Origin of the sequence: Acinetobacter sp. CIP 102637, from assembly GCF_000368425.1 — a bacterium.
Classification (GTDB): Bacteria; Pseudomonadota; Gammaproteobacteria; order Pseudomonadales; family Moraxellaceae; genus Acinetobacter; species Acinetobacter parvus.
Genome location: NZ_KB849434.1, coordinates 229567 through 270247, shown reverse-complemented (window position 1 = coordinate 270247; position 40681 = coordinate 229567). Strand labels below are relative to the sequence as shown.

General features: G+C 44.1%; 37 protein-coding genes, 2 pseudogenes and 1 riboswitch. Of the genes and pseudogenes, 28 read left to right on the top strand and 11 right to left on the bottom strand.

Features of this window, described 5'->3' with window-relative positions; genetic code table 11:
* Together F967_RS14265 and F967_RS01665 are read left to right on the top strand one after the other, a co-directional pair.
* Positions 1–780: Slam-dependent surface lipoprotein (locus tag F967_RS14265; RefSeq protein WP_004797781.1), on the top strand; the 780-nt coding region annotated here is incomplete at its 5' end.
* 89 nt (positions 781–869) lie between these two features.
* Positions 870–2270 (top strand): surface lipoprotein assembly modifier, encoded by a 1401-nt coding sequence (locus tag F967_RS01665; RefSeq protein WP_004797780.1) that lies wholly within the window; start codon positions 870–872, stop codon positions 2268–2270.
* A gap of 82 nt (positions 2271–2352) precedes the next feature.
* Here F967_RS01665 and F967_RS13450 read toward each other — a convergent pair.
* From F967_RS13450 to F967_RS01650, 5 genes and pseudogenes are all read right to left on the bottom strand, one after another.
* A pseudogene (locus tag F967_RS13450) lies at positions 2353–2439 on the bottom strand (DUF3565 domain-containing protein); the annotation flags it as partial.
* Positions 2440–2441: 2 nt separating this feature from the next.
* Positions 2442–2936: an IS630 family transposase gene (locus F967_RS01660; protein WP_004797778.1), complete on the bottom strand. Its 495-nt coding sequence runs from the start codon at positions 2934–2936 to the stop codon at positions 2442–2444.
* A 47-nt stretch (positions 2937–2983) separates the two neighbouring features.
* A complete protein-coding gene (locus F967_RS01655) occupies positions 2984–3289 on the bottom strand; it encodes an IS630 transposase-related protein (RefSeq protein WP_000122230.1) in 306 nt (101 codons plus the stop codon).
* 35 nt (positions 3290–3324) lie between these two features.
* Positions 3325–3408 (bottom strand): annotated as a pseudogene (locus F967_RS14025) (DUF3565 domain-containing protein); the annotation flags it as partial.
* Between the two features lie 4 nt (positions 3409–3412).
* On the bottom strand, positions 3413–3865 hold the full coding sequence (locus F967_RS01650) for a MarR family winged helix-turn-helix transcriptional regulator (protein WP_004683555.1): 453 nt from the start codon (positions 3863–3865) through the stop codon (positions 3413–3415).
* A 183-nt stretch (positions 3866–4048) separates the two neighbouring features.
* Here F967_RS01650 and F967_RS01645 point away from each other — a divergent pair, with 183 nt between their 5' ends.
* From F967_RS01645 to lpxC, 9 genes are all read left to right on the top strand, one after another.
* Complete coding sequence (locus F967_RS01645) at positions 4049–4528, top strand: glutathione peroxidase (RefSeq protein WP_004760419.1); 480 nt, start codon at positions 4049–4051, stop codon at positions 4526–4528.
* Positions 4529–4743: 215 nt separating this feature from the next.
* Positions 4744–5688 (top strand): glutathione synthase, encoded by a 945-nt coding sequence (gshB, locus tag F967_RS01640; RefSeq protein WP_004756907.1) that lies wholly within the window; start codon positions 4744–4746, stop codon positions 5686–5688.
* A gap of 225 nt (positions 5689–5913) precedes the next feature.
* Positions 5914–7011: an undecaprenyldiphospho-muramoylpentapeptide beta-N-acetylglucosaminyltransferase gene (gene murG, locus F967_RS01635; protein WP_081399063.1), complete on the top strand. Its 1098-nt coding sequence runs from the start codon at positions 5914–5916 to the stop codon at positions 7009–7011.
* Between the two features lie 13 nt (positions 7012–7024).
* Positions 7025–8470, top strand: coding sequence for a UDP-N-acetylmuramate--L-alanine ligase (murC, locus tag F967_RS01630; RefSeq protein WP_004683550.1), 1446 nt, complete (start codon positions 7025–7027; stop codon positions 8468–8470).
* A 46-nt stretch (positions 8471–8516) separates the two neighbouring features.
* The gene (locus F967_RS01625; RefSeq protein WP_004760422.1) at positions 8517–9443 is read left to right on the top strand and encodes a D-alanine--D-alanine ligase; all 927 of its coding nucleotides are present in this window, start codon (positions 8517–8519) and stop codon (positions 9441–9443) included.
* 3 nt (positions 9444–9446) lie between these two features.
* Entirely contained in the window at positions 9447–10304 is an 858-nt protein-coding gene (locus tag F967_RS01620) for a cell division protein FtsQ/DivIB (RefSeq protein ID WP_034430936.1), read from the top strand.
* Between the two features lie 67 nt (positions 10305–10371).
* On the top strand, positions 10372–11634 hold the full coding sequence (gene ftsA / locus F967_RS01615) for a cell division protein FtsA (protein WP_004769958.1): 1263 nt from the start codon (positions 10372–10374) through the stop codon (positions 11632–11634).
* 165 nt (positions 11635–11799) lie between these two features.
* Complete coding sequence (ftsZ, locus tag F967_RS01610) at positions 11800–12981, top strand: cell division protein FtsZ (protein ID WP_004760428.1); 1182 nt, start codon at positions 11800–11802, stop codon at positions 12979–12981.
* 111 nt (positions 12982–13092) lie between these two features.
* Complete coding sequence (gene lpxC / locus F967_RS01605) at positions 13093–13995, top strand: UDP-3-O-acyl-N-acetylglucosamine deacetylase (RefSeq protein ID WP_004760429.1); 903 nt, start codon at positions 13093–13095, stop codon at positions 13993–13995.
* A gap of 97 nt (positions 13996–14092) precedes the next feature.
* On the opposite strand, the gene F967_RS01600 is transcribed toward lpxC, so the two are convergent.
* Entirely contained in the window at positions 14093–14533 is a 441-nt protein-coding gene (locus F967_RS01600; protein WP_004760430.1) for a hypothetical protein, read from the bottom strand.
* Positions 14534–14639: 106 nt separating this feature from the next.
* Here F967_RS01600 and F967_RS01595 point away from each other — a divergent pair, with 106 nt between their 5' ends.
* The 10 genes from F967_RS01595 to recJ all read left to right on the top strand — a co-directional run bounded on the left by F967_RS01595 (position 14640) and on the right by recJ (position 27839).
* The gene (locus F967_RS01595; protein ID WP_004760432.1) at positions 14640–15341 is read left to right on the top strand and encodes a M23 family metallopeptidase; all 702 of its coding nucleotides are present in this window, start codon (positions 14640–14642) and stop codon (positions 15339–15341) included.
* A gap of 203 nt (positions 15342–15544) precedes the next feature.
* Positions 15545–18262: a pyruvate dehydrogenase (acetyl-transferring), homodimeric type gene (gene aceE, locus F967_RS01590; RefSeq protein ID WP_004760433.1), complete on the top strand. Its 2718-nt coding sequence runs from the start codon at positions 15545–15547 to the stop codon at positions 18260–18262.
* Between the two features lie 2 nt (positions 18263–18264).
* A complete protein-coding gene (locus F967_RS01585; RefSeq protein WP_004760435.1) occupies positions 18265–20208 on the top strand; it encodes a 2-oxo acid dehydrogenase subunit E2 in 1944 nt (647 codons plus the stop codon).
* Positions 20209–20352: 144 nt separating this feature from the next.
* Complete coding sequence (locus tag F967_RS01580) at positions 20353–20619, top strand: hypothetical protein (RefSeq protein ID WP_004760437.1); 267 nt, start codon at positions 20353–20355, stop codon at positions 20617–20619.
* Positions 20620–20653: 34 nt separating this feature from the next.
* Positions 20654–20794: riboswitch (yybP-ykoY riboswitch) on the top strand.
* 85 nt (positions 20795–20879) lie between these two features.
* The gene (locus F967_RS01575; RefSeq protein ID WP_004760439.1) at positions 20880–21455 is read left to right on the top strand and encodes a TMEM165/GDT1 family protein; all 576 of its coding nucleotides are present in this window, start codon (positions 20880–20882) and stop codon (positions 21453–21455) included.
* A 161-nt stretch (positions 21456–21616) separates the two neighbouring features.
* Entirely contained in the window at positions 21617–22423 is an 807-nt protein-coding gene (locus F967_RS01570) for an oxygen-binding di-iron domain-containing protein (protein WP_004760441.1), read from the top strand.
* Positions 22424–22540: 117 nt separating this feature from the next.
* A complete protein-coding gene (gene guaB, locus F967_RS01565) occupies positions 22541–24007 on the top strand; it encodes an IMP dehydrogenase (RefSeq protein WP_004756912.1) in 1467 nt (488 codons plus the stop codon).
* A gap of 127 nt (positions 24008–24134) precedes the next feature.
* Positions 24135–25472: a phosphoglucosamine mutase gene (gene glmM, locus F967_RS01560; protein WP_004760443.1), complete on the top strand. Its 1338-nt coding sequence runs from the start codon at positions 24135–24137 to the stop codon at positions 25470–25472.
* A gap of 12 nt (positions 25473–25484) precedes the next feature.
* Entirely contained in the window at positions 25485–26138 is a 654-nt protein-coding gene (pdxH, locus tag F967_RS01555; protein WP_004760445.1) for a pyridoxamine 5'-phosphate oxidase, read from the top strand.
* Entirely contained in the window at positions 26139–27839 is a 1701-nt protein-coding gene (gene recJ / locus F967_RS01550; protein ID WP_004760446.1) for a single-stranded-DNA-specific exonuclease RecJ, read from the top strand.
* Positions 27840–27914: 75 nt separating this feature from the next.
* On the opposite strand, the gene F967_RS01545 is transcribed toward recJ, so the two are convergent.
* Positions 27915–28682 (bottom strand): putative porin, encoded by a 768-nt coding sequence (locus F967_RS01545; protein ID WP_004683526.1) that lies wholly within the window; start codon positions 28680–28682, stop codon positions 27915–27917.
* 409 nt (positions 28683–29091) lie between these two features.
* Between F967_RS01545 and prfB the strand changes: the two genes are divergently transcribed.
* The 5 genes from prfB (at position 29092) to F967_RS01520 (ending at position 33853) form a co-directional block, all read left to right on the top strand.
* Positions 29092–30187, top strand: a protein-coding gene (gene prfB, locus F967_RS01540; RefSeq protein WP_141629338.1) for a peptide chain release factor 2 whose coding sequence is annotated in 2 segments (ribosomal slippage) — positions 29092–29163 and positions 29165–30187 — 1095 coding nt in all. Because the reading frame shifts where the segments join, the coding sequence is not laid out codon by codon here.
* 151 nt (positions 30188–30338) lie between these two features.
* Entirely contained in the window at positions 30339–30641 is a 303-nt protein-coding gene (locus F967_RS01535) for an ArsR/SmtB family transcription factor (RefSeq protein ID WP_004683525.1), read from the top strand.
* A gap of 26 nt (positions 30642–30667) precedes the next feature.
* Positions 30668–31732, top strand: coding sequence for an alkene reductase (locus F967_RS01530; RefSeq protein ID WP_004683524.1), 1065 nt, complete (start codon positions 30668–30670; stop codon positions 31730–31732).
* 100 nt (positions 31733–31832) lie between these two features.
* Positions 31833–33149 (top strand): 3-deoxy-D-manno-octulosonic acid transferase, encoded by a 1317-nt coding sequence (locus tag F967_RS01525; RefSeq protein ID WP_004797759.1) that lies wholly within the window; start codon positions 31833–31835, stop codon positions 33147–33149.
* Entirely contained in the window at positions 33146–33853 is a 708-nt protein-coding gene (locus tag F967_RS01520) for a 16S rRNA (uracil(1498)-N(3))-methyltransferase (protein WP_004678984.1), read from the top strand. Before F967_RS01525 ends, F967_RS01520 begins: the two co-directional genes overlap by 4 nt.
* Here the strand turns inward: F967_RS01520 and F967_RS01515 are convergent.
* On the bottom strand, positions 33850–34821 hold the full coding sequence (locus F967_RS01515) for a mechanosensitive ion channel family protein (protein ID WP_034430988.1): 972 nt from the start codon (positions 34819–34821) through the stop codon (positions 33850–33852). The genes F967_RS01520 and F967_RS01515 overlap by 4 nt on opposite strands.
* Before the next feature lie 115 nt (positions 34822–34936).
* Positions 34937–35512: a DUF805 domain-containing protein gene (locus F967_RS01510; protein ID WP_004797755.1), complete on the bottom strand. Its 576-nt coding sequence runs from the start codon at positions 35510–35512 to the stop codon at positions 34937–34939.
* Between the two features lie 274 nt (positions 35513–35786).
* Between F967_RS01510 and acs the strand changes: the two genes are divergently transcribed.
* Complete coding sequence (gene acs / locus F967_RS01505; protein ID WP_004760460.1) at positions 35787–37730, top strand: acetate--CoA ligase; 1944 nt, start codon at positions 35787–35789, stop codon at positions 37728–37730.
* Between the two features lie 189 nt (positions 37731–37919).
* Here the strand turns inward: acs and msuE are convergent, their stop codons facing one another.
* A complete protein-coding gene (msuE, locus tag F967_RS01500; protein ID WP_004683512.1) occupies positions 37920–38660 on the bottom strand; it encodes an FMN reductase in 741 nt (246 codons plus the stop codon).
* Between the two features lie 349 nt (positions 38661–39009).
* Here msuE and F967_RS01495 point away from each other — a divergent pair, with 349 nt between their 5' ends.
* Positions 39010–39660 carry a response regulator gene (locus F967_RS01495; RefSeq protein ID WP_004678977.1) on the top strand — a complete coding sequence of 217 codons (651 nt, stop codon included), beginning with the start codon at positions 39010–39012 and terminating at the stop codon, positions 39658–39660.
* Between the two features lie 115 nt (positions 39661–39775).
* On the opposite strand, the gene omp33-36 is transcribed toward F967_RS01495, so the two are convergent.
* Positions 39776–40645: a porin Omp33-36 gene (omp33-36, locus tag F967_RS01490; RefSeq protein WP_004760462.1), complete on the bottom strand. Its 870-nt coding sequence runs from the start codon at positions 40643–40645 to the stop codon at positions 39776–39778.
* Positions 40646–40681 lie beyond the last annotated feature (36 nt).

Below are 40681 nucleotides of genomic sequence, written 5' to 3'. Positions count from 1 at the left end.
GCTGCTGCTGAGAAGGCTGCTGCTGAAAAGGCTGCTGCTGAGAAGGCTGCTGCTGAAAAGGCTGCTGCTGAGAAAGCTGCTGCTGAGAAGGCTGCTGCTGAAAAGGCTGCTGCTGAGAAGGCTGCTGCTGAAAAGCAAAAAGAAATTGATGACGCAAAAGGTCTTACTAGTTACTACCCAATTAACACGATTACAGCTAATTTTAATGGTGGGAAAGCTAAATCTAATAATATAACTACAGCATCGGGTACACAGTCTGTTGTTTATAATCAGCCCTATTCTGTTGTTTTAGGTAATTATTCTGGCGATCTTTCTTATAACAATAAGACTGGCGCATTAATAAGCGATGATCGTACATCTAATATTAAAATCCAAGGTTTGAAAACAACTGTTGATGCAATACCAACTTTAGGTACTGCTACTTATACAGGTAAAGCATTTAATGGTGCTTATATTGATACGACAACTATTGATTACAGCGGAATGATCCCATCTATTTCGACAACATCGAAATTGGCTGAAGGTACTTTAGATTATAATATTAACTTTACTGATCGCTTAGGTTCAGGATCAATCACTGGCTTAGGTAATACTATTAGCCTAGAACAAGGTTCTATTTCTGGAACTGGAATCACTTCAACAGCTAAACAATTAACTAATACTGGTACATATTCATTAGACTTTTATGGCAAAAAAGCTGAAGAAATTGCTGGTAAAGTTATCTTTAATGGTAAAGATACCGTTGGTTTTGGCGGTACCCGTGGTGAAATTACTAAATAAAATCTTATTTTAGTCCCCACTTATCTATAGACCGTCTGAAATTAACTATATTTTCAGACGGTTTTTGTCATTCTATTGGTAGCCATTTGATGAATATCAAATATTTAGTCATTCTTTCAGTAACATTTTCTAGCACTGCATTTTCTCAAGAATTACTACCAGCTCAAACGGTATTTTTTGAGCAAGATTCATTTATTCAACCTGAATTATTACTTAAAAAAACAGTAGATAAAGATTTAAATCTTTCTACACTACCTCCAAACTCAAGTTTAGAAGATTATATTAATCAAGCAATTATTCATAAAGACTGGAAAGAACTTGAGAAACTACTAGATAAATACAGAAAAACTGATAATTACGATCACATTTTATACGAATATGGCTTAGGTGCTTTATATCGTTTTCAAGGAAAGCAAAAGAAAGCCATAGAAATGTACCAAGAGATTATTACAAAGAATCCAAATTTATATTATCCCCGTTTTGATCTAGCCATGATGTTATTTGAAAATAAACAATATACTGAAGCTAAAAATGAATTTAGAGCAGTAAGACCTTTTCTTCCTACTCAGATCCAAGCATTAATAGATCAGCTATTGAGTACTATGGAAGAGTCTCAAGGATGGCAACCAAACGTAAATTTTAATTTTGAAAAAACAGATAATGTTAATCAAACATCGAGTATAAAAGAGATTTCTATTGGAGAAGCAACTTTCATACGTGATCAGGAATCACTACCACAAAAGGCAGAAGGTATCGGTTATACGCTGAATGCATCACGTGAACAAAATATGATGAGCAATCATTATGTATATTTTAATGCAACATTAAACGGTATTTATTATTGGGATAATACAGAATTTAGTGAGCAAACCTTACGTATCGATACTGGTTACAAGTATAAAGATCTTAAGCAATCCTTAGGCATAATTCCATTTATTGGGCAAAATATACTAGGTGATAGTCGTTACAGTCATAACTATGGTGCAGGATTAGAATATAACCGATTATTATCAGATCGTTGGCAAGTCTCTGCTAATACATCTCATATCCAAAAACGATATCAGGATTCAGATCTTGCACAATATTATAATGGTCATGCTAATAGTCAGGCTGCATTGATGCTGTATCAACCGAAATCAAAATTACTCATATATAGTGGCTTAGACTGGATGCAAGATCGCTTAGCGGACGAAGCAGAATCATCCAATAAGAAAGGTATACGAAGTGGTTTTTTATACTTTGGGGACTCATTGGGTATTAGTAGCAACATACGTTATTCTAAGCGTAATTTTTTAGCAGATAATATTTGGTATGGTATTCAACGCAAAGACAGTGAATATGAATTTGGTATAGCTACTTGGCGTAAGCAATGGCAGTGGAAAGGTTTTACTCCCAAGTTAAATTATAGATATCAAAAAATTGACAGCAATTTACCACTTTATGAGCGTAATAACGGCACATGGTTTATCACAATAGATAAAAAAATTTAAGAATAAAGGCTCTCACTCTCAGTTAGAGCCTTTTATTATTTAACATAAAATCTCTTATGCGAATCACATCTCATCAAACTTCTTAGTCCAATATCACCCCTAATTTTTCATTACGCCCTTGCTCAGTCAAAACCCAAGGGCGATTTTGCCAAGGTGGATCATGGCGTATAGTCAAACTACTTTATTATTCATACAGGATTCGAAAAAAACTCGAAATAACTCATCGACTGAGTCGATCAACCATTCTTTACGCTTACGTTTAACCCATGCCCACATCTGTTCTATAGGATTTAAATCAGGGCTGTATGCAGGAAGCCAAAGAATTTTATGCCCTTGTTGTTCCAATAACTCCTGAATATCTGCTCTTTTATGAAATGCTGCATTATCCATAACCACTACACTATTTTCAGGTAATGCTGGTATGAGGAATTGCTCAATCCAAAAATGAAAAACATCTGAATTGATTTTGCAGTCAAATAAACCGACTAAAAATAAATACCCTTTATGGATTGCTCCAATGGCATTGGTCTGATTCTTTAATTGCCAATTATATTGCCCTAAACAGGGTACTCCTTTTCGTGAATAGCCATGAGGTCTATAATCATGTGACTTAAAACCACTTTCATCCAGATAAATAATCGGGTGGTTTTTTTCTAATTCATTCACTTGCTGAATAAATTTATCCCTAAGCCTTGTATCTGCTTTAGGATGGCTTAACGTCTTTTTTTAACTGTAATATTTAAGCGCTTTAATGCAGCACCAATAGATGAAACACCACAATTAAAACGTGCAGCACGTTCATATTGATAAGCATCAGGATACTTTTCAACATCTTCACGTAAAGCATCATCGTTAATTTTAGAAGGTTTACGTACACGAGTTTTTTTAATCTCTATACGTTTCTTCCATTCAACAATGGTATTTTTATTAATTTCAAATTGTGCAGCTACCGCTCGAATAGAATAACCTTCCTCAAGCTTAGCTAAAATTTTACGTCTAAAATGTTCTGAATAACTCATTGCACCATTGTATTAGTTTTATAATGATTTGACTATACATGCTGCCCATGCCCACAGGTAAGCTCTGCTACCCAATGATTCTCTTTATCCAGATGAAATCCAACAATGGCCTGTTGCATTTACTTATTCACCCAAACTTTCAAGTTTAGAATCCTCTAAACCCTTTAAAAAACGATGGCATAGATTATGAATCGCCACCAAATCATTGGGCTCAATACCCAAAGAGCAGGCGAGTTTAAAAGGAATCAGGGTAATTTCATCTTTTGCCGAAAGCGCTTTTTCCAGCAAAATGACTTTTTTCATGCGTTCATCTTCTTTAACCGCAACACGCTTTAAAAACTGCTTTTCTTCCAGTTTTTTAATAATCGGCGTTAAGGTTCCCGAATCAAAAAAAGTCTTTTGTCCGATTTCAGACAAGGTTACGTTGTCTTTTTCATACAACGCCAGCAACACAATAAACTGCGGATAGGTCAGGTCATATTCCTGAAGCAAGGGACGATATTGACGAATCATCGCATTGGTGGCGGAGTACATGGCAAAACAGACTTGATTTTCCAAGTAGGCAATCTCAGTCATGATCCAGTCCTTTTAAAGTCGCAATATCTGCAAATTAGTATAAATTGAAAAACGCAAAAAGTATATTGCGTATAATTAACTTGCACACAATATAGTTGTGTGCAATATTGTTTGTGCTATAGCTTAACAAATAAACAAAGCTACTTTGGGAATGGCACAAGTTTTATTGCAGAGAGAATTTTTATGACCAAGATTTATGATTTTCAGGCTGAACTTTTAGAGGGTGAGCAAAAGGACCTCGCAGACTATCAAGGCAAAGTGCTGCTGGTGGTGAACACTGCAAGCCAGTGTGGTTTAACCCCACAGTTTGAGGGCCTGGAAAAGCTATATCAGGACTATCAACAGCAGGGCTTGGTGATTTTGGGGTTTCCATGTAACCAGTTTGCCAATCAGGACCCATCAAGCAATGAGGAAATCGGCAGCTTCTGTCAGCGCAACTATGGCGTGTCATTCCCCATGTTTGCCAAGGTTGATGTCAATGGACCAACTGCCCATCCGCTTTATCAGTATTTAACCTCAGAGGCCAAAGGTCTTTTGGGAAGCAGTATAAAATGGAATTTCACCAAGTTTTTGATCAATCAAAAAGGTGAGGTGGTGAAACGTTATGCGCCAATCACCAAACCAGAAAAAATAGCCAAGGATATTCAACGTTTATTGTCATAAGGCAGTATTCGCATGTTGGGAAATGTATCTGGCTGGAACTCAAACGAGTCAAACATTTCCCAAACCTGCCCATAATTGAAAAAGAAAGATGATAATGTTATAGCTAATTGAATAAAATAGATTTTTTATTATTTAATATTTACATAACTTGTTCAGCCATAAGCAGAAAACTTGGTTATACTTTTCGGTAAGATTAAAAATACGAGCGTCAGGTTATGCGTGTACTTGTGGTGATGGACCCAATTGAAACTGTGAATCTCAAGAAAGATTCAACCATGGCAATGCTATGGGCGGCAAGCCGTCGTGGACATGAGCTGGGGTATGCACTGCAACAGGATTTATATATCGAACAAGGCAAGGCATTCGGTCTGATCTCACCATTAAAGGTGTTTGAAGACTACAGCCATTATTATGAGCTGGGCGAGAAACAAAAAGAGTCACTTGCTACTTATGATGTGGTGCTGATGCGTAAAGACCCACCATTCGACATGAACTTTGTCTACACTACCTACATTTTGGAACAGGCGGAGCGTGAGGGTGCATGGATCATCAATAAACCCCAGTCATTACGTGACTGTAATGAAAAGCTGTTTGCGACCCAGTTTCCAGAACTTCAAGTTCCGACCTTGGTGACATCACAACAAAGCCTGATTCGTGAGTTTATCAAGGCGCATGGTGATGTGATTGTGAAACCTCTGGATGGCATGGGGGGCATGGGAATTTTCCGCCTGTATCAGGACGGTGTGAACATTGGTTCGACTCTGGAAATGCTGACGGAAATGGGAACACGTCCAATCATGGTGCAACGTTATATCCCTGAAATTGTCGAAGGCGATAAACGTATCCTGATGGTCAATGGTGAGCCAGTTCCTTATTGTCTGGCGCGCATTCCACAAAATGGTGAGGTGCGTGGCAATCTGGCGGCAGGTGGTTTGGGGCAGGCACGTCCACTGACTGACAATGACAAAATGATTGCTGCAAAGGTTGGACCTTTCCTGCGTGAAAAGGGTCTGGTGTTTGTCGGTCTGGATGTGATTGGAAATTATGTCACTGAAATTAATGTCACCAGTCCAACCTGTATTCGGGAGATTGATGCCCAGTTTGGCACCTCAATTGCCGATGACTTGTTTACTGTGCTTGAGGCTGGACGACAGAACTAGACTCCCTGTTTATTGACCGAATTGCCCATTTGTTTTTGACGCTGATTGCAAGGTAAATGGGCAATGGGATGTAGTGCTCCCCTGTTTTTAATAAACAATTGAAAAAAGCGGGGCTTTCTGTTGTAAACAGGTGAAATTCGCTTTTCGTGAATGAAGCTTTAGGATTAAAATAACTTCCGAAAACAATAGACGATAACTTTCTTTTTTGAGTTGAAGAATTAGACCGTGACCAATTCACCGCAGAACAAACCCAAACATGTCATGATGATGGCCGCTGGTACAGGTGGGCATGTTTTTCCAGCACTGGCTGTTGCAAAACAACTTCAACAGGAAGGCTGTCAGGTGTCGTGGCTTGCGACGCCTACAGGTATGGAAAATCGGTTACTCAAAGACCAAAATATTCCAATTTATCAAATTGACATTCAGGGTGTGCGTGGCAATGGCCTGTTGCGTAAAATCAGCGCACCTTTCAAGATTCTCAAGGCGACCCTGAGCGCAATGCGCTATATGCGGCAGCTCAAGGTTGATGCGGTAGCGGGCTTTGGTGGCTATGTGGCTGGACCAGGTGGTTTGGCTGCACGTATCTTGGGGATTCCGATCCTGATTCATGAGCAAAATGCCATTGCGGGATTTACCAATACGCAATTGGCGCGTATCGCAACAACAGTTTGTCAGGCTTTTCCAAATACTTTCCCAACTAGTGATAAAGTGGTGACCACAGGCAATCCTGTGCGTGCGGAAATTTCTGCGATTTTGAATCCATCATGGCGTTATCAGACCCGTGAACAGGAGCAGCAGCCCCTTAGTGTTCTGATTGTCGGAGGGTCTCTGGGTGCGCAGGCTTTAAATGAGCGTTTGCCTGAGGCGTTAAGCAAGGTGAATATTCCTTTAAAGGTGTTTCACCAATGTGGGCAGAACCAGCAGGATTTAACCCGTGTTCGCTACCAGGATGCGCCTAAAAGCCTACAGCTGCAGGTTGAGCCATTTATTCATGATATGGCAAAGGCATATAGTGAGGCTGACCTGATTATCTGTCGTGCTGGCGCTTTGACGGTAACGGAAGTGGCGACCGCGGGCCTTGCGGCAATTTTTGTACCTTTGCCGATTGCGGTGGATGACCATCAGACGGCTAATGCCAAATTTCTGGCAAATGTGGGTGCTGCCAAGATTTGCCAGCAAGCAGACATGACACCCGCTGTTTTAGATGAGTTGTTAGCCACATTATTAAATCGCCAACTACTCTCTGAAATGGCAATTAAAGCACGCCAACAAGCACAACCGAATGCAACTCAGCATGTGGTTGATCTGATTAAAAAATTGTAATTCGAGTTTATCTATGTCTCCTACAAATCCAAACCAATCCAAAAAGCTGATTAAAGTGCCAGAAATGCGCCGTATTAAACATATCCACTTTGTTGGTATTGGTGGTGCAGGGATGTGTGGTATTGCCGAAGTTCTAAAAAATCAGGGCTATAAAATTTCGGGTTCGGACATTAAGGAGTCCAAAACCACCACGCATCTCGAAGCAAATGGCATCAAGGTTTATATTGGGCATTCAGCCGACAATATTAAGAATGCCAATGTATTAGTGGTTTCAACGGCAATCGACCCTGAAAATCCAGAGATCAAGGCGGCCATTGAGCAACGCACCCCGATTGTGCGCCGTGCGGAAATGCTGGGTGAACTGATGCGTTACCGTCATGGCATCGCGGTTGCGGGTACACATGGTAAAACCACCACCACCAGCTTGTTGACCACCATGCTGGCTGAGGAAAACCTTGATCCAACCTATGTGATTGGCGGTTTGCTAAACAGTACAGGGGTTAATGCGGCACTGGGCGAAAGCCGTTTTATTGTGGCGGAAGCCGATGAGTCGGATGCATCATTCCTGTATTTACAGCCAATGGCGGCGATTGTCACCAATATTGATGCCGACCACATGGATACCTATGAGGGTAGCTTTGACAAGTTAAAGGATACGTTCATCCAGTTTTTGCATAACCTGCCGTTCTATGGCTTGGCGGTGGTCTGTGGTGATGATGCCAATATCCGTGAGATTCTGCCGCGTATTGGCCGTCCAATCCTGACCTACGGTTTTGGTGAGGATAATGATATTCGTGCGGTTGAGGTGGTGCAGGATGGCATGCAGTCGCACTTTACTGTGTTGCGTAAAGACCGTGAGCCATTGCGTGTCACCATCAACCAGCCAGGTCTGCATAATGTCCTGAATGCATTGGCGGCCATTGGTGTGGCAACTGATGAGGGCGTTTCTGATGGAGCGATTTGTCGCGCATTGGAGGGCTTTAGCGGTGTCGGCCGTCGCTTCCAGGTTCAGGGTGAGTTTGAAGTTGGCGAGGGTTTGGTGAAGTTGGTGGATGACTATGGCCACCATCCAAAAGAGGTTGAAGCAACCATTAAGGCGGCCCGTGCCAGCCACCCAGACCGTCGCTTGGTGATGATGTTCCAGCCACACCGTTTCAGCCGTACCCGTGACTGTTTCGATGATTTTGTCGATGTGCTGTCGCAGGTGGATCAACTATTATTGTTAGAAGTCTATCCAGCGGGTGAAAAACCGATTGTGGGTGCGGATAGCCGTGCTTTAGCACGCAGTATTCGTTTACGTGGTGAAGTTGAACCGATTTTGGTTGATCCCGTTGAAGGTAATTTGCCAAATGTTTTACAAAAAGTGTTACAAGCGAATGACTTGTTATTAACACAAGGCGCGGGTAACGTGGGCGCAATTTCGGTAGAATTGGCCCAGCATCGCCTGTATGCCAAATAATGTGTGTTGTGAATATTAAAAGTTTTACAGTTTTAAGGATATAAACGTGTCAAATGCTGCAAAATTCGGCAAAGTTGCCGTGTTGTTTGGTGGGAAATCAGCTGAACGTGCTGTGTCACTGGATAGTGGTCAGGCTGTTTTAGAGGCGCTGTTGCGTTCGGGTGTACAGGCAGAGGCATTTGACCCACAGAATCGTAGCGTGACGGAACTGGTTGGCTATGACCGTGCCTTTATTGTGCTGCATGGTCGTGGTGGTGAGGATGGCCAGATTCAGGGTGTTCTTGAATGGCTAAACATTCCATATACGGGGACTGGCGTACAGGGCTCCGCAATTGGCATGGACAAGGTCAAGACCAAGCAGGTCTGGCAAGGCAGTGACTTGCCAACAGCGCCTTATCGCATCGTCACCAAGGATTCTGACTTAGATGCGATGATCGCGAATTTAGGCCTGCCTGTGATTATCAAGCCTGTGCATGAAGGCTCAAGTGTCGGTATGAGCAAGGTTGAGAAAGCAGAGGATTTTGCCAACGCAATTGAAAAAGCCACACAGCATGATGCGGTGGTGATGGCCGAAAAATGGATTACAGGCCGTGAATTTACCATTTCATTCCTGAATGGTCAGCCATTGCCTGTGATTCGCTTGCAGCCGCCAGCAGATGTTGCCTTTTATGACTATGAGGCGAAATATCAGCGTGATGATGTGCAGTATGGGATTCCTTGTGGTTTAAGCGAGGCTGAGGAGAAAAGCCTACAGGCGCTTTGTCTGCGCGCGTTTCAGGCGGTTGGTGCAGAGGGCTGGGGACGTATTGATGCCATGCAGGACCAGGATGGAAACTTCTGGTTGCTGGAGGTGAATACCGTACCAGGCATGACCAGCCACTCTTTGGTGCCTAAGGCGGCCCAGGCGGTGGGCTATGGTTTTGATCAACTGTGTGTTGCGATCCTAGAGCAAACCCTGGCGAAGTCGGCTTAATTCATGGCTCAACTTCCTGCATCCATGCGCCGCAAACCACGGGCAGCAATCAGTTCTATCCACGAGAAACCGCCATCACCCAAGCAAAAAATGGTGAATGCGGGAGGGTGGATACTGTTGCTGATCGCTTTCGCTGTGCTCGCAATCGGTCTTTATGGCTTGTATAAAGTGATGACTGATGCAACCGTGGCGCAATTGCAGATTGTTGGGACCAATTCAGATGTTGAAAATCAACAGCTGGCACAGCACTTAAGTCCGATTATTAAACACAACTACTTTACTTCAGATTTAGAACAAATTCGGGACCAGGCTTTAAAGGTCTCATGGGTTGACCGTGTGGTGGTGTCACGAGCTTGGCCAAATGCGATTCGGGTGCGGGTGATGCCACGCCACGCAATTGCACGCTGGGGAACAGGGCGTTTGCTTAGTGACAACGGTGAGGTGTTTAGCGAGGCAGTACCTAAAACACACCCAAACCTGCCGCTGCTTCATGGTCCAGTCAGCCAATCCAAAATGATGATGCGTCGCTATAATGAAATCAACCAGTTGTTTCATCCAGCGAACCTGCGTTTAAAAGAGCTGTATTTAACCGAGCGCATGACATGGTTTATGCAGTTTGATTCGGGTCTGCGTATCATTGTGGATCAGGACCAGACCATGAACAAATTGCAGCGACTCAGCCATTTGGCACAAATGGATCTTAAACCTGTATGGTCAAACATCTCGGCGATTGACCTGCGTTACCGCAATGGCCTTGCCATTCAGTGGAAGAACGCGGTACCGCCCAAGATTGTCAACGGTCAGTTAGTTGTAACGATTGATGACACAAAGCTTGCAGGTGCAATTCAGGCAAAGCCATAATACGTGGCTTAAAAATAACGGGAGATTATCCCCCGTACTACACAACAAAAGATATGGTATTGAAGTAATGAGTGAAGCTGTTCCCTCGGTTGTTGCGATTGATATTGGGACCCATAAGGTCTCAGTCTTGATTGGTAAGATCCATGCGCCAGATAAGATTCAGGTCATTGGCATGGCAACTGCTCGCAACCGAGGTATGGTTAAAGGCAAGATTGTCAGTCTGGACAAGGTGATTGCCGCCATTAAAAATGCGGTATCTGAGGCCGAGGATATGGCAGAGTGCCGTATCCACAGTGCGTGGGTGTCCATTCCAAGTACAGAGTTGCAGAGTTTTTATGCTTCGGGCCGTACCCCTGTGTCCAACCATGATCATATTATTACAACCAATGAAGTGGTGCGGGCTTTGGAACTGGCAAAAGCCAGCCATATCTCGCCAGATTATTATCTTGCGAGTGCGGTGCCGCTTGGTTTTGAGCTGGGCAACTCTGGTGAGTGGGTGCAGAACCCAGTCAATATGTCGGCGCATAGCATGACAGGGCATTATCAATTGATGATGATGCCGATTAGTACCATGCAAAACCTTGATCGTGCCATGAAAGGTGCGAATATCGGGGTAGAGAAAATGGTGGTATCTAGTTTAGCTACGGCTGAAGCTAGTTTGCTCAAAGATGAAAAAGAATATGGCGTGTGTTTGGTTGATATTGGCGCTGGCACTACCAATCTCGCCGTCTATCTTGATGGGCGTTTGGCATTAGTACGTACCTTGCAACGTGGTGGTGAAAATGTGACCCGCGATATTGCCGCTGTTTTACAGACCACCACTGAAGAAGCCGAACGTATCAAGATTCTGCATGGCTGTGTAGACCTGAGTGTGGTGAAGCCAGACCACATGATTCAGGTGCAGGGCATTGATGGCACACAAACCATCAGTCGCATTGAGCTTGCAGAAATTATCATTGCACGTTATGAAGAAATCTTCACCTCAATTCGTGAAGAGCTGGAACATAGTGGCGCGATTCATGGCTTGTATCATGGAGTGGTACTTACAGGCGATGCCTGCCAGATTGAGGGTATGGTCAATTTGGCCCGCCGTATGCTTGGAGTGTCCGCACACCTCGGTAATCCACCCTTGCAGGTTTATGCCGATGACCAGCACTTGCCAGCCTTGCGCCGTTCCATGTACGCAACCGCTGCGGGTTTGCTGATGTTTAGCCAGAGTGACTTGCAGGATGCGGTGGAGGAGCCAGAAGAAGCAAATGACCGTAGCTTTATGGATCGGGTTGCCAATGGCTGGAACGCATTGAACAGCAAACTGAAAGCGATCTTTTAAGTTGTAGGGATTTTGGGGGAAATTGTTAGGAAGTTGTAATCGTAAGTCACTGGACTTGACAAGCTCGGTATTATTGAACAGCATCCTAAACATCAGTTGTTTTAAAAATCAGGGCAGTAACGGGCTGAAGTAACTGCCATTTATATATTAGGAAATCTAAAGGTCATGGCCTCATTTGAATTTATAGAAGATGAACTAGACGATGACAACGGTCAAGCCCGTTTCACAGTATTTGGGGTTGGCGGTGGTGGTGGTAATGCTGTCCAGCACATGGTGCAGTCTGACATTCAGGGTGTAAAGTTTGTCTGTGCCAATACAGATAAACAGGCACTGGATAGCATGAATGCACCTTTTAAAATTCAGATTGGTGAACAAAGTACACGTGGTTTAGGTTGTGGTGGTAAACCAGAGATGGGGCAAATTTCTGGTGAAGAGAGTCGTGAAGTGATTCGCCAGCACCTTGAAGGCACCGATATGGTCTTTGTCACCGCTGGTATGGGTGGCGGTACGGGTACAGGTGCCGCTCCAGTGGTTGCAGAGGTCGCCAAAGAAATGGGGATTCTGACAGTTGGTGTTGTAACGACCCCGTTTAATTTTGAAGGTCGTCGCCGCCAAAAGTTAGCAGAAAAAGGTATTGAAGCTTTAGAAGTGCATGTTGATTCATTGATTATTATTCCAAACCAACGCTTACTGAGCGTTTATGGTGATATTTCAATGAAAGATGCCTATAAAAAGGCAGATGATGTATTACTTAATGCGGTACGGAGTATTTTTGATCTTGTAGTGAACCATGGTCATATGAATCTCGACTTCGCTGATCTGAAAACAGCTATGAGTACTCGCGGTTACGCAATGATGGGGTCGGGTACAGGACGTGGTGAAGATCGTGCTCGTCAGGCGGCTGAACAGGCTATCCGTAGTCCGTTGCTTGATAATGTGAACCTCACCAATGCAAAAGGTGCCTTGGTGAATATCACAGGTGGCGAAGATATTACTGGACGCGAAATTGACATTATTTCAGAAGTAGTCAACCAGATTGTTGATTTGGATGAAGGTGAAATTTTCTATGGTACAGTGTTTGATCCTGATGCGCGTGATGAACTGCGTGTGACTGTAATTGCAACAGGTTTGACACGTAATGCGAATGATACCGAACCCAAAAAACGTACAGTCACTCATACGCCAACAACAATCGCTCAAACCCAACAACCTGTGGATGAAGATGATGTACCTGCGATCAGTAAGCGTACCACGACTGAGGCGCCTGCAACCGCGGCACCGAGTTCCACGCCACGTTCATCGCCTATGAGTATTCAGGATTACTTGAAAAATCAGCAGCGTAAATAATAAAATCATATGTTTAGAGAAAGGGGGCAAATAATTGCTCCCTTTTTTATTTTTTAAAAATGGCAAAATATGCTAAGTTATATCGGTTTTTGCAAATGAAGTTAGCATGGCATGGTGAAACAACGTACTCTAAAGCGTGTGGTGAAAGCGAGCGGTATTGGTCTGCACAGTGGTCAAAAAGTGCTGATCAATTTTGTTCCACACCATATTGATGGAGGCATTGTCTTTCGCCGCATTGACCTGAACCCACCTGTTGACATCCCTGCAAATGCCTTGCTGATCCAGGAAGCATTCATGTGTTCCAACCTTGTCCGTGAAGACATTAAGGTGGGAACCATTGAGCATGTCATGAGTGCGATAGCAGGGCTTGGCATCGACAACCTGATTGTTGAGGTGTCTGCCTCTGAAGTACCCATCATGGATGGCAGTGCGGGACCATTTATTTATTTGCTCATGCAGGGTGAACTTGCCGAGCAAGATGCCGCCAAAAAGTTTATTCGCATTTTAAAACCTGTTGAGGCATTGCTTGATGATAAGCGTGCGATCTTTACCCCCCATGCAGGTTTTCAGCTGAATTTCACTATTGATTTTGACCATCCTGCTTTTGCCAAGGAATACCAGTCGGCCACCATTGATTTCTCAACGGAAACATTTGTTTATGAAGTGAGTGAGGCAAGAACCTTTGGTTTTATGAAAGACCTGGATTACTTGAAAGCCAACAACCTGGCACTTGGTGCTAGCCTGGAAAATGCCATTGGCGTTGATGATACAGGCGTGGTCAATGAAGAAGGACTGCGTTTTGCAGATGAGTTTGTAAGGCATAAAATTCTGGATGCGGTTGGTGATCTGTATCTGCTGGGACATCAGGTGATTGCCAAGTTTGATGGTTATAAATCGGGGCATGCGCTGAATAACCAGTTGTTGCGCAATGTTCAGAATGATCCAGACTGCTATGAAATTGTAACATTTAATAACGAGAATGACTGTCCGATTCCTTATGTGAGTGTGACGTAAGTCATTGTCTTTTCTTGGTAACATTATATTGTATCAATGTAAACTGAGATTTTTGTCACATAAGCAGATTTGTATTGCAATGCTTAAGATAAGCGATTTACTTTTTATTGCTTGCCAAACGTAGTAAAGCTTGGCTAAGCTTAGGGTCGCTCACATATTCAGCGGCGCTGCGTAACTGCTCTTGGGTTTCTGAAGAAAGTGTTTTAGATAGTCGAGGAGGTTCACGAAGAACATTCATTTTGTTTCTTAGGCGAACTTGAATTTTTCGTAATTCTCTGAGGCTTTCTAATTGAGCTAACTGTGCAACGTAGTTGCTTTGTAAATAACTGAGTTGACTAATCATTGCTTGATTTTCACCAGTTATGGTCAAGACACCATGTTGATAACAAACAACCTGCCATTGCTCGGGTTGGGGCAGCAAGGGTTGAATAATTTTGGTAAGTTGTTTCCATTGGGTAACTTGCGTCGTTAGAAACGTTAAGTTTCCAGTTTTTACGTGTTGTCCTTTTTGTTGAAAAACGTTGCTAGGTTCAGACATGTGAACTTCCTCGGAGGTTGTGTGTCCATCTTAAGCGTTTAGTTCGACTCTGATCAAGGAACAGATGATAAAGGGACTTTTTAAGGACGGTTTCAAGAGGTTTTTTATGCATCATACGCGTCGTATTTTACTGGCATTTTCATTGGCTGCTTCAGCTGCTTCAGTTGCTTTTGCAGACTACCAGAATATCACCCAGGCAACAGAGGGTGACCGTTTAGAACAGTTGTCGCAAACCTTGGCACAGGGTTCATATACTCATCCAGATGATCTGGATCTGCCAGCCATTTCGAACGTGTCTCTTAAACTACGTGAAAAAACCATTGAACTGAACAACGCAACCATAGAGAAGAAGTATGGTCGTTCAGCAATCTCCCCTCAGGACAATGCACCGACATTCTCTGCAAACACAGGTTATTCGTGGATGGTGAGCCATCCATTACAGGAAGGACGTGTGAGTTCCACTTGGGGAACCCGAACCTTATTGGGTTCAACCCGTCATCATTCAGGTGTTGATTTATCGGCACCATCAGGTACACCAATCTACTCTACAGGTGCAGGTGTGGTAACCAAATCGGGTTGGGGTACAGGTTATGGGCAATATGTTGAAATTGATCATGGCAATGGCTATATCACTCGCTATGCCCATGCATCACGCCTATTGGTGAATGCAGGCGACCGTATCAATGCAGGTGAGCATATTGCCAATGTCGGTTGTACAGGCCGTTGTACAGGACCACATTTACATTTTGAAGTGGTTAAGGATGGTCAACGTAAAAATCCATCAACCTATCTTGCAATGTTACCGTAATTTAATTTGTTAATAGTTTTATATAAATACTCTGAAAAATCGCCTTATTGGCGATTTTTTTTATTTTTGTTTGAATTAGGTCAATGACTATTTAGTAAGAAAATAATAAGGAGTTTTATATTCATCTGGGGCAATACCCTTATCAAAGTAAAACATGATAGAAATAGTACCGACAAAATGACTTAAGGGAAAAGGTGAATTGTATGGCGTTTTATGGCGACTCTGACGCGCAGGAAACCCAGGAATGGCAAGAAGCATTTGATTCAGTACTACAACATATGGGCACGGAACGCGCCGCTTTCTTACTAGAAAAACTATATCAACGGGCAATTGCAAAACATGTTCCAATCCAACGTCTCAATACACCTTACCTCAACACCATTTCAGTTGAAGAGCAACCTGCGATGCCAGGTGACCAGGACATGGAGCGCCGTATTCGCGCCCTGATTCGCTGGAATGCCCTGGCGATGGTGTTGCGTGCCAATAAAACCGGCGATGACCTCGGCGGACATCTTGCCAGCTTCGCATCCTCCGCCACCTTGTATGATGTGGGCTTTAACCATTTCTTCCGTGCCGCCTCGGATAATTTCGGCGGTGACATGATTTATTATCAGGGCCATTGTGCACCTGGTATCTACGCGCGTTCTTTTCTGGAAGGCCGTTTAACCGAAGAACAGCTCAATAATTTCCGCCGTGAGGTGGGGGGTAATGGTCTCCCAAGTTATCCGCATCCCTACCTGATGCCTGACTATTGGCAGTTCCCAACCGTGTCGATGGGGCTTGGCCCCATTATGTCGATCTATCAGGCACACATTCAAAAATACCTGATGAATCGTGGCCTGATCAAGGAAGAAGACCGCAAGGTTTGGGCTTATCTGGGTGATGGAGAAATGGATGAGCCTGAAAGCCTGGGTGCCATTTCACTGGCGGGTCGTGAGAAGCTGGATAATTTGGTTTGGGTGGTGAACTGCAACTTGCAGCGTCTGGATGGACCAGTGCGCGGCAATGGCAAGATTATTCAGGAACTGGAGTCGATTTTCCGTGGCGCTGGATGGCGTGTGATTAAGGTGGTCTGGGGTCGTCACTGGGACCCGTTACTTGCCCAGGACACTTCAGGGGCATTAAAGGCACGTATGGAAGAAGCAGTGGATGGCGATTACCAGCGCTATCAGGTGAAAGGTGGTGCCTATGCCCGTGAAAACTTCTTTGGCAAATATCCAGAAGCGGCTGAACTGATCAAGAATCTCAGTGATGAAGATATTGATGCACTCAACCGTGGTGGACATGATCCATACAAGGTCTATGCCGCCTATGCGGAGGCAACCAAGAGCAAGGGACAGCCAACCGTTATTTTAGCCAAGACAGTTAAAGGCTATGGTTTGTCCGATGAAGTCGAGGCGGTCAATAAAACCCACCAGATCAAGAAAATGCAGCTTGATTCATTGAAGTATGTACGTGACCGTTTTAATCTGCCGATCAATGATGAACAGCTTGAAGAGCTGCCATTCTATCGCCCAGCGGAAAACTCGCCTGAGCTGAAATATATGAAAGCACGCCGTGAGGCGTTGGGGGGTTACCTGCCTGCGCGCCGTAAGAACAGCACCTCTCTACCAATTCCAGAGCTTTCCATTTTTGATGCTGTATTGAAAGGCAGTGGTGAGAAGCAGCAGTCCACCACCATGCTGATGGTGCGCCTGATCTCGGCATTATTGAAGGAAAAGGCCATCAAGGACCATGTGGTGCCGATCGTACCCGATGAGGCACGTACCTTTGGTCTGGAGGGGATGTTCCGTCAACTGGGCATTTATGCGGCACACGGACAGAAATATACGCCCGAAGACAATGAGCAACTCATGAACTACCGTGAGGCCAAAGATGGCCACATGCTACAGGAAGGCATCAACGAGGCGGGTGCAATGAGCGCATGGGCGGCATTGGGCACCAGTTATTCAACCAATAACCTGCCGATGATTCCAATTTATATGTACTACTCCATGTTTGGTTTCCAGCGTATTGGTGACATTGCATGGGCAGCGGGTGATGCACAGGCGCAGGGCTTCCTGCTTGGCGCAACCGCTGGCCGTACCACACTGAACGGTGAGGGCCTGCAGCATCAGGATGGCCATTCTCATATTCTGGCGAGTACCATTCCAAACTGTGTTGCCTATGATCCCTGCTTTGGTTATGAGCTTGCGGTGATTGTGCATGATGGCCTGAAGCGCATGTATCAGGATCAGGAGCGGGTGTTCTATTATCTTACGGTGATGAATGAAAACTATGAGCATCCTGAAATGCCAGCGGGGGTTGAAGAGGGCATTAAACGCGGCATGTATTTATTAGAGAAAGATGAGCAGGCAACTGTTCAATTGCTCGGTTCAGGTGTGATTCTGCGTGAAGTGATTAAAGCCGCGAAAATTTTGCGTGATGAATATCAAATTCATTCCAATGTGTGGAGTGTCACCAGTTTTAATGAGCTGGCGCGTGATGGGATGGCATGTGATGAATATAACCGTCTACATCCACTGACAGAGACAGCACAAGAGTCATGGGTATCAAAACAGTTACGCCATACTGATGGTATTGTGGTTTCTGCGACAGACCATATGCGTGCCTACAGCGAGCAAATCCGTGGCTATCTACCAGACAACCGTCCATACGTGACTTTGGGTACCGATGGTTATGGCCGTTCGGATACCCGTGGCAACCTGCGTAGTTATTTCGGTGTAGATGCGGCCCATATCGTGGTAGCAACCCTGAAGAAACTGGCAGATGAAGGTGAGGTGGAAAACCGTCTGGTCAAGGATGCGATTTCATCATTTGAGCTGGATACAGATCGTCCAGTGGCATGGGCACCGCAAGAGCATCCTCAGGTGCAGGCGGTGGCTGAATATCATGAATATCAAGCAGGTGAGGGGAACTGATTATGCAAATCCAAACACCTGATATTGGCGTAGATAAGGCGCTGGTTGCGGAAATTCTGGTGAAAGTCGGTGATCATGTTGCGGTTGATGACAGCCTTTTGGTGCTGGAGTCCGACAAGGCAACGGTCGAAGTGCCAAGCACCAAGGCAGGCATCGTCAAAAATATTTTGGTTCAGCAAGGCGATCAAGTTACCGAGGGCGTAGCACTGATCGAGCTGGAAGATGAATCTCAAACTGCTGAATCACCTGCGCAGGATAAGCCAGAGTCCGATGCAGCAAAAGCAGAACAAAAGCCTGTGGTGGAAGCAGAACCAGAAGCTAAGCCAGCAGTTGAAACTACTCAGGCAGCAGCTTCCAGCCAAGTGCTTGATGTGAAAGTTCCAGATATTGGCGTGGAAAAGGCGCTGGTTGCGGAAGTGCTGGTGAAAGTCGGTGATCAGATTGAACCTGAACAGAGCATTGTGGTGGTTGAGTCGGACAAAGCTACAGTGGAAGTACCCAGTACAGTTGCTGGTATTGTTGAGTCGGTCCAGATCAAGGAGGGCGACAGCGTTAAGGAGGGTGTGGTATTGATTCAGGTCAAGACTACACACACCGATACGCCATCTGAACCAGAAACCAAACCAGATAAAACGCAGGACATTGACTCGTCCAGTACAGAAACAGGTAAACTGGAAATTACCGTGCCTGATCTGGGTGTGGAAAAGGCATTGGTTTCAGAAATTCTGGTGAATGTGGGTGACCATGTCGAAGCACAGCAAAGCCTGTGTGTGGTTGAGTCTGATAAGGCCTCGGTTGAGGTGCCAAGCCCATCTGCGGGTATTGTGAAAGCCATCCATGTGTCACCGAATCAGGAAGTCCGTCAGGGCATGGCGCTGGCAATCATTGAGGTGAGTGGCGAGGAGGTTGCCCCAGCAAAGCCCAAGGCAGCGGCTCCAGCAGAAAGTAAAGCCACAGCGAAGCCACAACCGACAGCATCGACACCAGCCACTCCTGTGCAGACAGAGAAACTGACCAAGGCACAGGAAGCAGATAATGCCAAAGTCTATGCAGGCCCCGCCGTGCGTAAACTGGCGCGTGAACTGGGAGTGGTGCTTGCTCAGGTAAAAGCTTCGGGTGAGCATGGCCGTGTGATGAAAGAAGATGTGTTTGCCTATGTGAAAACACGACTCACCGTGCCACAGGCTGCGTCCTCATCCCAAGCGGCAGCAGTCACTGCTGGTTTACCAGCATTACCAGATTTTAGTGCCTTTGGCGGTGGTGAAGTAAAGGCAATGACACGCTTGCAGCAGGTGTCTGTGCCGCAATTGTCATTAAATAACTTCATCCCTCAAGTGACACAGTTTGACTTGGCGGATATCACTGAACTGGAAGCATGGCGCGGCGAACTTAAAGACGGCTTTAAAAAGCAGGGCATTAGCTTGACCATCCTGGCCTTTATTGCCAAAGCGGTTGCCCATTTGCTGAAAGAGGAGCCTTATTTTGCTGGGCACTTGGCAGATGACCAGAAGTCGGTGCTGCTGCGTAACGAAATTCATATGGGCATTGCGGTGGCAACCCCTGATGGATTGACCGTTCCTGTATTGCGTAATCCTGACCAGAAATCCATTAAGCAAATCGCGATGGAATTGGCTGAGCTAAGTCAAAAAGCGCGTGATCGTAAGTTATCACCAAAAGACCTACAAGGGGCCAACTTTACCATTACCAGTCTGGGTAGTATTGGTGGAACAGCGTTTACGCCATTGGTGAACTGGCCTCAAGTGGCAATTCTGGGTATCTCACCTGCAACCATGCAGCCTGTGTGGAATGGCAAAGACTTTGATCCTCGTTTGATGTTACCTCTGTCACTGTCCTATGACCATCGGGTGATTAATGGTGCGGATGCGGCGCGTTTTACTAATAAATTGACCAAGCTATTAAAAGATATTCGAAGTTTGTTGCTCTAACGAATAATTGATTTAAGAATACCTCGCTCAGGCGGGTTTTTCTTTTTATGATGATCATTTATTTGGCAATTGCGATAAAATAAAAATTCATTATTCAAAACAATTTTTAGAATTGGTGCAAGGATGTTGGTGATTTAGCGGGTGATGCTGCCATTGCTACTCATTGTTTTTATCCTGATGGGATTGTGGGTCAGCTTCCTGCATTTTCCATGCAATTGGGTGATGTATGTGGTCATGGGGTTGGAAATGCTGGTGGCGACGGTGGTCATGGCAATGGAATATCAGGCACAGCATATGGGTGGCGCAAGTGGCTGGGGCAGCTTTGGTTTTCTTGGCCTGAGTGTCTATTTGGCTTTTTTACTGGGTTGTTTTCGTGTGTTGATCTGGGCTTACCAAAAATTTTGGGTTTGATGATTTAAAACGATTTAATTCTTTGGTAAAATAAAACCACTTCATTGGGGAGTAGCCGCTCTTTACGCAAAGTAGAGAGGTGATGATCAACATAATTGTTCAACAGAACATGGTCATCATAGCAAAGAACCAAAAACAGCTTTTCAGCTGTGCTTTTGTTGGCAAGACCTTTGATTTATCACTCTGCAATCAATCCATTTGATTTTGGCTAGCAGGAGGGATAGGTCATCGGTATATTTTGCTAGCCAGAGCATTCAACCATGTATGAATTTCTCATCTCCACCTCAGTTGTTGCCCTTGCTGAAATGGGTGACAAGACCCAACTGCTGGCATTGCTGCTTGCGGCGCGTTTTCGTAAACCGATTCCCATCTTAATTGCCATTTTACTGGCTACCACCATCAATCATGGTCTTTCGGCTGTGTTGGGACAATGGATCACTACAGTATTGAGTCCTGAAATTCTATTGTGGATTCTTGCCCTTGGTTTTATTGGCATGGCGATCTGGATGCTGATCCCAGATGAACTGAGTGATGAAACTGAAAGCATCAATAAATGGCAGAGATTTGGTGTGTTTGGTGCAACCTTTATCCTGTTTTTTCTGGCAGAAATTGGTGATAAAACCCAGATTGCCACGGTTGCCCTTGCGGCACGTTTTGACAGTGTGTTTTGGGTGATGTGTGGAACAACGGTAGGGATGATGATTGCCAATGCGCCAGCAGTATTTATTGGCGATAAACTGGCAGATAAGCTCCCCATCTCATTGATTCATAAAATTGGTGCCGTGATCTTCCTTGTTGTGGGTATTTCGGCATTGGTGCAGCATTATTATTTCTAGTACCCATTCCCAGGCATATAAACAGGACCCATACCTTGTTATGGGTTTTTTCTTATAAATTACGATAAAAGTCCAATATTAGATTGAAACATGGGCTAAACCCCATTATTTTGTTATGGAATTAAAATATTTCATATCTAAAGGTTTTTTCTGGGGTTGTTATGAGCTTTGAGCGGACTACATCGCAAATATTATTTGATAATGGCACACATAAATGCATTAGTTTTACCAGTTTGGTGAAAGGTGAGGGCATTCAGGCCAACCAGTTCCTGATTATTGACCATGATCGCGCCGCAGTGCTTGATCCAGGGGGAGACCTGACCTATGTGCCCTTAACCATGGAGTTAAATCGCTATACTAAACTGAAAAACCTGGACTATGTTATGGCATCGCATCAGGATCCTGACATCATTACCTCAATGCCGCGCTGGCTGGTCTACACTGATGCCAAGGTGGTGGCATCCAAGCTATGGGCACGCTTTTTACCGCACTTAAACTCTGCATTTATGAGCGACCGCATGAAAGGAGACTGGGAGGAACGACTGATTGAGCTACCTGATACAGGTCAGGTGATTGCATTGGGTGAGTCTGCGATTGTTGCCATTCCAGCCCATTTCCTGCATTCGGTGGGTAATTTCCAGTTTTATGATCCAGTCGCCAAAATTCTTTTTTCAGGGGATATGGGCGCCTCAATTGTTGATGATGCCAACCAGCCGATTACCGATTTTGAAGCTCATATCAAGAAGATGAAAGGCTTCCATCAGCGTTATATGTGTTCCAACAAGGTCATTCGTTTGTGGGTCAATATGGTTCGCCAAATGGACCTCGACATGATTGTGCCGCAGCATGGCACCGCATTTGTTGGAAAAGAGATGATCAACCAGTTTCTGGACTGGATTGAGGGCCTTGAATGTGGGGTGGACCTGATGAATGAATATGTGTTCAGTATTCCAGCCGAGATCAGTTAGAATTTTTTAAGGCAGGACAGGGATAGTCAGTGCCTATAAATTATTTTCATCATAGAAAATGAAAATCACGGCAAAATTTGTTTATAATAGCTCACGGAAATTACCAGTGAGATTGTTATGCTGACCATCGTTCAAGAAGCCTTGACCTTCGATGATGTCTTATTACTTCCTGCCTACTCAACTGTTCTCCCAAAAGATGTCTCCTTAAAGACACGTTTAACTCGCGGAATTCAACTTAATATCCCTCTCGTTTCTGCTGCAATGGATACGGTGACTGAGTCTCGTATGGCGATTGCAATGGCGCAAAATGGCGGTATTGGTATTTTGCATAAAAACATGGATATCGCTGCACAAGCTGCGGAAGTACGCCGTGTAAAAAAATTCGAAGCTGGAATGGTGAAAGACCCAATCACAGTAACGCCTGAAACGACAGTACGTGAACTTATTGCAATTACCCAAGCCAATAATATTAGCGGTGTACCTGTTGTAAAAGATGGCAAAGTTGTGGGGATTGTCACAGGTCGTGATACTCGTTTTGAAACCAATCTTGAACAACCCGTCAGCAACATCATGACGGGTCAAGACCGTTTAGTGACTGTTCGTGAAGGTGAGTCGAAAGAAAATATTCAAGCATTGCTACAAAAGCATCGTATTGAAAAAGTTCTAGTTGTTGGTGAACACAATGAACTCAAAGGTTTGATTACAGTTACTGACTTCCGTAAAGCGGAAAGCTATCCAAGCAGCTGTAAAGATGACCTTGGTCGTTTACGTGTTGGTGCCGCAGTTGGTACAGGCGTAGAAACACCAAGCCGTGTGGAAGCATTGGTCGATGCGGGTGTAGATGTGATTGTCGTGGATACTGCACACGGTCATTCAGCGGGTGTGATTGAACGTGTACGTTGGGTAAAGGCAAACTATCCTCAAGTTCAAGTGATTGGTGGAAACATTGCAACAGGTGATGCAGCTTTAGCATTGTTAGATGCAGGTGCAGATGCCGTTAAAGTGGGTATTGGCCCTGGTTCGATCTGTACCACTCGTATTGTGGCAGGTATCGGTATGCCGCAAATTTCGGCAATTGATAGCGTTGCCAATGCATTAAAAGATCAAATTCCATTGATCGCAGATGGCGGTATTCGTTTCTCTGGCGATATGGCGAAAGCGATTGGCGCAGGTGCGAGCACGATCATGGTCGGTTCACTCCTTGCTGGTACTGAAGAAGCGCCGGGTGAAGTGGAATTCTTCCAAGGTCGTTACTATAAAGCGTATCGTGGTATGGGTTCGTTAGGTGCAATGGCGGGAGCAACAGGTTCTGCTGACCGTTATTTCCAAGACTCTAAAGCAGGTGCTGAAAAGTTGGTACCAGAAGGCATCGAAGGTCGTGTTCCATACAAAGGTCCAATGGGGAATATCATCCATCAAATGATGGGTGGTTTGCGTTCTTCTATGGGCTATACAGGTTCATCTGTGATTGAAGATCTTCGTCAAAATGCAAAATTTGTGAAAATTACTTCGGCAGGCATGTCGGAATCACATGTTCATGATGTGACAATCACTAAAGAAGCACCAAACTATCGTGTAGGTTGATCTTTAGTTATTTTGGCAATAAAAAAACCGTCAGTCCACTGACGGTTTTTTTTGTTTTGGTGTAAAGTAAAACAGATGAAAAATAATATGACGATACGTCATATAAAGATAAGAAAGCGAGTAAAGAATGAGCTATTTTGGAACTGATGGAATTCGTGGCAAATTTGGACAAATGCCGATTACCCCTGAATTTGCATTAAAATTAGGATTTGCAGCAGGAAAAGTATTAAAAAGAAATAGTCCTAAAAACAAACCAATTGTGGTTATGGGTAAAGATACGCGTTTATCAGGCTATATTCTGGAAGCGGCTTTACAAGCAGGCCTAAATGCCGCAGGTGTCTATGTGCATTTACTTGGGCCATTACCAACACCTGCAATAGCGCATTTAACACGTGCTTTACATGCACATGCAGGTATTGTGATTTCAGCATCACATAACCCTTACTTTGATAATGGGATTAAATTTTTCTCAAGTGAAGGTAAAAAACTCCCAGATGCCTTACAAAATGAGATCAATCAAGAATTAGAAAAAGATTTAGTGATTGATGATACGGCTAACCTAGGTAAAAGTGTTCGTGTAAAAGATGCAAATGGTCGATACATCGAATTCTGTAAATCAACATTTCCATATCACTTCGATCTTAGTAATCTCAAAATTGTAGTGGATTGTGCTAACGGCGCAGCATATAGCGTTGGTCCTTCAGTTTTTAGAGAGCTAGGTGCAAAAGTAATCCCGCTTTTTAATGAACCAGATGGTTTAAATATCAATGAAAATTGTGGATCAACCCATCCTGAATTTCTACAAAAGGCCGTGGTTGATCACCAAGCCGATTTAGGTATTGCGTTTGATGGTGATGCAGATCGTGTCGTGATGGTAGATAAAAATGGTCAACTGGTAGATGGTGATCATATTCTGTATATCCTTGCTACTCAGGCTAAAAATAAACCAGCAGGTATTGTTGGAACAGTCATGAGTAATATGGCACTTGAGTTAGCATTACAAAAAGCGGATGTCGGTTTTGTGCGCGCAAAAGTCGGTGACCGCTATGTATTACAGGCATTAGAAGAAAATGGTTGGGTCACAGGTGGTGAGCCTTCAGGTCATATCTTAACGTTGGATAAGAGCACAACTGGTGATGCGATTATTGCCGCTCTACAAGTGTTAACGGTGATGGTTGAGCAAGCCAAAGCATTACATGAATTAGTTGCAGACTTTGAATTATTTCCACAGGTGTTAATCAATGTTCGTTTGCAACAGATGATTGAGCCCTACTCAATCCCTGCGCTGGTTGAAGAGTTTGAGAAAGCTGAACAACAATTGAAAGGTCGTGGACGTATTTTGATTCGTAAATCAGGTACTGAACCTGTGATTCGGGTCATGGTTGAGGGAGATCAACAGCAGGAAGTGGATGCCATCGCAAATCATTTAGCCGATGCAGTCAGAGCTCATGCTCAAGCTGCTTAAAGGAGAGTAATAATGAATGATGTCATTAAAGACCTGAGTGAACTTCGTTTAAGTTATGAACAAGGTGAGTTACACGAATCCCAGATGAGTGTAAATCCCCATGAGCAATTCTTGAATTGGTTCAATCATGCACTCACTGCTCAATTACATGAACCGTATGCGATGTCTTTGGCGACAGCAAATGCTCAAGGTCGCCCACACGTGCGAACTGTTTTGTTACGTGGTGCGACAGAAGCTGGTTATGATTTTTACACCAATTATGATAGTCAGAAAGGATTAGACCTTGCGGAAAATCCTTATGCTGAAATTTTATTTTACTGGCCGAGTTTAGAGCGTCAGGTGCGTATCGGTGGTCAGGTTTCCAAGATTCCAGAACAGGAATCGACGGATTATTACCACAAGCGTCCACGTGATAGTCAAATTGCAGCACATATTAGTACGCCACAAAGTGGTGTCATTGAAAGCCGTGAGTTATTACAACAGCGTTTTCAAAACTTACAAAATCAAGTACATGAAGCTGAGTTGGATAAACCCGAATTTTGGGGTGGTTATCGCTTAGATGCTGATTATTATGAATTCTGGCAAGGGCGTCCGAATCGTTTACATGATCGTTTAAGTTATGAAAAACGTAACGGACTTTGGATTATTCAACGCTTGATGCCATAAATGACCATGATTCAAATTCAACAAAGACCATTTTTGACACGCCCTGAACAATTTCAGGGCGTGCCTACGTTTATTGCTGAGATATTGGCGAGACGTGGAGTGCAATCGGAACAAGAGCTTGAGCTAAAACTCAAGCATTTATTGCCACCTGATCTCAAAGGATTAGATCAAGCCGTTGAATTAATTGATCAAGTGATTGATCAAAAAAAACAGATCGTAATTATTGGTGATTATGATGCCGATGGCGCGACCAGTACTGCATTGATGATCTTAGTTCTTAAAGAAATGGGGGCGAACGTTGAATATTTAGTGCCTGATCGCTTTAAGTACGGTTATGGACTCACGCCTAAAATTGCTGAACTGGCACAGCAGACCTATCAGCCAGATTTACTGATTACCGTGGACAATGGTATATCGAGCCATGCAGGGGTGGAGACTGCCCAAGCTTTAGGGATGCAGGTCATCATTACCGATCATCATTTGACGACAAAACCTACGCCAAACGCTGAAGCAGTGGTCAATCCGAATCAACTGGGTTGCATTTTTCCAAGTAAAGCACTTGCAGGTGTTGGCGTTGCGTTTTATGTACTAGCAAAATTAGCCAGTTACCGTTCTCAGCAGGGAAAAAGTACTAGTAAAGTCACTCAGTATTTAGATTTGGTTGCATTGGGGACTTATGCTGATGTTGCATCGCTTGATTATAATAACCGTATTTTAGTGGATGCTGGCTTAAAACGAATTCAGCAATATCAATGTCGTGCAGGAATTTTAGCATTATTGGATATTGCTAAAAGAGATGCGGCAACCTTAAAAGCACAGGATCTGGGTTTTGTGCTTGGACCACGTATCAATGCGGCGGGTCGCATGGAAAGCATGCGAATCGGGATCGAGTGCCTGCTTGCGCCTGATATGGCAACTGCCTATCCAATTGCCCAGCAATTAAACCAGTTAAATATCGAGCGCCGTCAGGTTGAGGGCGCGATGAAGCAGCAGGCGCTCAGTGCTTTACAACATATTCAACTGGAAACGGAACATTTACCCGCGGCTTTGGTGATGTTTGATGAACAGTGGCATCAAGGGGTAATAGGGATTGTCGCTGGGCGTCTAAAAGAACAGTTCCATCGTCCCAGTCTGGTGTTTGCCCCTGATGAGGATGGCATTCATATCAAGGGTTCGGCGCGTTCCATTGAGGGTATTCATATTCGCGACACCATTGAACAGGTGGCGGAGCAGTATCCCCATTTGGTCAGCCATTTTGGTGGACATGCCGCTGCCGCTGGCCTTACCCTGAATAAAGCCCATTTTGAGGAATTTAGGCAGATCTTCACCCAATATATTGCTGAAATGGATCAGGAGTTGTTTCAGGCAACCTTGTGGACGGATGGGATATTACCTGATATGGCAGTGAGCCTTAGCACACTGGACCAGATCGAACAACTTGGTCCGTGGGGACAGAAGTTTCCGTTGCCACAGTTTGAGGGAAGCTTTAAGGTCATCGACTATCGCTGGTTGAAAGACCAGCATTTAAAGCTAAAACTGGCGCTCGGACAGCAGGTTGTGGATGCCATTGCTTTCAATGCGGCAGACCGTTTTGAGTTCAATCCGATGCTGAGCTATGTCGACCTGGTGTATACGCTGGAACGCAATGTTTTTAATGGTATCACCAGCCTGCAACTTCAGGTTGTATATTTAAGCCAATAAAAAACCCACCCATAAAGGGTGGATTCCTTAGCGTCTGTTAAAGATCAACAGACCCTATATTCTCTCTGGAGAGAATTAGAAGCGGTATGCACCACGGATACCATAGGTATTGTAGTCATCACCGAAGCCAATACGGCCTTCAAGGCTGACCTGCTGGTTGAAGAATTTCTTCGCAGAAATACCCCACTCATCACGATCAGTTAAGTCGTTGTTGTAGTAGTCAGCGCCGACACTGAGGGTTTTGTCAAGATAGTAGTCACCCTTAACTCGGTATTCATCCAGGTCACCAAACGCACCGTAGGCTTCAAGGTTGACGTCATTGCCACCTACCTGAGTCACGTACTTGGCACGCACGGTTGGGTCTGCACCATCTTTACCGTCTTTCTCATCGTAGCCAGTCACACCCACTGCAAGCAACAAGCCTGGTGCTGGTAAATAACCCACTTCAGCGCCATAAGTTGTTACTTTTCGATCCACTGGGGTGTTGTCCACTTCAAGTTCGGTACGGCCCAAACGACCACTTAAGTAAAAGTCGCTGTTTGGTACGAAGTATTCAACCCCAGCGCCATATTCAGAGTTTTTCACACCGCTATTGCTGGCATAGTCAATCTTTGCATTCACGTTGCTGGCACGGTTTAAGAACGCAGCCTCAGCAAGTGGTGCGTTACGGGTTTGCACAGGATTGAAATAATAAGTCCCATCCACACCAAAATTGTTTGTGCTATCAAAATCGTCCCAATCTGTATAGGTATATGAACCACCCACTTCAGCTTGATACGCATGAGCGGTTCCTGTCACTGCAAGTACAGATAACAGTGCCGATGCAATTGCTAATTTTTTCATGGTTATGCCCCTTTTGAGATAATGAACCAAGTGAATATTGATTACATTTTTTGTTACAACTTTTAGTCTAGTGGAAAAAAAATGATCGTCAATTGCTGGAAAGTAATTTAACATTAAAAATGTAAGTGAATTGTAAAATTTACATTTTATCTATTTGATTATTATTAATAATTTTTAAATGTTTTGATTTATTAAAACTTAGGAGATATTGTGTATATTGGTGTTTTTCGTGTAATTTTTACTCATTTCTATGAAAAAAACAGATAAGTATAAATATTAATCCATTAGAAAAACTATTCTGAAAAAATTCTTCTTATCAATAAAACTTGTCAAAATCAGGTGGCTGTGTCGTATAGGGCAGTTATGTTAAAATAGTGAATTGTGTGAAAAATATTGAGAGAAAAGACGCGTGGAAATTAATCCGTATTTAAACCAATTGAAAGATTTATCTGATCGTAGCCAAACACTACGGAGGTATCTTTGACTACGATCTAAAGGCTGAGCGTTTAGAAGAAGTTTTAAGAGAACTAGAAGACCCAACGATTTGGAATGATCAGAGTCGTGCGCAAGCGATTGCGAAAGAAAAGGGCAGTTTAGAAAATACTTTAGGTGTATTTGATCGTCTTGCAGAGCAGCTAGATGATGCCAAAGCCATGCTTGATTTGGCTGTAGAAGCCGATGATGAAACTTTACTGGAAGATGTTCAGGCTGAACTTGATAGTGCTGAACAGGCTTTAGGTAATTTAGAATTCCGCCGCATGTTTAGTAATCCAATGGATCCAAATCCATGTTTCCTTGAAATTCAATCAGGTTCTGGCGGTACGGAAGCACAAGACTGGGCATCGATGTTACTGCGGATGTATCTGCGTTGGATCGAACGTCATGGCTTTAAAGCTGAATTGATGGAAGTGTCTGATGGTGACGTGGCAGGCATTAAATCTGCAACCATCCGTGTTGATGGCGAGTTTGCTTATGGCTGGTTACGAACTGAAAGTGGCGTACACCGCTTGGTACGTAAGTCACCGTTTGACAGTAATAACAACCGTCATACTTCATTCTCGGCAGTGTTTGTATCGCCAGAGATTGATGACAATATCGAAATTGATATTAATCCCTCGGATGTCCGTACCGATACCTACCGTGCGTCGGGTGCGGGTGGTCAGCACATTAACAAAACCGATTCGGCAGTTCGTCTCACTCATGCACCAACGGGTATCGTGGTGGCATGTCAGAACCAACGTTCACAGCATGCGAACCGTGATCATGCGTGGAAGCAATTACGTGCCAAACTCTATGAGTTAGAGATGAGCAAACGTAATGAAGCAGCTCAAGCATTAGAAGACTCAAAGTCAGATATTGGCTGGGGAAGTCAGATTCGTTCTTATGTTTTAGATGATTCACGTATTAAAGATTTGCGTACTGGTATTGAGAATTCAAATACGAAAGCAGTCTTAGATGGTGATTTAGATCGGTTTATTGAAGCAAGTTTGAAACAAGGTCTATAACTTTAAAACGGCATTTTCGTTCAGCAAATTTTAGTTAATCGGAAAAATATGATATTAATATCGTAAAAAATAGATATTAATATTTATTAAATTCGATATACTGATTTTAGGTGCTGAACGAAGTTTTGCCTGTTGAAAATGTGATGAGTCTATGGATATTGATGTTATAAGCAAAGCCTTAGCCAATCCATTACGCCGACAGATTTTGCAGTGGCTGAAACAGCCTGAGCAATTTTTGCCTGTGCAGGAATGTGGTGGCAGTTTTGAACGTGGTGTCTGTGCAGGGCACATTGAACGTTTAGGCAAAGTTGCACAATCAACCATGTCAAATCATTTGTCTGTGTTACAGCAGGCAGGTTTGATTCAGGTTGAGAAATATGGGCAGTGGTCCTATTTCACCAGAAATGAAGCTTTGATTCAGCAATATATCGAACATTTAAAACAAACACTTTAACTGAATAAGTGTAAATTGAGGCGATCATGGCTGAACTAAATTCTGCGTTACAAGTGGGTGATTTTACGATTAAAAACCGTTTGGTTTTATCACCTTTGACCAGAGCTCGTAGTGGTGTTGAGCGTATTCCAAACGATTTAATGCTGGAATACTATCAACAACGTGCCAATGCGGGCTTAATTATTACTGAAGCGACGGTGATTAGTCCGAAAGCTGTTGGCTACGCCAATACGCCAGGCTTATGGTCACAAGAACAAGCTCAAGCGTGGAACAAAATTGTTGAAGCTGTGCATGCGCAAGGTTCAAAGATTGTGGTTCAGCTATGGCACGTCGGTCGTATTTCACATCCTGACTTATTGGATGGTGATATTCCGGTCGCACCAAGTGCGATTCAACCTGCGGGGGAAGTGAGTTTACTGCGTCCGAAACGTCCTTTCGTTACACCTCGTGCTTTATCGCATGAAGAAATCCAAGAAATCGTCGCACAATATAAACATGCGGCTGAGTTAGCGAAAGCAGCAGGTTTTGATGGTGTTGAGTTGCATGCAGCCAATGGTTATTTGATCGATCAATTTCTACAAAGTACGACCAATCATCGTGATGATGAGTATGGTGGTTCAATTGAAAACCGCGCGCGCTTGTTGTTGCAAATTGTGGATGCCTTTATTGAGGTATGGGGTGCAGGTCGGGTGGGTGTGCATCTGGCACCGCGTGGTGATTCACATGACATGGGTGATGCAGATCCATTAGCGACTTTTGGTTATGTGGTTGAGCAATTGGATCAGCGTAATGTTGCGTTTATCTTTACTCGCGAGTACGAAGCTGAGGATAGTTTACAACCAAAGTTGCGTCCTAAATTCAAAGGTGCTTGGATTGCCAACGAAAAATTAACGCCAGAATCAGCCAAGCGTATTTTAGCAACTGAACAAGCGGATGCAGTTGCATTTGGTTTAGCATATATCGCAAATCCTGATTTATTCGAGCGTTTGGAAAATGATCTACCGCTTAATCAGGTTCAATTCGATACCTTGTATGGTCCGAGTGCCGAAGGTTATACCGATTATCCTGTTTTTGAACAACTGGAAGCTTAAGTCGTTTTTAGAATTACTCATGTCATTTACCAAAATGGCATGAGTTTTTTTTTGAAATTCCGCATAATGAACGAAATCAAATTGTAAATCTTGGTCTCGGATGGCGCAGCACAACGCAGTACAGCAAACCCCGTTCTGGTATAACTTTTTACTGGTATGTCTCAAACCGCTCTATCGCTGGAAAATAAGACAACGGGCTGAAAGTGATGCGCTATATCAGCAAGAGTGCCTAGAGCGTTTTGGACCGTTTCAACCCCCTAAAAATTTAAATACGATTTGGTTTCATGTAGTATCAGTTGGAGAAACCAACGCTGCTCAACCTTTGATTGAGCACTATCTAAAACTTGGACATTCGGTTTTAGTAACCAACACCACAAAAACAGGGCAAGCCAGAGCCAAGAGTTTATTTTACGAAAAATATTCGACACTTTTTCAGGCAGTCTATTTGCCTGTTGATCAAAAGCCGTTACTGAAACAATTTTTTGAGCTGTATCAACCGAAAATTCTTGCTTTAGTTGAAACTGAGATTTGGCCAAATTTGATCGCACAAGCCAAACAGAAGCAAATTCCATGTATCTTATTGAATGCTCGTCTTTCAGAAAAATCAGCGAAAGGTTATGACAAAGTTCGTCGTTTAACACAGCCGATGTTGCAGCAACTCACATGGTTATTGGCTCAAGATATCACGACACAACAGCGTTATGTGGATTTGGGGTTAGATCAAAGCAAAAGTCAGGTTGTTGGAAATATTAAATTTGATATTAGTGCTCCGAACTCCTTTATTGAGCAAGCTGAACAGTTAAAACAGGAATGGCAGTTAGAGAAACGTCAAATAATTACTTTAGCCAGCACACATGCACCTGAAGAAGAACAGTTACTTAAGCAATTACAGACACATTTAAATTCCAACCCTGATTTGTTATGTATGGTTGTACCGCGTCATCCAGAGCGCTTTGATGAGGTGTATAAAATTTGCCAGAGTTTAAATTTAAATACGCAACGTCGTAGTCTTAAACAGCCAATTCAAATCGATACACAGGTTTTTCTTGCCGACAGTATGGGTGAAATGTGGTTATGGTATGCCTTGAGTCAGGCCTGTTTTGTCGGTGGTTCATTGAATGAACCTGGGGGAGGACATAATATTCTGGAACCGATGGTGCTGAATATCCCGACAGTCATTGGTCCTCGCTATTTTAATTTTCAAAGTATTGTCGATGAATTTGTGGCAGCGCAGGGAATTTTAATTGGAGAAAATGCAGCACAAGTGGCACAGCAACTTTTAAGCTGTTTGGATGATCCAGTGCAAACCCAACAACAGGTTGCGCACGCTCAACAGGTATTGCAGCGCAATAAGGGTTCTCTAAAAAAACATATCCAGTTGCTTGACCACTATTTACAGCAAACCGCATCATCATGAATATTGTTTTACTTGAAGCTGAACAAACCCAATCCGAGTTCTGGAAAATTGAAAGTCCAAGACAACTGCAACATTTAAGCCAGCATGTGCAGTTAAATGCTGGAGATACCTTAAAGGTGGGTATCCGCAATGGTCAGCGTTATCTCACCGAAGTTGTAACGATTTCAGAACAACATATTTTACTCAGGCCAATTCAGGTGGAAGCCGTGCCTGCAAAGTTGCCTGTACATTTGATTCTGGCCTTGCCACGACCCAAAGTATTACGCCGTATGGTGATGGATGCGGTGACTTTGGGTGTGCAACGGATTAGCCTGATCCATAGTTATCGGGTGGATAAAAGCTATTGGCAAAGCCCATTTTTACAGCATCTGGATGATTATGTAACGCTGGGGCTGGAACAGGCTGGTGATACTATCGAGCCAGAAATCCAGCTTTACAAAAGGTTTAAACCTTTTGTTGAAGATGTTTTGCCTACATTTATTTCGGATCAAAAACCTGCTTATGTCGCACATCCCTATGCAGAACAGCAGATGCCACATGCGATTCAGCATTCATGTTGCCTGATCGTTGGGCCAGAAGGCGGATTTATTCCTTTTGAGGTTGATCTGTTCAAAAAAAATGGCTGCCAAGCAAGGCGCTTAGGCAACCGAATTTTACGAACTGAAACGGCGGTATCGCATATTTTAGGGCGATTATTTATCTAGGTGGTTGGTTCGTTGATTGGTTCTGATTGATCACCACGATACACTTTAACTTCCTGTACAGGGTAGGGAATTGAGATACCCTGTTCATCAAAGGCTGCCACCACCAGTTCCTGAATTTCGCTGATTGAGCTTCCAGTTGAGGTTTCAGTGGTGTTGACCCACCAGCGTACTGTCAGGTTAATCGAGAAGTCGGCCAGTGCGGTAACATTTACTGAAAAGGCAGGCTGACTCAGCACGTTACGGTTATGGTCCAGAATCTTCAGGATAATGTCCTTGGCCTGCTGGATATTGTCTTCATAGCCAATACCCACCATAAACTCACAACGGTGGCGCTGGTAGGCATTGTTTACCGTCACGGCACTGGTATAGACCGTCGCATTGGGAATGACGATACGGCGGCCATCTGGAGAACGCAGGAATGTGGCACGAATCTGGATATCCTCAACATTGCCCTCCATGCCATTCACCACAATGTCATCACCAATGCGGAAAGGTTCACTCAGTAGAATCAGCACGCCTGAAAGTAAATTCTGGAAGATGTCCTTAAATGCAAAACCAATGGCGACCGAACCAATCCCCAGCGCCCCGATCAACTGACTTGGGGTAAACCCTGGAATAGCAATCACCAGCGCGATCAGGAAACCAAAGAATAAAATGAACGTCTCACCAACGCGGTGTAGGACTAAAACCAAATTCTGTTTTGCATATGATCGGTTGCTCAGTGTTTTGTTCACGAAAAATTTAAAAAGCTTGGTTAGCAGCCAAAAAATGATAAACACCGCAATCGCGATGCAGATATAGGGAACCCGCTGCCAAAAACTGTCGATGATCTTGTCAATCGTGGTATAGGCATCATGGTATTTTTCAGTATGAGCCAATACAGTCTGCGTGGTTTTGGCACCTGCTTTCTGGATCAGTTCACCTGTGTCCTTGGCGACATTGGTCAGTGTTGTTTGTTCATTTGCCACAGAAAAATCTCTATTTCGCAAAGTGGGAATGGAGTGGGAAGCAATCATAATAAATTTATCGCAAATATGCATGTAAAGTTCAGTTGTTGTTTCACCCCACTTATGCTCTGGAAACCTAAAAGTATTCAGTGGTGTTCTGGATCATCTGTGTTGGCCCCTCCCATAAGTCTGGGCTGGCAAAATAATAGAAAAACACGAAGATAAACAGCAGCATCAAGATACTCAGGATGATCACGATCCATGCCAGCAGCTTTTCCCATGTGGTGGATGGGCGGATATCGCCATAATCATTGCGATAGGGCGTACCTGGGGCAAGTAACACATAGAATGTAAACAGCAACTGGATAAGGGGGACGAGCAGCAGCAGGCTCAGCCAGCCTGTTTTGTTGAGGTCATGCAGACGACGAATCAGGAAAACAATCTGGAAATAAACCATTGCAAACCACAGTGCAATCATGGCGAATATCATAAGGTCTGGAAAGGCGGACAGCATGGGGGTGTCCAGATTGACATTGTGAATACTGACAATGCCAGTGAACAGCATAAGCATAAGGAAGATCAAAACCGCCATGCAGGTCAGGCTGAGCAGACCATACCAGCCCAGATAGCTGAGTCGGTTAAACCGCCCCTTAGCGGATAAGGGATGGTCATTGATAGGCTGTGTCTGGGAGGAGAGGGGAGGATTCAACATCATATTTTCCTATTTTTTGTTTATTAAATCTTTTAAGGTATGGCCAATGATCAAAATAATCACTTATTTTAAAAACAAAAAACATAGACAAGCAGTTCAAATTTAAATTATTTTGAGTAAATTTTTGAAAATAAACTGAGCGTAACATTCCTACGACCAAAGCCGCATTGTTTAGTCTTGTAAATGTTGTCCATACTGCAAGAGAGAACAAAACATACCAGAAGAATAGATGTGATCATCTAGGGTATGAAATAAAAAACCAAGGAAGTAAGCTATGAAAGACATCTACCCAGTGCCTGATAAATTCAAAGAAACGGCAAGAATCTCGGAAGCAGACTATTTCAAACGTTACCAGCATTCCATTGAGCAGCCTGAAGCATTTTGGGCGGAAGAAGCGCAAAAGATTGACTGGATTAAGCCCTTTACCCAGGTCAAGAATACCAGTTTTAGTCAGGATGACTTCAGGATTGAATGGTTCGCCGATGGTGAGCTGAATGTCTCCGCAAATTGTCTGGACCGTCATCTCAAGGATAATCCATTAAAACCTGCCATTATCTGGGAAGGTGACCATCCATCACGCCATAAAATCATCTCCTTTGCCGAATTGCATGATGAGGTGTGCCGTTTTGCCAATGTGTTGAAGAAACAAGGAATTCGAAAAGGCGACAGAGTGGTGCTGTACATGCCAATGGTGCCTGAAGCTGCGATTGCCATGCTGGCATGTGCCCGCATTGGTGCGGTGCACTGCGTGGTGTTCGGTGGTTTCTCACCCGATTCACTGGCAAGCCGTATTGAGGACAGTCAGGCCAAACTGGTGATTACCGCCGATGCGGGAATGCGTGGTGGCAAGCTGATCCCATTGAAAGAAAATGTTGATGCCGCCCTGGATATTCAGGGAACAGACAGTGTAGAGAACGTAATTGTGGTGCACCGTACAGGCAACCCGATTCAGTTTAATGAGGCGCGTGACATCTGGTATCACCTTGCCATTATGGAAGTGGATGAGCACTGTCCGCCTGAGCCGATGAAAGCGGAAGACCCACTTTTCATCCTTTACACCTCTGGTTCAACAGGCAAGCCAAAAGGGGTGCTGCATACCACGGGTGGCTATCTGGTTTACGTCAACACCACCTTTAGGGAAGTGTTTGACCTTAAAGAGGATGACGTGTACTGGTGTACCGCAGATGTGGGCTGGATTACAGGGCATAGCTACCTGTTGTATGGTCCACTCAGCAATGCCACCACAACGGTGATGTTTGAGGGGATTCCACAGTATCCAACATGGGCGCGTATCGGCCATGTGATTGACAAGCACAATGTCACCATCCTCTATACCGCACCAACTGCCATTCGCGCCATGATGCGCGAGGGTGATGCCTATGTGCGTGAAAGTGACCGCAGTAGCCTGCGCCTGTTAGGTTCAGTGGGTGAGCCAATCAACCCAGAAGCGTGGAACTGGTACTATGAAGTCGTTGGTGAAAGCCGTTGCCCGATTGTGGACACATGGTGGCAGACTGAAACAGGTGGAATCCTGATCTCACCACTGCCAGGTGCAACCGCATTGAAACCAGGTTCTGCGACCCGTCCATTCTTTGGGGTGCAGCCTGCCCTTGTTGACGGTGAGGGCAATGAGCTGGAAGGAGCGAATGAGGGCAATCTGGTGATTAAAGACTCATGGCCAGGTCAGATGCGGACTATCTGGGGCGATCCAGAGCGCTTTATTGAAGCCTATTTCTCCACCTTTAAAAACTGCTATTTCACTGGCGATGGTGCGCGCCGTGATGAGGATGGCTACTACTGGATTACTGGCCGTGTGGATGATGTCCTCAACGTTTCAGGTCACCGTTTAGGTACAGCCGAAATTGAAAGTGCCCTGGTTGCACATGAGGCGGTTGCCGAAGCTGCGGTAGTCGGAATGCCGCATGACATCAAGGGGCAGGGAATCTGTACTTTTGTCACCTTACAGGCTGATGTCGCTGAATCAGAGGAATTGCGTAAGGAGCTGGTCAACTGGGTGCGTAAGGTACTTGGACCAGTGGCAACGCCTGATGCCTTGCACTGGGCACCTGCCTTGCCAAAAACCCGTTCAGGCAAGATTATGCGCCGTATCCTGAGAAAGATCGCCGCCAATGAACTAGATACACTGGGTGATACCTCAACCCTAGCTGAACCAGCGGTGGTGGATGCCCTCATTGCAACGGTTTATCCAGACAGATAAGCCGCCTTATCCAAATAATAAAAGACAAGAGCGTTCAAGTGAACGCTCTTTTTTATGAGCAGCATTTAATGGTCAGCCAGGAAAATTGAAACCTGCCGAAAATAAAAAGCCCCAAGCCGAGTCATGGGGCAATAATACTTGCCATTACTTTATTTTTCTTCTTATCAAGTCTAAAAACGAATTATTTCTTTATGCAACGTGGTTTAGATTTTTTTGTGGTTTTGGATGGAGGCGGGATTCTGCCGCATCCAGATCAGGTACTGCCGCTGAGGGGAGTACATCCGCCTGTTCAATCTGTTTGTTAATGCCGAGATTCTGGTTGGCCTGTTCGGTTTTTGCCCTGGTTGCCGCCGCACGCTGACCCTTGGCAGGCGCCCACTCCAGAATTGGTAAGGCACGCGCTACAGCCAGGGTCACACGGTCTGACAGTTGCTCACTTTTTACCGTGTATTCAGGTGTAAAGTCCCGATCGGTGGCATATACGCCTATCGGTAGGGTCTGTGCCTGAAAAAAGCTAAATAGCGGACGTAGCTGATGCTCCAGCACCAGTGCATGCCGATCACTACCACCTGAAGCCGCCAGCAATACAGGAACATCGACTAAAGCAGTCTGTTCAACAAAGTCGAAGAAATGTTTAAATAAACCAGTGAATGATGCACGGTAAACGGGTGTGCCCACAATCAGGGCATCTGCCGCCTCAACTGCGGCAAGGTCATCCTGTACACGCTGTGGTAGTTGGTTACGGTAAATGGCGCCACCCAATAAAGGACCAATTTCACTGAGTTTAATGAAATGCACCTTAATGCTGATTGCTTCTGAAAGTTCATCAAGGATGGCCTGAATTAAACTTTCAGTTTTAGAGGGACTATTTAGCCCGCCTGAAACGGCAACAATGTTGAGGGGAGTGGCGATTGTCTGGTGATTTGGCATGGTTGGGCCTGGACAGTTTTCCTGAATTGCCCCTATTTATCTACCTGAATATGCTGGCTGTAAAATAAGGAAATGCTGCAAGCTTATCTTTTTTATGGATATATCTAAAAATAATGATAGGCTTGAATTTAGTTGGTTTTAATTGCATGTTTCTATTCAATATTTCTTTAAGGGCTTTATTCTTGAATAAATAGGATATGGATTATATAAATATTCGATTTATTTTGCTGGAAAAGGAAATAAATCAGGTCTTGTGCTTGACCTGCGGTTTATTTAAAAATAGGCTAGGATAGATTGAATTTGAATAAACACAGTACATTGACGTACTTACAGATTGCGTAAAGCACTTATGAATATTTTAATTGTAGATGATCATCCCTTATTTAGACATGCATTGATTCAAGCGGTTCGTTATAGCCTGCCACAGGCACAGATTCAGGAAACTGCTGATGTTGACGAATTCTATGCGCGTCTGGAGCATGGGGCGGAACCCGATCTGGTATTGCTGGACCTGAATCTACCAGGTGCCTCTGGATTTTCTGCACTGGTGTATGTACGAGCACAGTATCCAGCGATTCCGATCATTATTGTTTCTGCCCATGAGGAAGTGTCGATTATCCAGCGGGCAATTGCACACGGGGCAATGGGATATATTCCAAAATCCTCACACCCCAGCCATATTGGCGAGGCCATTAAGCAGGTGCTGGAGGGTGAGATCTGGCTGCCACCGAATTTACCGACTCATGCGGGATTTGACCCAAGGGCTGCGGACGAAACCGCACTGGCAGAGCGTTTACAGTCACTGACCCCGCAGCAGTTCCGCGTGTTGATGATGGTGGCTGAGGGGTTGCTAAATAAACAGATTGCCTATGACCTGGAAGTTTCCGAGGCAACCATCAAGGCGCATGTAACCGCCATTTTCCGTAAACTTGGCGTACAAAACCGTACTCAGGCGGTTTTGGCGATTAGTGCCTTAAATATTGAAGACAAGAAGATGTAGTCTTGTAGCTGGGAACTGAAAGACTTTTCCGATTCTTCTAAAATAAAAAACCAGTTCAAAATGAACTGGTTTTTTTATGATCAATCTGGGTTCTGGATAGAACCGCAATTCAATCTTAGAAACGTAACTTCGCGTTTACGCCAACAGTTTGCATATCTGCGTCAGAACCTACAGCATTCGCATTTACATAGCTTGCACCAACCGCAATCGCTGGAGTGATGAAGTAGTTTACATTCACACCCCAAGCTGAGTCTGGTGAACCAGCAAAGCTAGATTCAGCATAAGAAACACCAGCATTAAATTGTGAGTTTAGGTACAAATCAGTTTTTAACTCGTACGCAGTGTCCTGACCGTAAACGATACCTGTTTCGAAACCAATTGACATTGGCGTACCTGTGATCGCGCCAACGTATTTAGTACGTGCAGTGATTGCATCCTGATCTTCAGCAATGGTTGCTGTTTCACCAGCCGCTTTGGCAAAACCACTGTTTAGGATTGTGAATGTATCTAAAGATGTTTGTTCAACAACGTTGGTATAACCTACAGCCACAAGGAAATTTGGTGCGATAACAGAACCATACTCAACTGCCCAGCGTTGACCACGGTCATCAGAAAGACCATATTTACCGTCATTGTCAGTTGCGCTGTAGCTTAAGCTTGCATATGCAGGCATATATGATGTTGGCAGGTAAGCTTCAGCCTTAATACCCACGTTTTGAGATTTAACGTCGTCAAGGTTTGCAAAGTTATATCCAACAGCAACATTTGAAGCCTGGTTAAGGAAAGCAGCTTCTGCCAAAGGACCTTTAGATGCATCTACATTATTGAAATAGTAGGTTGCCTGTCCACCCACAGTAAAGTTGTTATAATCTCTGTTTTCATCATTTGAATCTAGGGCTTCAGACTGACCTTGAATTTCGAATTGGTAAGCGTGAGCACCGGTCATGGCTAATACTAAAGCAGTGGCTAAACCGAGTTTTTTCATACGAATTTCCAGCATTAATAAAAAAAGATATACATC

What these genes read in the sequence shown, in the direction of transcription:
- F967_RS01495 (WP_004678977.1), top strand. Translation starts at nt 39,010, where the DNA reads ATGAATATTTTAATTGTAGATGATCATCCCTTATTTAGACATGCATTG.
- F967_RS01585 (WP_004760435.1), top strand. Translation starts at nt 18,265, where the DNA reads ATGCAAATCCAAACACCTGATATTGGCGTAGATAAGGCGCTGGTTGCG.
- F967_RS01655 (WP_000122230.1), bottom strand. Translation starts at nt 3,289, where the DNA reads ATGAGTTATTCAGAACATTTTAGACGTAAAATTTTAGCTAAGCTTGAG.
- F967_RS01525 (WP_004797759.1), top strand. Translation starts at nt 31,833, where the DNA reads ATGGCGCAGCACAACGCAGTACAGCAAACCCCGTTCTGGTATAACTTT.
- lpxC (WP_004760429.1), top strand. Translation starts at nt 13,093, where the DNA reads ATGGTGAAACAACGTACTCTAAAGCGTGTGGTGAAAGCGAGCGGTATT.
- msuE (WP_004683512.1), bottom strand. Translation starts at nt 38,660, where the DNA reads ATGCCAAATCACCAGACAATCGCCACTCCCCTCAACATTGTTGCCGTT.
- aceE (WP_004760433.1), top strand. Translation starts at nt 15,545, where the DNA reads ATGGCGTTTTATGGCGACTCTGACGCGCAGGAAACCCAGGAATGGCAA.
- F967_RS01645 (WP_004760419.1), top strand. Translation starts at nt 4,049, where the DNA reads ATGACCAAGATTTATGATTTTCAGGCTGAACTTTTAGAGGGTGAGCAA.
- ftsA (WP_004769958.1), top strand. Translation starts at nt 10,372, where the DNA reads ATGAGTGAAGCTGTTCCCTCGGTTGTTGCGATTGATATTGGGACCCAT.
- F967_RS01575 (WP_004760439.1), top strand. Translation starts at nt 20,880, where the DNA reads ATGTATGAATTTCTCATCTCCACCTCAGTTGTTGCCCTTGCTGAAATG.
- F967_RS01595 (WP_004760432.1), top strand. Translation starts at nt 14,640, where the DNA reads ATGCATCATACGCGTCGTATTTTACTGGCATTTTCATTGGCTGCTTCA.
- pdxH (WP_004760445.1), top strand. Translation starts at nt 25,485, where the DNA reads ATGAATGATGTCATTAAAGACCTGAGTGAACTTCGTTTAAGTTATGAA.
- F967_RS01535 (WP_004683525.1), top strand. Translation starts at nt 30,339, where the DNA reads ATGGATATTGATGTTATAAGCAAAGCCTTAGCCAATCCATTACGCCGA.
- ftsZ (WP_004760428.1), top strand. Translation starts at nt 11,800, where the DNA reads ATGGCCTCATTTGAATTTATAGAAGATGAACTAGACGATGACAACGGT.
- F967_RS01510 (WP_004797755.1), bottom strand. Translation starts at nt 35,512, where the DNA reads ATGTTGAATCCTCCCCTCTCCTCCCAGACACAGCCTATCAATGACCAT.
- murC (WP_004683550.1), top strand. Translation starts at nt 7,025, where the DNA reads ATGTCTCCTACAAATCCAAACCAATCCAAAAAGCTGATTAAAGTGCCA.
- glmM (WP_004760443.1), top strand. Translation starts at nt 24,135, where the DNA reads ATGAGCTATTTTGGAACTGATGGAATTCGTGGCAAATTTGGACAAATG.
- acs (WP_004760460.1), top strand. Translation starts at nt 35,787, where the DNA reads ATGAAAGACATCTACCCAGTGCCTGATAAATTCAAAGAAACGGCAAGA.
- omp33-36 (WP_004760462.1), bottom strand. Translation starts at nt 40,645, where the DNA reads ATGAAAAAACTCGGTTTAGCCACTGCTTTAGTATTAGCCATGACCGGT.
- gshB (WP_004756907.1), top strand. Translation starts at nt 4,744, where the DNA reads ATGCGTGTACTTGTGGTGATGGACCCAATTGAAACTGTGAATCTCAAG.
- F967_RS01600 (WP_004760430.1), bottom strand. Translation starts at nt 14,533, where the DNA reads ATGTCTGAACCTAGCAACGTTTTTCAACAAAAAGGACAACACGTAAAA.
- F967_RS01665 (WP_004797780.1), top strand. Translation starts at nt 870, where the DNA reads ATGAATATCAAATATTTAGTCATTCTTTCAGTAACATTTTCTAGCACT.
- F967_RS01520 (WP_004678984.1), top strand. Translation starts at nt 33,146, where the DNA reads ATGAATATTGTTTTACTTGAAGCTGAACAAACCCAATCCGAGTTCTGG.
- F967_RS01580 (WP_004760437.1), top strand. Translation starts at nt 20,353, where the DNA reads ATGCTGCCATTGCTACTCATTGTTTTTATCCTGATGGGATTGTGGGTC.
- F967_RS01650 (WP_004683555.1), bottom strand. Translation starts at nt 3,865, where the DNA reads ATGACTGAGATTGCCTACTTGGAAAATCAAGTCTGTTTTGCCATGTAC.
- F967_RS01620 (WP_034430936.1), top strand. Translation starts at nt 9,447, where the DNA reads ATGGCTCAACTTCCTGCATCCATGCGCCGCAAACCACGGGCAGCAATC.
- F967_RS01570 (WP_004760441.1), top strand. Translation starts at nt 21,617, where the DNA reads ATGAGCTTTGAGCGGACTACATCGCAAATATTATTTGATAATGGCACA.
- F967_RS01530 (WP_004683524.1), top strand. Translation starts at nt 30,668, where the DNA reads ATGGCTGAACTAAATTCTGCGTTACAAGTGGGTGATTTTACGATTAAA.
- F967_RS01545 (WP_004683526.1), bottom strand. Translation starts at nt 28,682, where the DNA reads ATGAAAAAATTAGCAATTGCATCGGCACTGTTATCTGTACTTGCAGTG.
- recJ (WP_004760446.1), top strand. Translation starts at nt 26,139, where the DNA reads ATGACCATGATTCAAATTCAACAAAGACCATTTTTGACACGCCCTGAA.
- guaB (WP_004756912.1), top strand. Translation starts at nt 22,541, where the DNA reads ATGCTGACCATCGTTCAAGAAGCCTTGACCTTCGATGATGTCTTATTA.